A 57,671-nucleotide genomic window follows, 5' to 3' on the forward strand; every position below is an offset into this window, starting at 1 on the left:
CGCACGGGGCGCGTGCGAGGGCTGCTCCCGCAGCCAGGCGAGCGCCGCGATGAGATCGAACAAATCCGCGCCATCCAGGTCGCCCCGGGCCTTGCCCTCGGCTTGCGCCCGGGCGAGAAGCGCCGTGCCTGCGGCTCGTAGCATGACGCACGAGGCATGAAGCGCGGAATCCGTATCCTCGATAGCGTCCATCATCAACGCGATGATGCCACGCTGGCTGTACGTGAACTCGGTGGTTTCCTGCATCCACGCGACGAGGGCTTCGTCGGCGGAGCTCGATTGCTGAAGTGCTTCAGCCCGCGCTGCCAGCGCCTCGAAGCTGGCGCGCAACAACGTTTCCAGCAAAGCCTCTCGCGTCGGGAAATGTCGATACAGCGTGCCCAGCCCGACGCCGGCCTTGCGCGCGATGTCGCGTAGTGACGCGTCGGCTCCCTGGTCGGCGAAGACCTCGCCAGCAACCGCAAGCAGACGGTCGTAATTTTTCCGGGCATCAACTCTCATCGGTAAGCCTTGACAAAGTGGAATAGTGCTCCGATTATTCGGAACACTGTTCCGTTAACGATAGCCCATTAGTGGCTCTGGAAAAAGTCATGCCCAATAAAACGATGAAAGCGATTCGCCAGTACCAGTTCGGCGGCCCCGATGTCCTGCGTTTCGAGGATGCACCAGTGCCAGCCTTGAAAGCGGGCGAAGTGCTCGTTCGCGTTCACGCGATTGGCCTCAATCCCCCCGACTGGTATCTGCGCGATGGCTATCGATCGCTACCGCCTGAATGGCAGCCGCAGCTGGATTTCCCCCTCATTCTGGGAACGGATGTATCCGGTGTCGTCGCGGCGGTCGCCGACGACATCGATGATTTCGCCATCGGCGATGAGGTGTATTCGATGGTTCGCTTCCCTGAGGGTATGTTCGGGGAGAGCCGGGCCTACGCCGAGTACGTCAGCGTGCCGGCATCGCAAGTCGCGCTCAAACCTGCCGGTATCGATCACGCACATGCCGCCGGGGCGCCGATGTCGCTGCTCACGGCGTGGCAGTTCATGGTCGAGCTGGGCAACCATGAACCCAATCCGCTTCAGTCGAGCCGTCACCAGCCAGTGCCGCTCGAGGGCAGGACCGTCCTCGTCAATGGCGCCGCAGGCGGGGTTGGGCACTTTGCGGTGCAAATCGCGAAGTTGAAGGGTGCGCACGTCATCGCCGTGGCGTCGGGCAAGCATGAATCGCTTCTTCGCGAGCTCGGGGCGGACGAGTTCATCGATTACACAAAGACACCGCCCGAAGATGTCGTCCGCGACATCGACCTGGTCATCGATGCGCTGGGGGGCCCGACCACGGGGCGTTTTTTGTCCACGCTTAAGCGTGGCGGCGCCCTGTTCCCGATCTACCCGCTGGGTTTCGACGGTGCCGAGGAAGCCGCGAAGCGGGGCGTCACCGTTTCGACAACCCAGGTTCGTTCGAACGGGGCTCAGCTATTGGAAATCGGACGCTTGCTCGATGACGGCACGATTCGCGTCGTCGTGGACAGCGTCTATTCGCTTGCCGATGCCCGCAAGGCCCACGAACGCGCCGCCGAAGGCCATATCCAGGGCAAGATCGTCTTGGCCATCGAGTAGAAAAAACGGGGTCAGGTTGCGCCAGTTCCGGCATGCCAGGCCCGGCTGGTGCCCCGTCGAGGGAGAGTGCAGATGTCCGCAAATTTCAAGCTACGTCACGGAACGGCGGAGTGGTTGCGCAGCGTCTATCCAGCGTTTCGGGTCGCCCTGAGTCGGTATCACCTCAACGCAACACTGCTATCTGCCTCAATCGAGACGCGGCGAAGTCGATGAAGGCGCGGACTTTTGCCGCGGCGCGGCGCCCCTCCACGTGCACGAGATGAACCGGCAGCGGGGCGGGCTCGTGCTCTTCCAGCACGGTCTGGAGAGTACCGGATTCGAGGTCGGGCCCCACCTGATACGACAGTACGCGACACAGGCCCCAACCTCGCCTGGCGATATCGATGGCCGCGGCCAGGCTGCTGACCGTGAGTTGAGGATTCACCCTGACGCTCTGCGTTCCGTCCCGCCCAAGTCGCCACTCGTCGAGGGGAGGCGTTGACCCGCTGGCAACCACCCGATGGGAAGCGAGATCGCCCGGCGTCTGCGGGCGGCCACGCGTGGCGAAGTAGCTCGGCGAGCCGCAGATGACGCGGCGGACCTGGCCGATCCGGACGGCGGAGAGCTCGGATGAGGGCAGGTGGCCGATACGCACGGCGATATCGAAGCCTTCCTCGACTAGGTTGACGATGCGGTCGACCATCAGCACGTCGGCGCGAACCCGCGGATATTCATCGAGAAACTCGGTCAGCAGCGGCGCGACGTGGATTCGTCCGAACTCCTGCGGACAGGTGATTCGCAGCTGCCCGACGGGCGTGTTGGCCGCGCCAGAGGCGATGTCGTCGGCGGCTTGTAGATGAGCGAGGATTTCCCGCACTTCCCCGAGATACGTTCGACCGACCTCGGTCAATCTGACACGCCGCGTCGAGCGGGTGAAAAGCCGCGCACCGAGCGCGGTCTCGAGCGTGTTGATGGCACGCGTGGCGGAAGGCGCGCTGAGCCCGGTGACGCGGGCTCCTTTGGCGAAGCTCTCGGCTTCGGCAACGGCGACGAAAACGTTGAGGGCCTGTAGGCGGTCCATGATGTAAAGCTTGGCTCGAGAGGGATGATAATTTCAGAATATAAAACAGTTTCTTTCAGAATGACCCTATTCTTCCGCTATTCGTGAGGTTCTAGAGTAACGACTTCGATCAACTCGATCATCATCGCGATGAAGGAGCTCGTCATGTCGAACGCTGACCTTAACGCCAATGCCCTCAACGACCAGCCCGTGAAGCTGTATCGCAATCCCAGGTCGGGCCACTGCCATCGGGTCGAGCTGATGCTCGCGCTGCTGGAGATCCCTTACGAAAACGTCGATCTCGATATGGCCAACGGCGCCCATCACGAGCCCGGCTATCTGAAGATCAGCCCGCTGGGGCAGGTGCCGGCGATCGAGGACAACGGCATCACGCTCTCGGATTCCAACGCCATCATCACCTATCTGGTCGAGCGCTACGGTGATCCTGCCCTCTGGATCGGTACCGAGCCGCTCGAAAAGGCGCAGGTGCAGCGCTGGCTCTCGATTGCGGCGGGCGAAATCGCCGCCGGCCCCTGCGCCGCGCGCCTTGTCACTGTGTTCGGTGCCGCGCTCGATCATGAGGCGGCGAAGACCAAGGCGCATAAACTTTTCGTGGTGATGGACGCCCACCTCGACGGCCGCGACTGGCTGGCGGCCGACCGGCCGACGCTGGCCGACATCGCGGGCTACAGCTATATCGCCCATGCGCCGGAAGGCGGCGTCGGTCTCGCCGACTATCCACACGTCCGGGCCTGGCTGGCGCGTATCGAGGTACTGCCGGGCTTCATCGGCATGGCGCGCTCGCCGGCGCTGGCCTGAGTCGAGGACGTTCGAACGGAGGTCGGTCATGACACACGAAACGATGCCTTCCCAACAGACGACTTTCCAGGAGACGCCGTTCCACGAAGGCGAAATCGAGGCGCAGCGGCGCGCCGGGGTGGCCGGTATCGCCAGCTCGGCCGGTCGTTTCATCCGCGATCACATGCCCGAGCAGCATCGGGCGTTTTTCGCCCAGTTACCCTTCGTCGTCATGGCCGCCGGTGATTCGCAGGGGCGCCCCTGGGTCACGCTGCTGGAGGGCGCCGAGGGTTTCATCACAACACCCGACGCCCGCACGCTGGCCGTGGCGGCAGCACCCGGCGGCCAGGATCCGCTTGCCTCGGCGATCGTTGCCGGCGCCGACGTGGGTCTGCTGGGTATCGAGCTCGCAACGCGTCGACGCAACCGGCTCAATGGAATCATTCGTGCGGCCGGTGACGATCTGAGCCTCGAGGTGCGACAGAGCTTCGGCAACTGTCCGCAATATATTCGCGAGCGCGAGTGGCGGCGCGTCGAATCTGCGGCCGCGCCGGACGCCACCGTCTCAAAGCAACTCGATAGCGGACAGCGTGCGCGAATCGCTGCGGCAGATACCTTCTTTATCGGTTCCGGTTTCGGTGTGAGCGCGAGTCGTGAGGGCGGGGAGGGTAGCGCTCGAGGTTACGACGCCTCTCATCGCGGCGGCGAACCGGGTTTCGTTCATGTCACCGAAGACGGGACGCTGCGAATCCCGGACTATGCCGGCAACAACTTCTTCAACACCATCGGCAATCTGATCCAGGATCCCCGGGTGGGGCTGCTGTTCGTCGATTTCGAGACGGGCGGCATGCTGCAGATTACCGGCCGGGCCCGCATCGATTGGGCGCCGCAGAAGAGCCAGGATCAGAGCCGCGACCCTGACGCCAAGCGCTGGATCGAAGTGACCGTCGAACAGGTCGTCGACCGCCCGGCTGCGCTGGCGCTACGGTGGCGGCGCGAAGACGAAGCCCCGCTGCGGCTGACGGTCGTTGGCAAAGTGATCGAAAGCGATCAGATCACCTCCTTCTATCTCGCCGATGCCGAAGGTCGCGCGCTTCCGCCCTTCGAAGCCGGCCAGCATCTGGCGGTCGAGCTGGAGATACCGCATCAGTCTATTTCGAACCGCTCGGGACGGGTCGGGCGCAGCTACTCGCTCTCGGGATCGCCATTCGCCGAGACGTACCGAATCAGTGTCAAGCGCGAGGAGAAGGGCACGGCCTCGCGTTTTCTGCACGACGGGATCGCGATCGGCGACCGGATCGCGGCACGCCCGCCGTCGGGCGAATTCGTCTTGCCCTCCCGACGAGGGCCGCTGGTACTGGTCAGCGCCGGCGTGGGCATCACGCCAATGCTCGCGATGCTGCACGCGGTGGTGGCGGAAGCGGAGAACGATCAACGTCCGGTCTGGTTCGTCCACGCCACGCGCCACGGCGCGACGCACGCCTTCCGAGCCGAGGTCGAGGCATTGATGGCCCAATCCGACAGCGTGACACGGCGAGTCTTCTACAGCGCCCCGCGCCCGAGCGATACGGCAGGCGTCGATTACGACATCGAAGGGCGAGTCACCGCCGACTCTCTGCTCGAACTCGGCGCGGGGCCAGAGGCGAGCTATCTGCTTTGCGGTCCGGCCCGGTTTCTCGCCGAGATCAGCGCCGGTCTCGAAGATAGCGGTGTCGATGCGGATCGGATCGATTTCGAGACGTTCGGCCCGGCGGGGTGAAGTGCGGAGATCAATAAAAACACCCCGAGGGAGGGATCCCGTCGGGGTGTCGTGCTAACGCATTACTGCCTCAAGTCATCATGAAATGACGACAGGTTCAGTTGGAATCGGAACCCTCGTTGGCGCCGGAGTATCCTTCCTTCGGCATCTCGGATTCTCCCCCGGTCGCATCTTCATTGGGCTGCATAGACGCTTCTTCAGTCGCGTCATCGTTGTCCCCTGTGGATTCACTGTCAGAGGACGCTGCGCTATCCGTCGCCGTGGTGGAGGTCCCGGCGGTTGTGCCTTGGCCCTGCGACGAGCCGGCACCGTCCCGCGTGACGCGCCACACCGCGTTGGTCAGATCGTCGGCGATGATCACCGAGCCATCCGGCGCCACGGTCACGCCGACCGGGCGGCCACGGGTGCGGCCATCATCGGTGAGGAAGCCGGAGACGAAGTCGATGGGGTCACCGGCAGGTTCGCCGTTCTGGAACGGTACGAACACTACCTTATAGCCCCTCGGATCCGCCCGGTTCCAACTGCCGTGCTCGCCGACGAACGCGCCGTCAGTGAATTCACCGCCGACGGCTTCGGTCGAGAAGGCGAGCCCGAGCGGGGCAACGTGCGAGCTCAAGCTGTAATCGGGCGCGATGGCCGATTTCACTTTGTCCGGATCTTGCGGCTTCACACGCGGGTCGACGTGCTGCCCCCAGTAGCTGTAGGGCCAGCCGTAGAAACCGCCTTCCTGAATCGACGTGAGATAGTCGGGGACCAGCTCAGGGCCTAGCTCGTCGCGCTCGTTGGCAACGGCCCAGAGTCGATCCGTGTCCGGCTGCATTGCCAGCGCCGTGGGGTTACGCACGCCGGTGGCGTAGGCGCGATGCGCGCCGGTCTCGGCGTCGATCTCCCAGATTTCGGCGCGGTCGACTTCCGCTTCCATGCCGCGCTCGGTGATATTGCTGTTGGAGCCGATACCCACGTAGAGCGTCTGGCCATCCGGACTTGCCGCCAGCGACTTGGTCCAGTGGTGGTTGATCTTCTCGGGAAGCGGGGTCACGACTTCGGGGTCGCCGCTGGCCTCGGTCTGACCTTCCTGGTAATCGAACCGGACGAGCGAGCCCTGGTTGGCGACGTAGAGTTCGTCATCGACCAAGGCGAGACCGTAGGGCGCGTCGAGGCCTTCGGCGAAGACCGTCTGCTCCTCGTAGGTGCCGTCCCCATCGCTGTCGCGCAGCAGCGTCAAGCGATCGCCGCCCTTGACCGAACTCTTGCCCTTGGCCTTGATCACGCCGGCGATGAAATCCTTCGGCTTCGTTTTAGGCGCGTGACCGCCACTACCCTCGGCGACCAGAATATCGCCGTTCGGCAGCACCAGCGTCTGGCGCGGAATCTTGAGGTCGGTGGCGATGGCCTTGATGCTGTAGCCATCCGGCACCGTCGGCAGCTTGTCATCCCAGGGCGCCTTTTCGGGCACGCCCATGTTGGGCAGAAGCCCCCGCTGCGGGTCGGGCAGATCCGGATTGGCGCCGTACTGTGGGTCCCCTTCAGCGGCGTTGGCGCCGCCGGCCAGCAGCAGGATCGAAAGCGGTGCGGCGTAACGCATGCGGGCAGATCGGTTGGTGTGTCTCATGAATGACCTCCGGTCTTGCGGCTGGTGAATCCAATCCAGATGGCGATAAGGGAAAGCACCGCGACGACGACCGACAGGACCAACCCGGTCGGCATCATCGCCCAGGCGTCCCTGGCGTGGACCAGCGCATTGATGAAGCCGAGAACCCAGGTCACCAGCAACAACACGAAGTAGAGTACGGAAAGGCCGCGACTACCGGCGGGTCGAAAGATCCCGATCAGTGCGCAGATCATCGCAAAACCACAGAACACCAGCCCGCCGGCAATCAGCCAGGAGGAAAAGGTGCTCCAGAGTATTTCGAAGCTCGTCGAGTACATGTAGTCGCTCAGGGCGGCCCCCAGGAATAGGGGAAAGGCGCCGGCAAGCAACATTCCATGGAGTGGATTCGGCCCGGTTCGGACGGGTCGTTCGGCAGTGGCTATCATGGCAAATTCCTTTTGCGGTCGGTCGCAGACGTCGCTCGAGCAGGGGATCCGCAGCGCGAATATCAGAGTGCCCGACTGCAGTGTAGTCGACTGGCGGGCAAGCGGGCATCAGTGCAAAATCCTGCGGTCACGATAATGCGACACAGGATCGCTACCGATCAACCGATATGCGAAGCGTTATGCCCCATCAAAAACCCAATCTGCCGACCAAGGTTTGTCCCGTTTGCCAGCGATCTTTCGCATGGCGCAAGAAGTGGGCGCGCGACTGGGAGAACGTCGTCTACTGTTCCGAGCGCTGCCGGCGCCAGGGGCGCGATTGATCGTTGGGACGATCCCGCACGCGGGATTGACCCACGTGATGGACGCGCCCCGACGAAGGCGGGATGATCCGACGGATATAAATGGACGATTCAAGAGATCGGTGACGCGCGGATGAAAACAATGGGCTCATGGCGGCAATGGTTGGTGGCCGTATCGATGTTGCTGGTTTCCGGTCTGTGTCTTGCGCAGGACGAGGGCGGCCAACAGTGGTACCGGGTCGATTCGCTCAATGCCGGGCTGAGCCAGACGTCGGGATCCGTTTCTCTCAGAACGCCCCGGGAAGCGATGCGCAGCTTTCGCGACCTGACTGACAAGGGCGACTTCGAGGCGGCGGCACATCTCCTCAATCTGGCCGATCTGACGCCGGCGGAGCAGCGCGGACGGGGTGCCGAACTGGCGCAGCAGCTCTCCGAGATATTTCAGCGGGGCAAGTCGATCCGGATTTCCCGTCTGTCGGGGCGTCAGGATGCTGCCATCGAGGATCCTACCGGAGAGAGCCCTCATGCCGGCGAGCCGCGCCGGGATATCGAGCTGGCGTCTCTCGAGGCAGATGGCGACACCTACGACATCCGGCTGGGTCGCTATCAGGTCGGGAACGAGGAGCCGGTCTGGCTGATCAAGCCCGAAAGCGTGGCAGCGATCCCGCCGCTCTATGAAGAGTATGGCCCGCGGGCGTTCGAGCGCCATATCCCCGAAAGCCTCAAGCACTCCTTCGGGTTGCTCCGTATCTGGGAGTGGATCGCCATCCCGCTGGTACTGCTGGGCATCGCGCTGATCGGCAAGGGCGTCTACCGGTTGATCGAAGTCGTGACGCGCTGGTTGCCTTCCGGCTCGCCGAGCATCTTCGCCAAGCAGATTCGCGGGCCTGTGGCGCTCATCGTGATGTCGCTGCTGACGCAGGCGCTGCTCGATTACGTCGTCTCCTTTTCGGCGGCGGCCACCATTACGCTGCGAGTCGTGCTGATCGCGATTCTGGCCTGGGGTACTGGGGCCGTCGGGTTGCGTCTGGTCGATACCATGATGCTGAAGATGACCCGACGTCTTGCCGGCCAGATCGACGATTCCAAGCCCCAGGACGATCGCAAGCTGCTGACCACGCTTTACGCGGTGCGGCGGATCATCATTCTGATTCTGGTGACGGCGGTCACGCTCTACGTGTTGGGGCAGATTCAGCTCTTCGAGACGATGGGGCTGTCGATTCTGGCTTCGGCCAGCGTACTCGCGGTGCTGGTGGGTGTGGCGGGTCAGGCCGTGCTCGGCAATATTCTGTCGTCGTTCCAGCTGTCCTTGGCGAAACCGATCCGGGTCGGCGATCTGGTGATGTTCGAAGGCCAGTGGTGTTACGTCGAGGGAATCTTCTACACCCATATTCGGCTGCGACTCTGGAACGAGCGACGGCTGATCGTGCCGGTCACCTATTTCGCGTCGAAAGCGTTCGAGAATCTCTCATCCAAGAGCACCAAGGAGTACCGGAGTCTGGCGCTGACGCTACACCTGAGCGCTGATATCTCGATTCTGCGGGACAAGTTTCTCGAGTACGCCAAGGCGGAAGACAACGTCATCGAGCATCACAAGCTGCTCTGCTGCGTGACCGACCAGACCGGTCCGGCGCAGACCGTGACCTGCTATCTGATGACGGTCGATCCGCTTTCGGGTTGGGCCGCCGAAGTCAGTGTCAGGGAGAAGCTGCTCGCCTTCATTCGCGACGAGCATCCGGAATGGTGGCCCAGAGATGTGGTCGTGATCAGCCACCGGGATATCGCCCGCGGGCACGCCACCGGCGATGAAGGAGAGACTGCGGCGTGAACGTCTGACGGTCCGTCCAGAGCTGAGATCAACGGCAGGCTTCCTCGCCGTCGGCCCACAGCCAGTACCCGGCCCCGAGCAGCAGTCCCGCGATCAGACCGGGCCCCGTCGCGGCGCCCGCCAGCACGGCCAGGTTCCAGCCGCCCGCCCCCATGGCGGCCGTTTCCACGCCGTAATGGGCGCATGCCTCATCGACGCCGGCATATTCATGCAGCGAATACTTGATGCCTTGCTTCACCCCAATGACCGCCAGCGCTGACAGGTACGGATCGCCGATGGGCGAGAGTATCGGGTTAGCCTCTGTATATCCGTGATCCAGGGCGTAGGCGGTGGTGGAGGCGTCCAGCGCCGTTCCCAGCCCGGGGCCGCGGGTCGTCGCGCAGCCGCTGAGTGTCACGGCCGTCAGTGCGGCCCCCGTGAAGAGTAGCGAGCGAGTCAGTGTCGAGCGTTTGATGGGGTAGTCCTCGGGTATCGGCCAAAGATTGGCGTCACGGTAATGGCAGAGCCGTCTTCCTGGTCGATGTCAGATGGACTCTTTCAGCCCGCTGATACCCAGACGATTCCGCACCCAGCGACCGCTGGATTCGCGGCTAGTCATCGGCCCGGCGGGTGGCAAGCTTTAATTAGGATTTGAGTTTTTTATCTAGATGTTTATATGTCACTGCCATGGCTGATATTTTTCTGCTCAGCGGCCCTTGGCAACTCGGCAACGTCATGGGAGGGGGCAGGGTCCCGGTAAGAGCGGGGCCTGAAAAGCTCATGCCTGGGCGAGCAGCCGGCTCGAACAAAAGCGGTTAAGCTCCAGATTCGATCGACGAGGGAGGCGGCGATATGCAGCACGATTTCTGGCAGGCGCGGTGGGAAAGCGATCAGCTCGGCTTTCATCTCGTCTTCGTTCATCCGATTCTCAAGCGCAACCTGGCGAGTTTCGGACTGCCGGCTGGTGCCCGGATCTTTCTTCCGCTCTGCGGCAAGACGCTGGATATTGGCTGGTTGCTCGATCAAGGCTATCGCGTGGTCGGCGCCGAACTGAGCGAGATCGCGGTCGCCCAGCTGTTCGAGGAATTGAAGGTCGAACCCGTGATTGATGAGTGGGCCGGTGGCCGGCGCTGGCAGCATGCCGGTCTGACTGTGTTTCAGGGCGATATCTTCCAATTGACGGCGCAGGATCTGAGACCGGTGGAAATAGGCCCGATCGATCTAGTTTATGATCGCGCCGCACTGGTGGCGTTGCCGCCCGCCATGCGCCCCGCCTACGCCGAGCAGATACTGGGGCTGAGCGATGCCGCGCCGCAGTTGTTGATCACCTTCGAATACGACCCCGCCGAAAAGGATGGCCCGCCGTTCCCGGTGCTACCCGCCGAAATCGAACGGCATTATGCCTCTCGCTACATGCTCGACGAGCTGTCGAGAAAAGACGTGCTTCAATCGTCGCTCAACTTTCGTGAGGCCGGCGTGACGCGATTCGTCGAAGTCGCGTGGCGGCTGTCGCCGAAACAGTCAGCGTAGAGCGTCGTCACCCACTCCAGAAAGACGCGAACTCTGGGCGAGAGCTGGCGCCGCTGCGGGTAGACCGCGTAAAGCGGCAGGGTCGGCTTTTGCCACTCGGGCAGAATTTCCACCAGCGCGCCGCTGGCAAGATGAGACGCCAGGCTGAAGCGGGGTAACTGGATCAGCCCGAAGCCTTCCACGGCGCTCACCGCGTAGCTCTCCGCATCGTTGACGGTCAGCCAGCCGCCGGTGGTGAAGGCACGTGTCTCGCCGTCGACGATCACGTCGAGGGTCCTGTCCGGGGCCTTGAACCCGGAGACGAAGTGAATGCCGTGATGGTTGCGGAGCGCTTCGGGCGTGCTCGGCGTGCCCATCCGTGCCAGGTAGGCCGGGCTCGCGCAGATGACCTGCTCCAGCGTCGCCAGGCGCCTGGCGATCAGGCTGGAATCCTCGGGTTCGCCGCTGCGCAGCGCGCAGTCGATCCCTTCCCCGACCAGATCGACACGTCGATCGCCCGTGGTGATGACCAGCTCGAGTGCGGGATAGCGCGCGTGGAAGGCGTCTAGCCGCGGCAGCACGATTCGGCTGGCGTGCGTGCCATGCAGCTCCACACGCAATACCCCCCTCGGGCTGTCCGCGACCGGCTGCAGAATGGCCTCGGCATCCTCGAGTTCCGCCAGAAGATGCACGCAGCGTTCGTGGAAGGCCTCGCCTTCGGGTGTCGGGCGGACCTGACGCGTGGTGCGTTCCAGCAACCTCACACCGAGCCGGGCTTCCAGTTGCTGAATCGCCAGCGTCGCCGTGGCACGGGGAATATCCAGCGCGTTGGCCGCTCGAGTGAAACTGCCGCTTTCCACGATGCGCACGAAGAGCGTCATCGCCTCGAATCTGTCCATCGATATTATTGGCCTGTGCTGAATAGTGTTGGCAGATTAGTCGATTTATTCATTTCAAAGAAACACCAATACTGGCTTTGGTTCGCTTGGCCTGTTCGCCCGCAAAGCGCTGTTGCCAGGTATGTTCCTGAAATCACTGTCTACCGGAAAGCAATAGGAGTCGATTGATGACGAATACCGTACAAAAAGTCGCCCTGGTCACCGGCGCCTCTCGGGGCATCGGCCGTGCTATCGCGCTGCAGCTGGCCGCCGATGGGTTCGCCGTGGTGGTCAATTACGCCGGCAACAAGACGCTCGCCGAGCAGGTCGTTGCCGATATCGAAATCGAGGGTGGCCGCGCTTTGGCGGTCCAGGCCGATATCGCCGAGACGAGCGCCGTCACGCAGTTGTTCGAGCAGACGCTGGCGACATTCGGGCGGCTCGACGTGGTGGTCAACAATGCCGGCATGATGCAGATGGCAACGATGACCGCCGACAACGTCGAGATTCTCGACAGGACGCTGGCGACCAACCTTCGTGGCAGCTGGCTGGTGATGGCGAAGGCCGCCGAGGTGCTGCAAGAGGGCGGACGCATCATCGCGTTCTCCTCCTCGGTGCTGGGCAAGTCGTTCCCCGGCTACGGCGCCTATATCGCCAGCAAGGCAGGCGTCGAAGGCCTGGTAAAAGTTCTGGCCAACGAGCTGCGGGGTCGCGAGATCGCCGTCAACGCCGTGGCGCCCGGGCCGGTGGGCACTGAGCTGTTCTTCGAAGGCAAGAGCGAAGAACAGGTCCAGTCGATCGCCAACCTGTCACCGTTCGAACGTTTGGGCCAGCCGGAAGAAATCGCCGACGTTGTCTCGTTTCTGGCCGGGCCGCAGGGCCGCTGGATCAATGGTCAGATCCTGCGCGTCAACGGCGGCATGGTTTGACGCCATTCAATGGAGAATCCTGATGCCATTTGCTAACTATAAACTTCCGGTGGGTCTTCTCGATCACGCGCGTAAGGAAGAGATCATTCATCGCACGACAGCAATGTTCGTCGAGTATTTCGGTGAAGCGGTTCGCCCCTACACCATGGTGTTGGTGGAGGAGGTCGCCGATGGTGGCTGGGGGCGCGCCGATGAAACCTTGACGCTGGAGAAGATGGGCCTGGTGCCCGGCAAGGAATCTCCTGCCCCTGAGTGAGACCACGCCGCCGGTCACGACCGGCGGCGTTTCGCACGACCTCATTGCACTCCAGACGTTCGAGATCGCCGAACCCTCATGCTCGACAGATACCGGTATGATCGTCAACGACGGGGCATCGCAGAGAATATCGGAAAAATTCGCTTCTTCCTGCTGGAGCGCGGAGGCCGCGCGCGCCAGGCTCTCAAGTATCACGATCCTCGCTTTCTCGACTACGGAATAACGGCATGACCGAAGAAGAGCTTTCCACTCTCTACCGACGCTATATCGCGTGTCTCAATGGACAGGATTGGCCGAATCTAGGCGTATTCGTCGATGATGACGTACATCACAATGGCCGCCCAATCGGGCTCTCGGGTTACCGTGAAATGCTGGAAAGGGACTTCTCGGAAATCCCCGACCTTCACTTCGAGATTCAGCTGCTGATTGTTGACGCGCAAAGCGTCGCCAGCCGGCTTCGCTTTCACTGTACGCCCAGAGGAAACTTCCTCGGCCTGCAAGTGAACGGCAAGAAGGTGCTTTTTACCGAGAATGTCTTCTACGCCTTCAACAACGGAAAAATTGCAGAGGTTTGGTCGATAATCGACAAGCTGGCGATCGAGGCCCAACTTTGAGGGTTGTCGTATTTGGGTATAGAGAGCTGATGGTTGGCAGGACGACGCGCCTAGGCCCGTCACTTTGATGCAAATGATGGAACGCCGCCGACAATCGGCGGCGTTCTATCATCTGTGCTTAGCGCTTAGCTAGAAGCGGGCGTCGGCGTTCTAGCGAACAGGCGAATCATCAGGGCGCCCAGTGCCGATACCGTGGCCAGCGCGATCACGCCCGGCCAGCCCCACGCACCGAGCAGGTAGCTGCCTAGCGCGGACCCTACCGCCATGCCGATGAAGACTAGCGTGAACATGACCGCGTTGAGCCGGCTGCGAGCGGCGGGGTCGAGCCCGTAGATCAACGTCTGGTGGGAGACGAGCGTGGCCTGGATGCCGAAATCGAAGCCCAGCGCGCCGATTACGATCAGTCCCAAAGCCCATGGTGCCGACAGCCAGGGTTCGGCGGCCATTGCCAGAAACGAGACCACCACGATCGCGCTGCCGATCCGCGTGACCTGATGCGGGCCGCGGCGATCGGCCATGCGACCGGCGAGCGGGGCAGCCAGTGCTCCGGCGGCGCCGGCCAGCCCGAACGCCCCGGAGACCGCGCTACCTAGTTGATAGGCGTCGAGCAGATGGATCGAGAGTGTCGACCAGAAGGCACTGAAGGCGACCGAGAGCAGCGCCTGCGCGGTGGCAGCGCGACGTAGCTCCGGCTGATCACGCCAGAGGTGATAGAGCGTCGCCAGCAGCGCGCGATAGCTGAGACTCGAGGTCGACTCGAAACGCGGCAGGCCACGCCACAGCGCCACGCCGATCAGCACGATCAACCCCGTGGCGATGAAGAACATGGCGCGCCAGCCCAACGCCTCGGCCACCACGCCGCTGACGACACGCGACAATAGAATACCTAGCAGCAGGCCGGTCATGACGGTGCCGACGACCTTGCCGCGCTCGCGGTCGGCAGCCAGCATGGCGGCGGCGGGCACGATGTCCTGGGCGATGGTGGCGGTGAGGCCCACGGCCAGGCTAGCCACCAGCAGCGTCGCGATCGACGGCGCCAGCGCGGTTGCCAGCAGCGCCAAGGCCAGCAGCGCGGCCTTGAACACGATCAGCCGGCGGCGATCGACGCGATCACCCAACGGAATCAGCAACAGAATACCCAGCGCGTAGCCGAGCTGCGTCAACGTCGGAATCAGGCCTGCCGTGCGCGCGTCGATATCGATATCCGTGGCGAGAATGCCGAGCAGCGGCTGCACGTAGTAGAGCGACGCCACGCTGAGCCCGGCGCTGATCGCCAGCAGGATGATCAGGCGGCGCGGTACCGATGGAGGCTGAGCGTGCTCGTTCGAGGGTGAAGCCGAAAGCGTATTCGTCGCGCTCGGGGATGAAGGCGCCATGACGGAGTCCTGAGTGACGGGTTGGGGTTTGGAGAAGATTCGCCGCGGGGTTCGCGGTCAATCCACTGAAGACTGGCGACGCCGTTGCTGCAGGATCAACCGTGCGGCGACCGCCGCTGCGATCAAGCCGGAAGCGGCAGCCACCATCATCGCCCAGCGCGGTCCGGCGTGGTCGGCCAGCCAGCCGACGATCGGGGCGCCGAGCGGCGTGCCGCCCATGATTACTGCCATCCGCAAAGCCATGACCCGTCCGCGCATGGCAGGGTCGGTCGTCAGCTGCATCAAGGCGTTGGACGCCGTATTGAAGGTCAGCGCGGTGAAGCCGGTCAGCGTCAGCATGGCGGCGAAAACGACCACGTTGGGCGCCGCCCCCGCGAAGGCGCAAAAGACGCCGAAAGCGAGAGTCGAGACGGCCAGTAGCCGCATTTTCGGCTGTTCGCGACGGGCGGCCATCAGCGAGCCGCCCACCGAACCGATCGCCAGGGCCGAGGTGAGCACGCCGTACTGGTCGGCGCCGCCGTGGAAGATGGAGACCGACATCGTCGAGATGTAGATCGGAAAATTGAAGCCGAAGGTGCCGATCAGAAACAGCATGACCATCATCGCCTTCAGATCGGGGCGGCGCCACACGTAGCGGAAACCTTCCAGCAGGCCGCCAGCGCGGCGACCGGGCTTCAGTGAGGTGTAGAGCTCGCCGGTGCGCAGCAGGAACAGCGAGCCAAGCACCGCGGCGAACGAGCCGGCGTTGATCAGAAACACCCAGCCGGTGCCGATGGCGGCGATCAGAATACCGGCCACTGCCGGGCCGATCATGCGGGCGCTGTTGAACGAGGTCGAGTTGAGCGCGACGGCGTTGGCGAGATAGCGCTCGCCAACCAGGTCATTGACGAATACCTGGCGAGCCGGGCCGTCGAAGGCGGTGACGCAGCCGAGGCCGAGGGCGAACGCATAGACCTGCCACAGCGTCACTGCGCCGGTGATGGTGACCAGACCGAGACCCAGCGCCAGCAGGCCCAGCAGTGCCTGGGTCAACATGATCAGCCGACGGCGGTCGAAGCGGTCCGCCGCGTAGCCGGTGAAGGGCAACAGCAACAGCTGCGGGCCGAACTGCAGTGCCATGGTGATGCCCACGGCGCTGGCGTTGTGATCGGTGAGTACCGTGAGCACCAGCCAATCCTGGGCGACGCGCTGCATCCAGGTGCCGATGTTGGAAACCAGCGCGCCGGCCGTCCAGACCCGGTAGTTGTAGATTCGCAGCGAGCGGAAGAGGCGAGTATCGCTCATGGGGGAGACGACAACCGAGACGCGACGCTAGAACGCTCTAAACGGCTCAGGCGCTCACGCATTCGGTAGGTGTAGGCGATCGCGCCGATTGCGCCGACGAGATAGATACCGGTGGAGTAGGAAACATAGCTCTCGAAGGCGTTGACCACCGCCCAGAACAGGAAGAACAGCGCGAGAAAAATGGCGATATCGGTCGGCATCAGACGACGTTTCCAGCTCGTCCAGGCGGCGGTTCCGACCGCCGCGATGGTCGTCACGTAGAGAAGTGCGCCCACCGCGCCGTTAGCGATGAGCAGCGTGACGTAGCTGCTGTGGAAGTGGCGCAGGCCGCTTCGCTCGACCACCGCGCCCAGCGTCGTATCCTCAACGGGATTGGTGCTTTCCAGCAGCAGAGGAATGTGGCTCTTGGGCCCCCAGCCGAACCAGGGCTTTTCCTGAAATAGCTGAAACGCGTAGTGCCAGGCATGGATGCGGAAACCGATACTGCTGCTCGGAACGGCACTGAGATCGCCGCGCAGGACCGCACCGATCACTTCGTGCTCGGCGCTCAGCCGCTGAACGATACGGTCGCCGAAAGCCATGGCCACGGCGAGCGTGATCAGGATGCCGCATAGGATCGCGACGATCAGGTAGCGGTTCAGATTGCCCTGGTCGGTCAGCCCGCGGCGCCAGGCCAGAAGCGCGCCCAGCAGCGCCACGCCGACGACCACCAGGATCCCCAGCCAGGCCGCCCGCGTCATGCTGAAAGTCCAGGCGGCGACAGCCCAGATCGCGATCAACAAAAAAGCAGACCGCGCCAGGCCTTGGCGCCATCCGTGCGAGTTCGCGGTGGCGCGAAAGAAGCGCCGCGCGAAGCAGGCCTGGGCGATCATGATGACGCCGGCACAGACGCCGGCGTGCTGCCAATTCTTGAATCCCAGCGTGGGGCGCTCGCCTGCCGCCATGAGCTGCATCAGTTCGTGGGGTGGCTCCCCGCGGACCAGCGATCCGACCACCATACCCACGATCAGCACGGCCAGTGCCGCAAGCGTCAGCGAGGTTCGCCCGGCCAGAATCCAGGCGATGGGGAGAATCATGAAGACTTTCGTCAACCCCCGCATATCGTCTATCTGGCCGCCGGCATAGTCGGGAAACAGCGCCATCGCTGGAGGCAACGTGACCAGCTGAACGAGTAGCCATAAGCCCAGCAACACCCATAACGGGTCGAGAAAAGCGCTACCGCGCCTTGGCTGGCTCGCCAGGGCGACGACGTAGGTCAACATCAGCAGCGGTTCGAAACTGCGCGAGAAATCGAAGGCCAGGACCCAGGTCGATAGATAGCAGAAGAGCGAAATCAGGCCGATGGCATGGCACCAGCGCGTCGTTTTGTTGGCGTGCCAGGCAATGGGCAGTGACGGTACGAGCATGGGGTGTTCCGGGAAACGGATAGGGCGGCTGCGGTGTGCGACGAGCTTGGGATGTGGCACCATGTTAGCTGCTTGTTACGCGCGCCGATACTCGCTGTGACATTATTCAGAGGCCTCGCGCGGCATGGTCTGCGCGTCCCGTGACTTCCTCCGAAGACGAATATTGGCTCCAGGAACCGCATGGCAGTAGTGATGCGGCCGACGAGGGTAACGAAGGAAAGACGGTATCGTCTGGCTGCCTTGGCAAGGTTTCGAGAGAGCCCAATGCAACGTTTCGCAAGCAGGTGGTTTACAAGAAGATGCTGACGATAGTGGTCCCTGTCTATCGTCAATGGCAGATGGTGGAAAAGCTACTCGAATGTCTGCGTGGTCAGACGCTGCCCGTTGATCGCTTCCGGATCGTGCTGGTCAACAACGAACAGGACTTCGATGCCAGTGGCTTCGTGAAGGGTAATGTCGAGGTGCTCGAATGCCGCACCCCCGGTTCCTACGCTGCCCGCAATCTGGCCGTGGATCGCTGGATCGACGAAACGCACTGGTTCGTCTTCACCGATGCGGATTGCCAGCCGGAAAACGACTGGCTGGAGCAGCTGTTGGCGGCTATCGATGATTGCGGAGAAGATCCGGGATTGATCAGCGGGGACGTCGTCATGGTCCCCAGCGATCCGCATCCGGGCTGGGTGGAAATCTATGATCTGGTCAAGGGCATTCCTCAACGGGAGTATTCGGAGCGAGGGTTTGGCGCAACCGCCAATCTTGCGGTTGCGGCCGACGTCTTTCGCCATGTCGGCGCTTTTGATGCTGCTGCCTTTTCCGGCGGCGATCGGCTTTTCTGTCTCAAGGCGCGACGTCGTGGTTACGCGCTGAAATATCAGCCGCTCGCCCGCGTTCATCACCCCGCACGATCCGGGTTCAATGAAGTTCTGCGTAAAACGTTTCGGGTAAGAGGGGGGCAGATCACCCGCAGTCGAGGCTGGAAACGTTGGGCCAGAATCGCCTATGCGCTCGCGCCGCCGTTGTTACCATTGAAGCGGCTATGGTGCCGACGCGATCAGCCCAGGCGCTACCGCCTAATCGCCGGGGTGATACAGTGCCGGCTCTGGATGGCAGAGATGCCGGAGATTTACAGAATTCTTAAAGGAGGGCCGGCTGAGAGACGCTGAATCGACCAGTGATCTCTCATCGAGGCCCATCCAAGACTTGCCAAGGAAGGAACAGAGCCATGCTGGCGATCGAAAAGGCCCTTTTTCTCAGCCTCTGTAGCGGCCTTTCGGCCGGCTACCAATGGCGCAGGCGGCTTGCCGCTCCCGTGTCCGACGATCGCATGCCGCCGACCGTCCTGCTCGACGGCCGTCAGCTTGCGGAGCTGGCGGCGCTTTATCGTCAAGGCGACGCCGAGGCACTGGAGATCGTCCGGAGTCTGCAGGCGCGCGCCGACGCCATTCTCGAGCAGCCAGTCGTGCGTGTGACCGACAAGGGTCCGGTGGCGGGCGGCGAGTCCTCCATCGGCGAGGCCCCCAACGGCGAGTCCTCTAACGACTATCGCAGTCTGGCCAAGTACTGGTGGCCCGATCCGGCATCAGATGACGGGGCGCCTTATGTACGCCGCGATGGCGAGGTCAACCCCGCCTGTTACGCCGATCATTTCGATGCCAGCCGAATGGTATTTCTGGCGGAGTCGCTCCAGGTGCTCTCTCTTGCGACCTGGTTCACGGGAGACGCCGCGTATCGTGAGCGCGCCGTCGCACAGCTCGAAGCCTGGTTCGTCACCCCCGAGTCGCGTCAGTCTGCGCATTTCCAGTTCGCTCAGATCATCCCAGGTCGATCTGCCTTACAGCCGAGCGGCCTGATCGAAGCGCGGCACCTGATCTACGTCACCGAATCGATCCTGCTGCTGGAAGGCGCCGACGCCTTGCCGGCATCGCTCTCGGCAGCGCTGAGAGAGTGGTTCCGTGAACTGCTCGCGTGGTTTCGGACCAGCGACAAGGGGCTGGCCGCTGGCAAGGCGAGTAACAATGTCGCGCTTTGGTACGATCTGCAGTGTCTCGCTTACGCCTGGTTCGTGGGTGACGATACGCTCGTGCAATACATCGCGACCGAGGTGGCTGTCACGCGGCGGGAAGATCAGGTCGACCTCGACGGTTCGTTGCCGGCCGAGCTCGATCGCGCCAACCCGATGGATTACGTCGCCTTCACGCTGGCGGCGATGTCTCAATTGTCCCGGTACGGCGATGCAACGGGCGTGCCGATCTGGAGTCAGACCGACGGCGACGGACGAAGCTTCCAGCGCGCGCATGAGTGGTTCATCCAGCAGGCCGAGGTCAAAGAGAGTCATGAGGCCAGTCAAGGTTTGCTGGGCGAGGCAAGATCCTCGGATCAGCAGGATCAGGTCGTGTCGCGACTCGGCGAAACCGGAGACCTGGTTCTGCAACTGGCCATGGTCAATCGGCTGGCGGATGCGCGTCGGCGGATGCTCGAGGTTCGAGATCGACAGACGAAACGGAAAACGGTGCGCATTGCAGAGCTCGAGCGAGAGCTGGCAAGCAGCGAGAAAAAATTGAAGACGCTGACGCAAAAGCAGGGAAAGGAAGCGGAACAAATCATGGAAGAGAACAAGCAAGCCAGCGCTCGTCTGGAGCGATTGGAGAAAGAGCTCGTCAAGGCGAGAGAAGCGCGTATCAAGGAGCTTCAGGACGTCATTCATCGCCAGGAGGAACAGGCCCGCGATGGTGAGAGGCAGCGCGAGCTCCAGCAGCAGGTCAAGGATCAGAAAGAGAAACTGGCCCAGCTCGAAACGAGATTTCGAGACGCCAAACGTCAGTTCGATACGCGGCTGGCTGAAGCCGAGACGGCAAAGAGCACGTTTTCGACCGAAAATGACCGGCTCGAACGAGAGCTCAAACAGCAGCAAGGCGATTATCAGAAGCTCAAGCTGGCCCAGGATGCCGATCGCCAGCAATTCAAAGAGAAAGAAAAGCGGTTCGGCGAGCTGCTAAAGAGCAACGAAAAAGAGCTCGAGAAGCTGCTCAAGGCGTTCCGGGAGCGCCCCAAAGCGAGTGCAGTCGATGACGCGAAGCAGCGCGAAGAGATCAAGAAGCTCAAGCAGGAGTTACGAGGCCAGCAGCGCAAGGTGGCACGTCTGCAGGAGAGCGCGGATCGACAGAAACTGCGTGCCGATTATTTCAAGGAACGCAGCGACAAGATTCTGAAAAGCCGTTCCTGGCGCATGACCGCCGTCCTGCGCAAGCTGACCGGAGGTGATTCGGGAAAAAAGCGCTGACCCGGACAGGAGAGTCAGCGGGTGACACTTCAGTTCGGGAGTCCGTTTCTCGTTCGGAGAGCCCGGCCATTGGCGCCCAGTCAGTACGGGGTGTCGAACGCATGTTTCGCGGGGAGCAAGAGGAGCCCGCTGCATCCCAGTCGGTGGCCGTTCTCTATCGCGTCCTGGACCAGAGCACGCTCGGCGGGCTAACTGGCGCGGGGGCCCTCGAGTGCCTGCATCATCTGCTCGACAACGAACCCGGCGAGACCCGAATCGCTCGGGATTGGGTCATGGGCCGGTTCGAGGACCGCACGTTGCGCCCGGCGTTTATCGCCTGTCTGGAGCAACATGGCGTGCGCTGGATCGATGCCGGTGACAGCGCCGCGCGTTGTGGCACCCATCACGTCGCGGATGACGCGGCGCATCGCTATGACAGCACCGCGGGGCGGTTCGTTCCCGATGCCAAGCTGCTGGGTTTTCTCGATGCTCATGCCGATCGAGCGTTTGAATGGCTGATGATCTGGCCATGGGATTGCGCGCTGCCGGCGGTGGCGGAACGAGATCTGCTGCTGGATCTCGCCCAGTCCAGCCACGACGGCTTGCACCTGTCACTGCTTCGCCGAAGTGTCGCCGGCGCCGCGGGAAGTCAGGAGCCGGATTTCGCCTGGAGCGGCATGATGCTGCCGGTATTGCCGCGACGCTTGGGGGACGAAACTCTTGTGAGTGTGATGACCGATACGAGCGTTGCGGGCCATCGTGCCGGCTGGGCGCTGGAATCGACCAGCGTGGCTCATCTCCACTCGCCATCTGATGTTCGCTCGGCGGAGATCGGGCGGGCCGAAACGTCATCGTTTCATTTCGGTATCTGCCTGCGGGCCAAGGCCTGCTCCCAGAATTGGGCGCTGACCTGTCAGAATCTCGAACGCACGCTCGAAAACCTCGCGCGTCAGCGCTCACGTGATTTTCGCGTCTGGATTGCCGCTCACGAACGGCCCGAGATTCGCACTTTCGGCCTGAACGTCGAGTATGTCCTGGTCGACTTCGAGCCTCCGATTCGTGCCGACGGCACGTTCGGCAACGACAAGCGCCGTAAGCGCAATGCCATTGGTGAGGCGCTGAAAGCGCAGGCAAGGGGTGGTTTCTATTACATGCAGCTCGATGCCGACGATCTGCTCGATCCTTCGCTGGTGTTGGCCGTGACGAGCGACGACAACCGCCGCGGCTACCTAATCGAGAACGGCTATATCTTCGACTATGAGAAGCGCGCCGTCGCCCGCTGTAGTGAAGAAACCGTGCCGTTCTGGCATCAGTGCGGTTCGAGCGCGGTGCTCTTTTTCGAATCCGATGACTTCAATCGAGACGGCGAAGACGAGAGCTATTTCGAGCGCCAGCGGATGCATGAGCAGTTTGCCGCTCTCGCCCAGATCAAGGGCAGGCCGCTGGCCTCCTGGGTCGACAACATGGCGCTGTATCTCGTCAATCATGGCGAGAACCAGTGGTCGAACTATCGCCATGAGAATGACGGTCGCGCCAACAGCAAAAGCAAATTCGTCCATCGATATAAGCTCGAATCGCCCGCGGCGCTCGATATTTTCGCGCTGCGCTACCCGGAGCTGGATCGACGCGAAGTCGCCGTCGATGGAACCGACAGGGAAGTGAGAACATCATGAGTCAGAGTCCAAAGACGCCGTCCGCTCAAGACGTGCTATGGGATTCGATCGAGGCCGAAAATTCCGGCCGGATCGCTCAGCTGGAAAGCCAGATCCAGGCCTTGAAGGCATCGAAAGCGTCCGGCTTAGCGCAAAGGTCGAATAAAGCCCTGGCCGAGGAACTCGACGAACAGCACCAGTCGTTGACGAAACTGGAAGACGAACTGGCTGACGCCGCCCGGCGATTCGAGCGGCGATTCGATGCCATCGCGATGATGGACATCAAGCCGCGCTTCCCTGAGACGTTGAAGAAACAATACAGAGCGAGCGCGCTGGCGACAGAACCGGACGATTTCGTTCTCTACCGTATCATCGGCAACGATCTTTATCCCCGCCATCGCAAGGGGCAGTCACGCGACAACCTCAGATTCATTCTGGAAAACGAGCAGCCTCTCGAGGGCTGCAAGAAGCGCTGGGTTGTCAATCGTATTGCCGATCCGGCGGAAGAATCCGCCATTCTGACGCTGCTGGAAGCGCATCATCAGGAGTGGATTCACATTCCGTTTTCGGCCGAAGAGTACCGCCGGATTCCGCTCGATTTCGATTGTCTGCCTTCGCCGGGCTATCTGGCCAGTGCCGAATTCGCCAAGCTCGGGCCTGAGCAGCGCCAGCGACTGCTGACTGCGCTGTACCGGTTCAAGAACAACTACGTCATGAACAATAACGGCGCGCGCAACCGGGCGCTGGAAGCGGGACTCGGCGAGGCCAAGTGGGTGCTGCCATGGGACGGCAACTGCTTTCTGACGCCGCGTGCGTGGAACCGTATCGTCGAGGACGTGCGCGAAAGGCCCTGGCTCGCCTATTACGCCGTACCCATGACGCGTGTGTTGGACAATCAGCGGCTCGTCGATGACCACTTCGAACCCGAAGCCGTCGAAGAACCCCAGCTCATCTTCCGCAATGACGCCGATGAGCGTTTCAACGAAGCGTTCTGCTACGGGCGTCGGCCCAAGGTCGAGCTGTTCTGGCGTCTGGGCATCCCGGGCAAATGGGACCGCTGGAAGGACGACGCCTGGGAGCAGCCACGCCGGGAACTGGGGCCGGAGGCCGGTCAGTTCGGTGTCGCCGGCTGGGTCGCCAGGCTCTATTCCGGTATGGGAAGTCTGGAGATAGGGACACGTCAAAGCGCAAGAGCACGATATCTGGTTCGTCAGGAGGCCATATTGAGTGCCCTACAATCGTTGGATTACGGAGCGTTTGTTCCAAATGCCGGTATATCGACTATTAAGACGAAAGGTGTCGACGAACTCCAGCGCTATGCTGAAAAATGCGACTTGAGTCTCAATCACTGCGTTGAACGTGCAGGCCGTATTGTCAGCGACGTTGATAAAAATGAAGCATCATTTTTGATAGAAGGTAAGGATTTTCTTCAGGACTCTTTGGTGCTGAGTTTGGCTTGGTCAAGTACGCAAGATTTTCAGTATCTAAAGTCGGCGGCGAAGTTGTATCGGAGACATTTTTATTGCTGTACTCCGAGTACGGACCTGATTCCCGAAAATAGTCTGGATGTAACTCTTGAGTTGCATAAAACACATTTGGCCGTTGGTGGTCTTGAGGCTTTGGCGTACTTCCAGGTCGTCACGATACTGGTGCAAAACGGCCTTCTAAGCCCGATCGAAAAGGAAATATTTGACCATAGCTTAGCTGCTTATATCAATCGCCTTTGGAATGATAAACTAAGAAGAGTGCCGCAGCATTTTGCTCCTGATTTGCTGCTAGAAGACGATCTTAGATTGTTGAGGTTGTTGTCTGATACTGGCGAATATTCCAAAGGCAGTGCTGTTGTTATAGAGTCTTTATCCAGCTTTGATTCTATTATTGCTGAAGATGGCACATTGCCAACGTTGTTAAGTGTTCGTAATTCCCGATCTAGTGTAGCCAAAATATTACGGACGGGTGTGGATTTGGCCGCAATAGCGGAAGTCTTCGGTATCAATTACCTTGAGCAGAAGCTATCGAATGGACGGTCTTTATCAGATAGTCTCAAGTGGTTCCTGTCTTACGGTAGTGATAACTGGCCATTCTGTCAGCGTGACGAATTCGACCAAACTTTGCTTGATCCGCTCCAGGCGGCTTTGAAGAACAGTAGCTTCCGTTAGTGGGAACTATCATGGCTAAGAATATATGGTTTGCCCTGAAGCCTCAGGATTAACGACTGGGCGATTTACTAGCCCGCTTTTCTTCAAGAGGCTCTATGTACAGAAAACTGGCAAGGATGCTGAGTGAGCGGCTCAAGAAGCGCTATCGGGTGGCGCGTCGGCTCTACGAAAAGCGCAATCGTCCGACGCCCGCTGATCGAGGCGCGCCCCCGGTTGCGGCTGAGGGAAGCGTGTTGGCGAGCGACGGTGCCAAGCCGTTTCGCTTCGTGCTGTATCGGATCATCGGCAACGATCTGGAGCCGCGACACGCGCGCGGGCAGTCACGCGACAATCTGCGTTTCATTCTGGAGAACGAGCCGGCGCTCGAGGGATGCGAGAAGCGTTTCATCGTCAACCGCATCGTCAATCCCGATGAGCACGCGGCGATCGTGGAATTGCTCGAGTCGAACGGTCAGTCCTACATCGACATTCCCTTCGACGAGCAGACGTACGCGTCTACGCCGTGGGACTTCGAGGGGTTGTCGTTTCCCGGCTTTACCCGATCTGATGATTTCCACGCGCTGAGCGAGGCAGAAAAGGGCCGAGTGATGATGCGGCTCTATCGCCACCGCAACCTTTACGTCATGAATAACAACGGTGCCCGCAACGTGGCCCTCGACGAGGGCTGCCAGCTCGCCGATTGGGTCCTGCCGTGGGATGGCAATTGTTTCGTGACGGCCGCGGCATGGACGGCGATCCGGACGGGCATCGAGGCATCGGCGCAGCAACGCTATCACGTCGTGCCGATGGCCCGGATCACCGATAATCAGCAGCTGCTGGCAACCGACTTTCGCCCCCCCGCCGAGGAAGAACCACAGCTCGTATTTCGCCGCGATGCGGTCGAACGTTTCGATGAGCGCCATCCTTACGGGCGTCGTCCGAAGGTGGAACTGTTGTGGCGGCTTGGCGTGCCCGGACGCTGGGATCGCTGGAAGATAGAACCGTGGGATCTGCCTTGTCCGGCCTATGCGCCGGAGGCCGGGCAGTTCGCTCAGGCGGGATGGGTGGCCAGGCTGGAATCGGGTAAGGCGCATCTGGAAGTTGATCCCTCGCGAGGATTGGTGGATCGGGGCGTCGCCCGAGTCGAGGCGGTAACGGGGTTGCTGGATCGTCTCGATGCACGATTCATGGCAAGTCACCGCAGCACCGGGTCGCTACTGTTCTACGACGGCAATGCGCTGCTCGCGCCGGGAGACCGGGCTGGGGACGCGGAATTGTTCGAGGAGGCCGCGGCCGCGCTCGCTCGCGGGCCGTTCTCGGTCGTTGATAAGAGCACGTTGGCGCCTAGCGGGGATCCGCACGACTATTGGCATCCCGCGCCCTATTACTGGCCCAGCCCGATCCTCCCCAAGTGGCTGCCCTATATGCCGCGCGACGGGGTCAGGGTGCCTGGCACCGTGCTTTACGCGCCCGAAAGCGATCAGTACGACCGCACTCGGCTCCAGCGCCTGTTCGACGATGTCACGACCTGCGCCATTGCCTGGGCCCGAAGCGGCGAGGCTCGCTATGCACAACACGCTGCGACCCTGATTCGGGTGTGGTTTATCGATCCCACTACGCGCATGAATCCGCACTTGAAGTACGCGCAGGTGCGCCAGGGGCATGATCGCAATCGGGGCAGCAAGTCCGGAATCATCGAAATGAAGGATATCTACTTCCTGCTCGATGCCGTCCGGCTGGTCGAAAGAGCCGGGGCGCTGGCAGACGCCGATCGCGAGGCGTTCAGACTGTGGTTGCGAAGCTATCTCGAGTGGCTGCGGACGAGTTCGCAGGGTCGTGCCGAGCGGCGTTCGGCCAACAATCACGGTACCTACTATGATTTACAGATCGCTGCGATCGCGTCGTACCTGGAGGACTACGCGCTAGTCTCCACCACGTTACGCGACAGTCGGGAGCGTATTCTCGAGCAGTTCGACGAGGCCGGTGCACAGCCCGAGGAGCTGAAACGCACGACGACCGCGCACTACTGCTGCTTCAACCTGCAGGGCTGGGTCTACCTGGCACTGCTGGCCGAGCGCCACGGTCAGGATCTGTGGCACTTTCGTGACGCCCAGGGGCGCGGTCTCGAGAAGGCGTTCGAATGGCTTTTGAGTTTCGAGGGACGCGACTGGCCGTGGCGTCAGATCGATACTTTCGACACTGACCGCTTTCAGCCGCTGCGTGCCGCTCATGCTTACGCTTATCATCCGGCTTCGGTCAGCGGCGATATCCCTGCGCCCCGGCAGTCCCTCCGCCTGTATCATCCTCATGACGGCGTTCGACCCTGGTGGTTTCTGGGGCGAGAGGGAAGAGGTAACGACGATTTCGATGCACAACGGCGAGGCTCATGAATCTCTATCGCGCTAGCTGGCGGCACTTGCGTTGGTTCGCCAGCGTCTGGCGGCAGCTCATTCGGCATACGCCGTTTGCGGCGCCGATGACGGCGGGTACGCTGCTGATCTCGCAGCTTGCTCAGGTGGTCGCCTTTCTGCTGCCTTTGAAGGTGATCCTGTTGCTGGGTGGCAACGGGATTCCCCGCTATTTCCAGGGTTTCGTCACCATGGAGACGCGTTCGCTCTGGATCGTGCTGCTCTGCGCCGGTGCCGTGCTGCTCTTTGCGGTGTCGCAGTTCATGGATTGGTTGGCCGACCGGCAAAGCCAGCGTGGCGCGCTGGTCGTATTGGACAACGCCCGCAAGATCACGCTGTTCAATGATCAGGATGCCGGTGTGCGCGAACAGTACCGCCGGCTTTGCGAGGCGATGGCGGAGGGGGCCATGGCCCTGGTGGGGTTCGGTGTGGGGCTGTATCTGTTTCCTACCCTGTTCGCCTTCCTCCTGCTGGTGGTCTTGGTCATGGCTGGTGCGACGCTGGGGTTGGCATCGGTTGGCAGCGCCGACTACCGGCATCGGGTCGAGCGCTGGCTCAACGCCAACAGCAAGGGGCTATTGCGGATTCTGGGCTCGTCGGGTTTTCTCCTGGGCTTCCTGTTTCTGGTCTTCGAGTTCTACCGCTTGAGCGAGCTCAATCTGCTCATCGCCATCATCAGTCTGATTCTGAGTCGACGCATCTTTCAGTCGCTGACCAATTTCGTGAACGGACAGATTCGTCTGGCCGAGCAGCGGCAGCGGGTCGATGCGCTGTTTTTCCATGAACGCCAGTTGCAGAGTGACACCTCGCGCGGCGGTCAGCGCTTCTGGGAGCTTTTCGCACCCGCGGCCCGGCTCGCGCGCAGCCGTGAATGGATCCGCGCACGAGGAGGCCGCGATGCCGTGGCATCGTCTCGCTGGTGGGATGGCGGCCAGAGCAATGTGGCCTGGTTCGCATTGGCTGAGGAGTCATCGGTTCGTGAGGCTTCCACTCGCGAGCCGTCGGATCGCGAGTCGATCCTCGAGAAGATCTATCTTCCCAGACAGCGCTCTCAGGGCAATCACGAGACTTACCTGCTGGAGCGGATCGATCTGGGGGCCGTTCACGCGCCGCGTCTTCTCGACAAAGGACAGATCGAGGAGTTTCTCTGGCTGCACCTGCTCTGTCCGCCAGGCGCAGCGGTTCCGCGAGAGCGGCGGGGTGAAATGCAGCGCAGAATCTTGTTCGATCTCTGGTGCTACGTACCGCCGGAGGAGATCGTCGATAGTTATCTGCGCTCCCATCCGCCGCTGTGGGCCCGCGTCGATCGTGCCCTGGTGGACAAGGTGCTGCTGGCCGCCGAAGAGCCAGCGGAACGTGAGCTGGTGGAAGCCTTCCAGCGCCGACTCGAGGAGATGCAGCGTCGGTTGAAGGCGGTGCCGCTGCATATCTACAACCCCGATGTCAGCGACCGCAACATCCTGCTCGACGAGCAGGATTCGCCCTGTGTGCTGTGCTGGGGGCGATGGAGCCTGGAACCGATTGGTGCCGGCGCGACGCCACGTTATCTCGTCCAGGCCCGGGACGGTGAGATGATGAATGCGCTGAGACAGCGCCGGAAAATTTCGCAGAAGGTCACCGATCGTGACTTCCTGCTGGTTGCCGGGCTTCATGAGCTGGAACGACTGATCGAACGCCAGCAGTATCGCCGGGCACTAAAGCACATGGAGCATGTTCTGCAGGATGTCTATCCAGCACCGGAAGCCACGCCAGCGAGCACCTCATGAGAGCGCTTCTGGTTGCCTCCTTCGGCGGACATCTGGTGCAGCTCGAACGGATTGCGGCGCATCTCTCGCTGGGCTCGACCGTCTGGGTCACGACCCGGCCGGCATCGATGGATCAGCCCCATCACGTGATCACGGATTTCAACAAGACCACGCTCTGGCGAGCAGGGCGTTGCGCCGTCGATATCCAGCGGATACTGCGCCACGAACGCTGCGATGCGGCGATCAGCACGGGTGCCGCACCGGGGCTACTGTGTCTGGCGGTGGCCCGGCTCGGGGGCAGCTACACCGTCTGGATCGATAGCGTGGCCAATGTCAGGCGGCTATCGCTCTCCGGACGGCTAGCGACGTGGCTGTGCCACGAGACACTGACGCAATGGCCGGAAGTCGCCGCCGGTCATCGGCGCGTCTCCTACCTGGGAAGCGTACTGTGATTTTCTTGACCGCGGGTGGCCAGCTGCCTTTCGATCGTCTGGCCGAAGTCGCTCTGGAAGGCGCGCGTTCGTTACCGGAAGAGCCGGTCATCTATCAGGCCGGACCAGGCGGCACCGCCTGGTTCGAGCACAGGGACGTGCCGGCCAACCTGGCTATCGAGGAATTCATGGAGGTGGGTCGCCACCGGAAGCTGATGGTCGAGGCGCGCTGGGTAGTCAGCCACGCCGGCATGGGAAGCCTTCTGCCACTGTTGGAGCAGGCACGGCCGGTATTGGTTTTCCCGCGCCTGAAGCGCTACCGAGAGCATCGCAACGACCATCAACTGGACACGGCGATAGCGATGCGTGAACGCTTCGGCCTGACGTTCTATACCGAGTCACAGGCGCTGATTTCGCAGCTCGCGCAGACGCCGTCTGCCACTGACGACAGTAAATTGGAACTTATCGAGCGGCGACGCGAGGAGTTTGGACATCGATTGCAGGGAATGCTGGAGAGTCGGGTGCGCTGACGTGAGAGTATCTCGCCTATCGCCCGGGTTAGGGTTTTCAGTCAAGGGTAAGGAGTGCCCGCGGACGTGAGCCAAAGAAACGTATTACTGCTGTTCATCTCGTTGATGGATATCGCCGCTTTGGCGGTATCCGGGGTGTTGATGTATGGCCACCGCTTCGGCACGTTCGATCTTCACGAACGTTATCAATGGGCGATTCAGGTTATCGCGATCATCATCATTCTGGTCGGCGTGCTGATCGATGCGTATGGCAACTGGCGGGTCAAGCGACTGGGGCGAATTCTCGCCGACCAGGTGATCATCTGGTTGATAGCGGCCGCCGTATCGACGACGGTCATCTATTTCATCCATGCGGCAGAGCGCTATTCGCGACTGTGGCTGGTGCTCACATTCCTGATGTCGTTCGCGATCAGCGCGTTGGGCAGAATCGTGCTGCGCACGGCCATGGGCCGGTTTCGACTCAAGGGCCGCAACCGGTGCCGGGTGTTCATGATCGGGCCGGGGAAGACGTTGCTCAACGTGACGCGCCATATGCGCCGCGAACAGAGCGCGGGCTTTTCGGTCTGCGGCGTGCTACGCCTGGCAAGAACGCCCAGCGCCCGAGAACTGGACGCGCTCGCGCGGCGGGTGGAAGCATCGAAAGCGCAGGAGGTCTGGATCTGCATGCCGCTCAACATGGGCAACGCGATCAAGGCGATCATGCACTCGCTGCGCCATCAGACCGTGGAGATACGATTTTTCCCCGAGCTTTCGGATCTGCCGATACTCAATCACAAGGTCAGTGAGGTGGTCGGTCTCTATGCCATCGACCTGAGCGTCAGCCCGATGACCGGACCGGCGCGGTTCACCAAACGGCTCGAGGATCTGGTGCTGGGCGGGTTGATCACGATCTGCATCCTGCCATTCTGCGTGGTCATCGCGATTGCGATCAAATGCTCCTCCCGGGGGCCGATTCTGTTCAAGCAGTACCGGACCGGGATCAACGGCAAGCGTTTCAAGGTCTACAAGTTCCGTTCGATGCGCTTGCACGGCGATACGCGGGGCTTTCTTCAAGCACGACGTGACGACCCTCGATTCACGCGGATTGGCGCCTTCCTGCGAAGAACGTCGCTGGATGAACTGCCGCAGTTCTATAACGTGTTGCAGGGGCGGATGTCGATCGTCGGCCCCCGACCTCATGCGCTTTCCCACAACGAGCACTACAAGGAGCTCGTGGAATCCTATATGCAGCGTCACAAGGTCAAGCCGGGAATCACCGGATGGGCGCAGGTGAGCGGGTATCGGGGGGAAACCGATACGATCGAAAAGATGCAAAAGCGCGTGCAGTACGATCTGTGGTATCTGGAAAACTGGTCGCTGAAGCTCGACCTGAAGATCATTTTTCTGACGGCCATCAAAGGCTTCTTCGGCAAGAACGTTTATTGAAGGTGAGGCGCCGCCGGCAGGCGCCCTCCTGCCCGACGACACAGTGGTCGCACGGCGAACGATGAATTGGGAAAGGATGCACGATGAACAACGAGACGGACGATCAGATCGCTGCGCTGGAAAGGCTTATTGCCGAGACGCGACGGGCTCGGGGCGAGCTGGGCGGCAAGTCTTCCCCCGCGAACGGCAAACCTGCCGGTGAAGCGGATTCGGGTCGAGCTAGCTCGGACCCGACGCTCCAGCGCTTGCACCGCCAGCAGAAGCTGCTGCAGCAACTGGCACGCGAGCTCGAACGCCAACCGGGACGCCGCGAAGAGTCTGCCAAGCCGAACGCCGTGCGCCGCCTAGAGCCGGAAAAAGCGGCGGGCGCCGTCCCGCACGGCAGGCGCTCGGCTACCGAGCGGGAAATCGAGGGACTTCAGCGACGATTGGCTCGGAGCCAGAAAGAGATCGAGGAGCTGCGGCGCAAGCAAAGCAGTATTCTTGCCAGCCGCTCGTGGCGCGTCACCGCGCCCTTACGGGGTGCCGCCGTGATGTTCGGCGGCAAGCGGCGGTTGCAGAGCCAGCGTCAGGCACTCCATCGTCTCGACGAGAATACCGAGCCGACGGGCGAAGTGTCGGTCCGCGCCGAGCGCAAGCAGGATCTGAAGGAAAAGAAAAAGCACGCCCGCAAGCGTGTGACTCATGCGCGGGTGCATCTCTATACGCTCGGTTTCGTGGAGCGCGGCGTGCAGGAGCTCCAGTTGCTGACCGAGGATCGCGTCAACGCGTTCATGGCGCCGTGGGCCGAATGGGAGCTGGCGCTTTGGCATGCCTCCCATACCGAGGTCAGCGCCAAGCGTCAGGCCCTCGAGCATATCCGCCGCTATCGCGCTCATGATTTCGAGCTGTTCAACGAGTCCGCCATCGCCGTGGTCGAGGCCGAATGTCTGGAGGCCATCGGTGAACGCGACAAGGCCGTGGCATTACTGGAAAGCCTGCGTTCGACGAGGCTCGACGGTGACGTGCTGCTGGGGCTGGCGAATCTGAAAGACGGTGACGACAAGCTCGCCTCCATCAATCAGTGTCTCGCACAGTCGGCGATCGAGACGATTCGCTTCCTGCCCGACGATGGCCATGCGCTCTACGATCGCATCGCGGTCGACGGCTGCGAGGTCATGGCCGATCCGCTCGGCGAGCTGCCGAGGGTCACGGTGATCGTCCCCGTCTTCAATGCGGTAGCGACCGTAGAGCAGGCGATGGAGTCGCTGCTCAAGCAGACGTGGCCCAATCTGGAGGTGATCGTTTCCGACGACTGCAGTACCGATGGCACCTTCGAGCGGGTCAAGGAGTACGAAAGCCGGTTCGAAAGATTGATCGTCATTCGCAACGAGCAGAACTCCGGACCTTATGTCGCCCGTAACAATGCCCTGAAGATCGCCACCGGAGACTTCGTGACCTGTCATGATGCCGACGACTGGTCGCACCCGCGCAAGATCGAGCATCAGGCCCGTCATCTGGTGGATTCGCCGGCGGTGTTCGCCAACACCTCGCAGCAGGCGCGGGCGTTCGAGGATCTGCGATTCCATCGCCGTGGCAACAAGGGTTACTACATTCAGTTCAATCTGTCGTCACTGATGTTCCGGCGCGAGTCGGCGCTCGAGACGATCGGCTACTGGGATGCCGTCCGTTTTGCCGGCGACTCCGAGTATCTGGCCCGGATCAAGAAGGCGTTCGATCCGGAGGCGCTGGTCCATCTCGATACCGGCCCGCTCTCGTTCCAGCGACAGTCGGCCGATTCCCTGACCAGTTCGAAAGGCTCCGGCTATAACGGCTACAAGTATGGCGCCAGGGCGGCCTACGAAGAATCCCATCGGGCCTGGTACGACAAGCCGGTCGATCTTTACGACGATCCCGACAAGCCGCAGCGTCACTTCTTCGTGCCGGGGTCGATGCGGCCGCGGAAACCCGAAGCACGTCATTACGATGTCGTGCTGGCGTCGGATTTTCGGCTTTCGGGCGGAACGACCTCTTCCAATGCCGAAGAGATCAAGGCCAATCACGCCATGGGGTTGAAGACGGCGATCGTGCAGATGTCCTGTTACGGCTTGCGCATCGATCGTCGCATGGAGCCCAAGATTCGCGAGCTGATCGAAGCCGGTCAGGCGGAGCTCATCGTGTTCGGTGAGAGCGCAAGCTGTGACGTCCTCGTCATCCGGCAGCCCTGGGTGCTGGAGGATTATCAATCCTGGCTGCCCGACATTCGTCCCGGCGCCGTTCGGGTCATAGTCAACCAGCCGCCCAATCGGGATTACGGCAGCGAGAGCGCCACGCTCTACCATATCCCGCGCTGTCGCGAAAACGCCGAGCGCTACTTCGGGACCAGCGGCGTATGGCACCCGATCGGGCCGCTGGTGCGCAAGGCGCTGGTCGAACATCACGCAGACGATTTGAAAGACATCGTGCTGAGCGACGAAGACTGGCCAAACATCATCGATGTCGACGAATGGCGACGTGGCTCACGGCCTGCGCCGCACTCGCGCATCAGGGTCTGCCGGCTGTCGCGTGATCACGTGTTGAAATGGCCGGCGGACCTCGAGACGCTGACTCAGGTCTACCCGACGGACGAGGCGTTCGAGGTGCACGTGCTAGGCGGCGCCGACACGGTCGCCTTGATGATGGGTGGCCAGTTACCGGAGAACTGGTCCGTTTCCGCTTTCGGCGCAGAGCACCCCCGAGAGTTTCTGGCCCGCTACGACGTGTTCGTCTACTACACCCACCCCGACTGGGTGGAGGCGTTCGGGCGCGTCATTTTCGAAGCGATGGCGGTGGGGCTGCCGGTCTTTCTGCCCTGGGATTACCAGCCGCTCTTCGGCGAAGCCGCGATCTACGCCGCACCGGCGGAGCTGCAGCAGCGGGTGAAGGCGCTGATGGCCGACCCGGAGGCCTACGCCAGGCAGGTCGAAATCGCCCACGCCTACGTGCGCGAGCGGTTCGGCTACGCCGCTCACGCCGACAGGCTCGAAGCGGTCAGAGCCGAACAGCAGGCTGCCCCGTCGCTGCCGCCCGCCGGCACTGATGTCAATTCCGAGCCGCCGCAGTGATACATCGTCGGCATGGCGACTCGCCGTCCGGTGACAGTAAACAGGAGTAGTCATGTATCCCGAGGGATTGTTTGTACTGACCTCGACCCAGCATTCGGAGATTCCGGATATTCTGCTGGGCAGCGTTTTTCATCGACGCGAAGTGCTCCTGGGTAGTCAGGGCCTCGCCGATTACTTGCGTCGGCATCCGGCAGCGGATGTCCGCGAGTTTTCCGAGGGCCGTTTCATTCTGGTGAGAAACGAAGGCGGACGGGTCGTCATCAAGACCGACGATCTCGCCCAGGACACCGTCTATTACTTCTCCGATGCTTCCCGAGATCGGGCCTACTGGGCAGTCTCCAACTCGTTGCTGGCGCTGACGCGACAGCTCCGCTACGACGGCTTTTCACCCGGATTTCACGAAGCGGCGACACTCGGGTTCTTTGCCGGCAATCAGTCGCTGTGGGGCGGGCAGCCTCTGTCACTGAATACCCTCGTGGATGGCGTGCGTTTCATTCCCGCCGGTCGACATCTGGAAATTGCACCGGGCGGCCTGCCGCAAGTGACGCTGTCGCCGACGCGAGCCGATCGCCAAGGGCTGGATTATGCCGAAGGGCTGATGGAGTACGTGCGGGATGTCCAGGGCCGGGTTCAGGCGCTGGTCAGCCACGGTTATCGCTTCAATCTCGGTCTCTCCGGCGGGATCGATAGCCGCATGAACTTCGCGCTGATGCGACCGTTCCTGAACCCCGACAGCGTTCGAGTCCACAGCAACCAGCAGCGCAGCGAAGACTTCGAGGTCGTCCGCAAGATACAGGGTCACTACGATTTTCCCATCGACGGTTTCGCCTCCCGCAATGGTAGAAACTCGGGACGCGACAACGTGATGACCTGGATGTCGGGTGTGCTCGGCGCCTATCTGCCGGTGCGCATGCCGATGCGGAACCGGAATATTTCCAGCACCTTCAACGTCCACGGCGGCAACTTCCGGGCGGGCATCTATCACATCCAGCCGCTCAAGAAACGGGCGAAGAATCTCGCACGTCACTTCGATTCCAGGGAGCAGGCGGAGAAAGTCGAACGCGAATTCTACGGCTTCTTCGACAGCGTCGGTGTCGATGTCGACGATCCGATTGCCCTGGATCATCATTACATCAATACGCGCGCCCGATTTCACTACGGTCTCAACTGGTATCGGCAGCTGGATCAACCCCTGTTCACGCCGCATCTTTCGCGCCAGCTGTTCGATCTCTATCACCGGCTGAAGCCCGAGCAACAGGAGGGGGAAAAGTTGATCTACGACCTGTTGTCTTTGACCGATCCCGACCTGATCGATTTTCCGTTCGATTCGCCGCAGAAAGGGTTTTCCGACGCTGTGCGCCGGCAACGCTCGTCGCTGTCGCCGCAGGATCTCGCCGCGCGTGGTGTGCCGGACTTCGAGGTGCACGGCGCCCTGTCGCCAGCCGAAGCTGGCGAGGATCATCCCGAGGCCGAGGCTGAATTCATGGCGCTGGTCGACGAGAAGGTTGCCGAGCATTCGGCACGACTGAAGGGTACCGGTCCCATGCTCGATGCCGCGATCGACGAGCTGGAAAAACACGCCAAGCTCAGCGGCACCAAAGCTTCCCATCGGTATGCGGCGTTGGTCGTAACGTTGGGGGAGTTTGATAATCTTATAGGCTACAATTTAGAAATTTAGAGAGAACTATGCATATGTGTGCTGAAAAAGATGATGCTAATACGCTTACGATAAGTTGTAATGATAATTTAGAGGATTTGAGGTTCTTTAGAGGCTTGGCAGTAATTGACGATAAACTGATTGTAGGGGAAGTAGGGGCTAAGCAGTATTTCATCGAGCATAGTGACGAAGACGCAATAATCGATGCGGATGGACGTTTCTTTGCAGCTATTAAGCTTAAAGATAAAGCCGTTGTGTGTGTGGATAGGTTTTGCCAAGACAGTGTTTTTTATTACTCTTCTCGTGGTTATTGGGCCGTCTCTAACTCTTTGCTGGCTCTAACCGAAAGGCTTTTTTATGATAATGTAAAAGTGCGTTTTAACGAGAGAGTGTTGGCGGGGCATTTTATCGCTGGAAGAGGATTGTGGGGAGGGCAGGGTCTTTCTCTCAATACGATGATAGACGGTATTAAAGTAGTTCCTGCAGGAAGTTATATTGAAATCAAAGAAGCGGGAGGGTTTTCCATTTTAGAGAGACCAGCTCGTGAAGCTGCTCTTGAAAAATCCTATTGTGAGCTCCTGCGCGATTACGTATTTCATATAAGAAGCATCGTTGTGACGCTTTGTGAGCATGGCTATTATTTTAATGCTGGTTTGAGCGGGGGCATGGATAGTCGCCTAAATTTTGCAATGTTGTGGCCTCTTGTAAAAAAAGGCTTTCCAATTAAGATATATACCAATCATAATAACGAAGAAGATGCTAAAGTCGTTTTTTCACTGCAGGAGCGATTAGGGTTCGAACTAAAAGGATACACAAATAATGTGAACGTGACATCGGGAAGAGTTGCATATCGTAATTGGCAGTTAGGGCAGATGGGAAGTTATTTTCCAATTTCTCTAGGGCTGGCTGCAACTCCCAGTAATCCGTTGTTCAATGTACATGGCGCGTCTTTTAAGGGTGTTAAGCATAGACGGTTAGCGCCTTATACAAGAGGGAGACGTTTAGCCGAGGAGATGTCGGACCCCAAGCTCGGTGAGCTAGTTCGCCAAGAATTTTTAAGCTTCTTCGAAAAGTTAGGAGAAGATATGTATGCTCGAGATGCGATGGATACTCACTATCTCAATACACGTGCACGTTATCACACTGGAATTAGCTGGTATCATAGTCTAGATAGAGCTCGCTTTACGCCGCAGCTTTTTCACCAGTATTACCGACTATACCAACTGCAAACGGAGAATGGAAAATACAACGATAGACTCGTCTACGATATTTTTCAGATGACAGTACCTGAATTGGCAGATCACGAGTTTGAGGTTGAGAATAAGGGGTTTTCTGAGCTTGAACTGGTCCCAGAACGAAATATTCAGCCTGAAAAGGATGTGTCTTGGAAGGTCTTGGAATTTTACGGCAAGGCACCAGTTGCTCCAAATCCTGACGAAGTGAGTCGAACGCAAGATGAGCTCAAAGAAGAGTTCACAAAATTGTTGGAGAGAGATGTAGTGTTTTATGCGTCTAAGTTGGGTGCGCAAGACAACGCGTATTTCAAGAGGTTGGCTGATGAGGCTCTAGACGATATAGAGAAAAATAAGTCGTTGATCAAGCGTCAGGCATCTTCATTATTAGTGGCGGCGGGTCGTTTCCATGAATTTGTCGATGGTAATCAAGAAATTACTTTCGAAGAGACGCGTGCTAGTAATGTTCGCTAGTGGTTCGATGGGCTCCTATATTTTCAAGTTAGCTATATGATGTCGCAATTTAGAAAACGGAGTGATGCCAGTAGCATGCACTCCATTTTTGTCTAAATAAAATCTTAAGAGCATGAACGTTGTTTTTGGGTTCGAATCTATGTCAAAATTCTAATTTTACGTAAAGTCAAGTAGCATGGGAAAGTCTGAAAAAATAGTTGCTAATTCACTGCTATCAGCTATCTCCCATCGTTCAACGTATTTTGTCTTTACTCCTACTTTGCCACGGTTCAATGTATCATTGTCTCCGTGGTTGACCAGGTAAGCTGCCATGAATCCTGGATAAGTTGATAGAGCACGACCATGTTTTTTGGCGATATCGGCGTAGTCGCCATGCCTTCTGAACTGCATGAAATAACAGTTTTTATCTTTTGTGTCACTAGGTAAGTCATTGAGCGTGAGATAGATCACCGCACAGGAGCCACAATGTTTCCAAAATGGAGTATTGTCCCCTCCCATAGGTGCCACTTTTCCACTTTCGCAATCGAACATGTAGCCATATTCGACAAGATAGCCGCTTTTGTTGTTGTCGTTTAGAGTGAATTCTACCAAACTTGGGTGAACTAGGTCGTCTGCATCAAGATGCATAAAGTAGGTCTCTTCGCCCAAATAGGTCTTGAGCGATAATCCTAACAGTCGCTTCTTAGCTGGCTTGTCGTTTCCGATCTTGCCAGTCTCATTTGAAATGGAGGGTGGCAAGAAATCAGCTAAGATGAACTCGACATCTAATCCGCTGGTGTCTACGTTAGGGATCTCATGACAAGTAATTAGCACTCTGAAATCTTTCGATGTCTGCCTTCTAAGTGATTCAAGTGTGCGAGCCAAATTGCGGCAAACGAGAGTCCAGTCACGACTCATCGCACGTGACATTAACGGGATACCAAAGTGGAAGCTGGGCATGAGTGTCACTAGTATTTGGAAGGTTAAGTTTAAATTAGGAAAAACGCTGATCTTTGGTCTATTCTAATGCCAGTGAGGAAAGGGTTCAAGTCTCGCGCAGGGGTGTTAGGGTGAGTCAGTTGTCATTAATGGTTGCTTCGGTCTGCTAATCTTTCCTGATTCCCAGGGGTTTAGCGAGTGTCGGTTCAATATCCGTGGTTGAAGTTTGGTTTTAATTAGCGAGGCATTTGATTGTCTTGCAACGCTGCAGATATTACGAGCCGTATCGACATTTAAGAGGTGTGATCAGGATACCTGTTTCCGGTATGATTGCTGTTAACAATAATTTTGTATTTTTTATAGTATGCAGCCCGCTAAGGCTAACGAGGGCGCTGAATTTTCTCCTAAGCTCAATGGGGAATTTGATGTGCAGATATAATCTACTGCTATGCAAGTTGGTATTGCTATAAATTTGGCTGAAAAAAGGCCCGGCTTGCGAAGGCTGGAGAGTTGGCTGGGCTAAAACGGCGGAACGCGGTGAGCGCGCTGACGTTTGCCTGCCTCAGTCCACCACGCGAGATCGTCGGCAAACCGGCCGAAAGCGCGTTCGAACGAGGCGCCGGTATCGCCGAGCGGTGTGCCATGTTCATCCAGCGTGTTGCCGATCTGGCCGACCGCGACGGTGCTTGAGATAACCACCATGCCCATCTCGGCCAGCGTGCCGTGCCAGACCAGATTGGCGTGGGCGCCGCCTACGCGCCCGGCCGAATAGCTGACGATGCCGGCCGGGCGCCAGAACCACTCTTCCAGAAAATGATCGGTCAGGTTCTTGAGCCCTGGCTGCATGCCCCAGTTGTACTCGCCGGTGACGAAGACGAAGCCATCCGCTTCGCGAATCTTGGCAGCCAGGGTTTCCATCGCCTCCGGCGCTTCGCCTTCGGGATACTCCTTGTACATTCGATCCAGCATCGGCAGATCGATCTGCATCGCATCGATCAGTTCTGCGTCGAGACCCCGCTCGTTCAGGGTGCGCACGGTATAGTCGGCGAGCCGAATGCCGGCGCGGTCGGATCGATAGGAACCGTAGAAGACGAGGATTTTATCAGGCATGGAATGATCCTTCCTTCGGGGGGCATCTATTTTGGGCAGAACATCGTGACCTGAACAAGATAACTCATCGAAGCCGCTTTACCTCTGCTCCACCTCTCGTCCGATGCATACTTACCGCGAATGCCGAAGCAGCCTAGATAAAAAGACCGCGGGCTGACACGCTACTGCTCCTGCGGGTCGGCGACATATTGCCGCCAGGCATGGGCCTCACGAAAACCGAGCACGTCGCGGATCTTGCGGTTCGAGTACAGCGCCTCGTATTCGCCCAGTTCGCGGCTCACGGGGACTTCGGGATAGAAGCGCTGGATGATCTCCCGGGTCGTCAGGTTGACGGAGTTATCGTCGTTGCCGGCGTTGAAGATCTGATAGCCCAGGCCGTCGGTCGCAAGGCAACGGTCGACGATCTGGCCGAGATCACGCGCATCGATGTAGCAGAACACATTGCGTCGCCGCAGCGACGGATCGGCGAAGTAGGCCGGGAAGTTCTCCGCGTATTCGTGGGGCTCGATGACATTGCCGATCCGCAGGCCGTAGATGTCGAAGCCTGAGCGCTTCTGGAACGCCTGTGCGGTGCGCTCGTTGACGACCTTGGACGTGCCATAGCTATCCATCGGCTCGGTCGGATGTTCCTCGTCCACCGGCAGTACGCGGGGCTGGACGACACCGTCGGCGAAGCAGATGCCATAGGTGGTCTCGGAGGAGGCGAAGACGACCTTGCGGATGCCGAGCTTTACCGCGGCCTCGATGACGTTATAGGTGCCAATCGTATTGACGCGGAACGTCTCGTTGTCCGGTTTGATGAGAATGCGGGGGATCGCCGCGAAGTGCACGACGGCATCGAAATGCGGCACGCCGGTGCCCGATTCCAGTTCGTCCAAGGCGGCATAGCTGCTCAAGGCGTTGAACATCTGACCGCTGTCGGTCACGTCGGCGATGAGGTTGTCGACACCGGGATGATCCAGCGGCGTCTGGTCGACGTTGACGACCCGGTGCCCGCGCTCCAGCAGATAGGGCACGACATGGCGGCCCGCCTTGCCGCTGCCGCCAGTGAACAGAATACGTTGGGCCATGCCGCTCCTCCTCGAGATCGGATTGATTTGCGCTGTACTTTTGCACTGTACTGAAGGGTAGGCGGAAATCCGGCAGGAGGAAATTTGTCCATGGAAATGCCGGCGTTTGGCCCGGTATTCGAGGATGAGATTCCTTGGCTGCGTGATCGCCTCATCCTCCGCTAGCGTGGCGCCCTTGGGGTACTCCCTGATGCGGGCGAGCCGGGATTGCCGTCTCGGTCAGGTGATCATGGCTTCGCCAGCGGCAGCGTGAACCAGATGCATGAGCCGCGGCCGGGCTTGCTTTCGAGTGTCAGTTTCGAGTCGTGACGTTTCAGAACGTCGCAGACGATCGCCAGACCCAGGCCTGTCCCGTCACCGCGCTCGCGGCTATGGGCGGTGCGATAAAAGCGCTGGCATACCAGGGCAACCTCCTCGGGTTTCATGCCGATACCGGTGTCACGAACGCCGATCTTGAGGGTGTCGGCATCCAGGTTGAGGATACGGATCGTGACGTGTCCGCCGGCATTGGTGGCGAACAGGGCATTGTCGACCAGATTGGTCAGGGCGTGATCGATCAACTCGACATCCGCGGCCACCTGGGCCATGGCTGCCTCGTTCTCGACCGTGAGGACGATGTCGTTCTCTTCGGCTCTGGGCCGAAATTTGCTGACGATGTCGTTGGCCAATTCGGCAAAGGAGAACGACTCGAGACTCAGCGCGCGATCGGAGATATTGGCGTGGGACATCTGTGAAAGCTGCGCGGCCAGGCGTGTCAGTCGATCGACATTCAGGCGGATGGCGTCGAGATTCTCGCGGCTGTCGGCCGAGGTCGCGGTGCGCAGCAGTTGTCGGGTATAGCCGGACAGCGACGTCAGCGGTGTGCGGAATTCGTGGGAGAGATTGGCGACCAGTTCCCGGCGCTGACGGTCGTTGTCACGCAGCGCCTCCACCTGCGCTTCGATGGTGGCGGCCATCTCGTTGAAAGCCCGGCCCACGCGGCCGATCTCGTCGTCGATCCGGTCGGGCACGCGCTGACGGTAATCGCCGCGGGCGAAGTGGCGCACGGCGCGCGTCACGCGGGTGAACCGGCGGGTCAGCAACGCAAACAGCGCAAGCCCCACCACCAGAGTCAGCAGCAGGGCAACGCTGGTGGCGATCAGCAGCGTGCGAGAGATGCCGCTGGTCTCCCAGATATTGGCCATCGAGACCTGGGTATTGGCCTCCAGCCGCACGAACAGGTAGCCCGGTGTGGCTTCGCGGCCGTAGCTCACCGGGGCTACGGAAAACACGCCCTCGCCATCCTGGCAGGGCATGTCCGCGTAGACCGGCAGCATCGGCATATCCGAGAGCAGTTCGGCGATGGCGCCCCGGTCGACCTGTTCGCCCAGACCGCACGAACCCTCGCTGTAAGCACCGACCACCCGGCCGTTTTCATCGAGAACGTATAGCGATAGCGACGGGTTGATGGTCATGATCTGCTGGATGGCGGTATGTACCCGATCGTCGTCGAGACCCTGGCTGAGTGGTGCTCGAAGGGTCTGGGCCAACTGTCTCGCCATGTTGATCTGGGAGCGTTGCAGCCATTCGCGGCCCAACTGGTCGAATTGATCGACCGCGATCAGCGCGGTCGCCGCGGATAGCGCGATCATGCTGGCCAGATAGATGAAGACGATGCGTGCGTAGAGACTGCGATAGGCTCTTCTGAAAAGTGGCCACATGATCACTCGGCCGCCGATGCCGGAAGGTCGGTAAAGCGGTAGCCGATGCCCCACACGGTCAGGATGTAACGCGGGTGGGCGGGGTCGTCCTCGATCTTGTTGCGCAGCCGATTGATATGCGTGTTGACGGTGTGATCGTAACCGTCGAACTCCGCGCCCCACACGGCGTCGAGCAGCTCGCCCCGGGAAAAGCCGCGGCCGGGGTGGCGGGAAAAGAACGCGAGCAGGGCGAACTCTCTGGCGGTCAGGGAGAGCGGGCGCCCATTCAGCGTCGCGCGGTGATGGGTGGCGTCGATCTCCAGATCCATGACGACGACGGGATGGGAGTCGGACCGCCTGTGCGCATCGACCGCTTCCCGGCGACGCATCAACGCGTGGATCCTCGCCACCAGAATGTCGGTATCGAACGGCTTGGTGATGTAGTCGTCGGCGCCGATTTCCAGGCCTTCGACCACTTCCCGGGTCCCGGCGAGCGCCGTCAACATGATCAGCGGTATGGCGGCGTCCTCCCGGCGGATCTCACGGCAGACCTGAAGGCCGTCGATGCCCGGCAACATCAGATCGAGAATCACCATCGATGACTCCGTCCAGCGCGATAGTGCCTCCTCGCCAGTACTGACCCAATCGGCCTTGTAGCCGGCCTCGGCCAGTATGGTCTTCAGCAGACGTCCGATATCGGGATCGTCCTCCACACAGAGTATCGAGCGCGGCATGAGCGGCTCCGAGCGATCAAAGGACCGAACATAGCCGAGATGCCCGACCGAGTCATCACGCGAATGTCACGCCTGGAACGGGAGAATCGCACGTTATGGTTTCGTGATGATTGACCCGAAATCCCCGATTACCTTGCTATCACCGCCTCGCTACCGAGGTGGCTACCGACAAGGAATAGGGAGAAGGTCATGATCGCGAATAAATCGAAGTTCCTGCTGGCATTGAGTGCCACGTTGTTGAGCGGTGGCGTGTTCTTCACGAGCCTCGCCAGTGCTCAGGAAACACAGACCGATAGCATGTCCCAGGACGACATGGGGCACGACGACGCCATGGGCCAGGATGGCATGAGCCACGACGACGCCATGAGCCAGGACGGCATGAGCCACGACGATGCCATGGGCCAGGACGGCATGAGCCATGACGATGCCATGGGTCAGGATGGCATGAGCCACGACGACGCCATGGGCCAGGATGGCATGAGCCACGACGACGCCATGGGTCAGGACAGCATGGATCACGATAATTGAGCCATGGCCTTCCGGCGGCCGCGGCCGCCGGATGCCGTCTGCGTGACAGCGAGGTGAATCATGCCATCCGGTATCGGCCCCGTCGCCAATCCCAATCCCAAGCCCAACGCCGATTCCAGTTCCAGGCCGGCCTCCGAGCCGGAAGCCTCGGAATCGTCCCGGTTGATCAAACGCCATAGCCTGAGCACTCGGCTGTGGCACTGGACCAATTTCCTCTGTCTCATCGTGCTGCTGATGAGCGGCCTGCAGATATTCAACGCGCACCCGGCGCTGTACTGGGGAGAGCAGTCCGGTTTCTCCGATCCCTTCATCGCGATTCACGCCCAAGCCGGCAACGACGGTGAACAGCGGGGCGTGGTACGAGTTGCCGGCTACACGCTCGATACCACTGGCGTGCTGGGGCTCTCCGATGACAATGGGCAGCTGCGCCAACGAGCCTTTCCCCGTTGGGCGACGCTGCCGGGGGACAAGTGGCTGACGATGGGAAGAAACTGGCATTTTCTCGCCGGCTGGATCTTTGCCCCTTCGGTGGTGGCGTACCTGCTTTACACCGTGATCAGCCGTCATCGGCGAGGCTCGATCTTTCCCACGCGGCGACAACTGAGAGCCATACCCAGGACGATCGTCGATCACGCGCGGTTCCGCTTTCATCACGAAGCCGACTACAACGGCATCCAGAAGATCACCTATGTTCTGGTGCTGTTCGTGCTGTTGCCGATGATGATCCTCACCGGGTTGACGATGTCCCCCTCGATCAATGCGGCCTGGCCGTTACTGACGGAGCTGTTCGGCGGCCGGCAGAGCGCCAGAACCCTGCATTTCATCTGCGCGTTGTCGCTGATGGGGTTTTTCTTCGTGCATATCGCCCTGGTGCTGGTCTCGGGCGTCTTCAACAACCTGCGCTCGATGGTGACAGGGCGCTATCGCATCACTGAAAGGCCAGATGGGCCGGTGAATCGGGAGGATTCGCATGAGTAAGCCACAATCGTCCGGGCCGAACCGGAATAGACGCCGACTTCTCTCCGGCATGGCGGCGCTGGGGGCGGGGAGCCTGCTGGCGGGTTGCGACCGGATCGCCGACAACGCGTCGGTAAAGCGCGCGCTGGGTAGCGTCGAGCAACTGACCTACAAGGCACAGCGGCTGATCGCCTCCCGGCAGGCGCTGGCGCAGCAGTTCGACAAGAGCCAGATCGCGCCGGTCTTCCGTCCCAACGGCACCACCAATCCTCAGGAAGACTATTATCGCGCCTGGGTGGAGAACGATTTCGCCGACTGGCGATTGACGATCGACGGTCTCGTCGAGCAGCCCACGAGATTGTCGCTGGCCGAGCTGAGCGCGATGCCGTCGCGAACGCAGATTACCCGCCATGACTGCGTCGAGGGCTGGAGCTGCATCGGCCAGTGGACCGGCGTGCCGCTGGCGGACCTGCTCGAGCGCGTGCGTCCGCGGGATCAGGCCAGATTCGTGGTCTTCCACTGCGCCGATCACACCTACGGCGGTAGCGACCTCTACTACGAGAGTCTCGACATGGTCGAGGCCTATCATCCGCAGACGATACTCGCCTATGGCTTGAACGATGCCGCGCTGCCGGTAGCCAACGGCGCGCCCCTGCGTCTGCGAGCGGAACGCCAGCTGGGTTACAAGCAGGCCAAGTACGTGATGCGGGTGGAGCTCGTCGACAGCTTCAAGAACATTCATGGTGGCAAGGGCGGCTATTGGGAGGACAGGGGATACAACTGGTGGGCGGGAATCTAGGTCAATGATGCCGACTTCGCGGGGGCTGCCCTGGCGCTGCCTTCGGCCCGGCTCAAGCGCGAGTCTGATGATTTGGCATTGCCATCTGCTCGCTAAGATGGTCGATCAGCGCACGGGTCTTCGGTGTGGGGTGCTTGCTCGATGGCCACAGAGCATAAAAGGCCCCGTCGCGACTGACGGTATCGGTCAGTACGCTTTCCAGGCGGCCATCGTCGAGCGCGTTGCAAATCGCGAAGTCTGGCAGACAGGCGATGCCGTGGCCGTCGAGGGTAAAGCGAAGATGAGCGTCGAGATTGTTACAGACCATTGAGGTCGGCAGCGCAACGCTGTCTGCCTCGAATAATGGCCACGTCTCGAGCCTGCCAGAGCTCGAGTAGCGATAATGAAGACAGTGATGGTCGGCCAGGGCGGCGGCCGAGGCCGGTTTGCCGTGGCGTCGAAAGTACTCGGGAGCGCCGACCAGCATCAGACGAAAGCTGCCCAGTCTTCTCGCGGTCAGTCGGGAATCCACGGGTTTGGCCGCCCGGATGACGGCGTCGAATCCTTCCTCGATGACATCCACTACCCGGTCGGTGAAATCCAGATCCAGCTCGATCTCCGGATAGCGGTGCATGAAGTCACTCAACACCGGCAGCATCAGCGCACCGGCGATCGGTAAGCTCAGACGCAGACGCCCTCGCGGCGCCCGTTGCAACTCATCGAACTCGGCCTGGGCGGCATCGATCTCGGCCAGGATCCGCCGACTGCGCTCTAGGAACCTCACGCCCTCGGCGGTGAGCGTCATGCTGCGAGTGCTGCGAGTGCTGCGATGAAGCAGACGTCCGCCGAGCCTGTCTTCAAGGCGAGCGATGCTCTTGCCAACCGCCGACGCCGAAAGTCCGAGCTGCCGCCCGGCCTTGGCGAAGCTTCGAGCCTCGGCGACCTGCACGAAAACCGTGATGCCGTGGATGCTGTCCATCGATATGCCAACGCCATGAAAATGAATTGCGGACAGAATAGTCCGGGGTGTGCGGAAATCCATCCGTCTTTTTCTGAAGCCGGCTAACGGTTAGGGTCTGCGGCTTTCACTTCGACAGGAATGCCGACATGCCAATAACCCCGACGACAGTCAGGTTTTTCCAGTGGTTCGCCCCGGTATCGAGCCTGTGCCCGGAAGGTGGCTAATGCACCCGGGACGCTCGCTGTTTTTCATCGCGCTGGGGTTGTTCGGGCTTTACGCCGTCGAGTTCGGTGTCGTCGGTGTGCTGCCGCCGATTATCCAACGCTATGACGTCTCGGTCGCTCTGGCCGGGTGGCTGGTGGGTTTCTTCGCCTTGGTCGTGGCGGTGTGCGGCCCGGCGATGGTGTTGTGGCTTTCACGTTACGATCGCCGCAAGATCCTGACCGGCTCGCTGCTGGGGTTCGCCGTGTGCAGCCTGATCTCGGCCTGGGCACCGAGTTTCGGCGTGTTGATGGCGCTACGGGTGCCATCGGCGCTGCTGCACCCGGTATTCTTTTCCGCCGCCTTTGCCGCAGCCGTTTCCCTCTATCCGCCGGAGCGGGCCACCCACGCCACCTCGATGGCGCTGGTGGGCACCAGCATGGGCCTGGTGATCGGTGTGCCGTTGACGACCTGGATTGAGGCAACGATCTCCTACGAGGCATCTTTTTACTTCTGCGCCATCGTCAACCTGGCCGCAGCGATCGGGCTGTGGTTCATGCTGCCGCCGCAACCACACCGGGAATCCACCAGTGGCGCCGGGGCGCTGGCCGTTTTACGCAAACGCCGGGTCTGGCTCTCCATCGCGGCCACGGTCGCAGTCTTCGGTGCGATGTTCTCGGTCTACAGCTATGCCGCGGAATATCTCGGCAGAATTACCGAGTTCTCGAGTCAGACCATCAGTTTTCTGCTGGTCGTTTTCGGTATCGGTGGGGTGGGCGGCAATCTGTTGGCGGGGCGTCTGTTGGGGAGTCGACGTGCGCTGACCGTGCTGCTCTACCCGGTTGCGCTATCGGTCGCTTATCTGTTGCTGATGACGTTGGGATCGTCATCGGTCGTGGAGATGCTGCCGATTTGCGTGCTTTGGGGGGCCGCGCACACCAGCGGGCTGGTCGTCTGTCAGGTCTGGCTGACCTCGGCAGCGGAAGAGGCGCCGGAATTTGCCACCAGCCTGTTTGTCTCTTCCGCCAATCTGGGCACGGTTTGTTCGTCCTCTTTCAGTGGCTGGTTCATTGGCACCTGGGGGCTGAAGGGGACACTGGTGAGCGGGTGGCTATTCGCGGCGCTGGCGGTCGGTTTCATCGTCATCCGGATCTTGCTCGATCGGCAGCGTCATGGTGTGGCGCGGCGCGTGGCTACATGATCGGGTCGACTCTCTGTCACTCAGCACGTCGCCAATTTTATGGAACTCATCGGATGGTCGCCAGTAGTGGTCAAATCGATCGCGGCTCGCCAGACAACCTTTAACACGCTACCTTCCATCTCACATCCGATGTTATCGATTCAGGAGAGATGATGAGCGATTACACCCCACCCAAAGTCTGGGAACCGAAAGAGAGCGGCGGCAAGTTCGCCAGCATCAACCGTCCGGTCGCCGGCCCGACCCACGATAAGGAACTGCCGATCGGCGAACATCCGTTCCAGCTCTATTCGCTGGCGACGCCCAACGGTGTCAAGGTCACCGTGATGCTCGAGGAGCTGCTGGCACTGGGTAAGAACGCCGAATACGACGCCTGGCTGATCAAGATCGGTGACGGTGATCAGTTCGGCAGCGGCTTCGTCGAGGTCAACCCGAACTCCAAGATTCCGGCATTGATGGACCACAGCGGCGACAGGCCGATCCGCGTGTTCGAGTCCGGCTCGATCCTGGTCCATCTGGCTGAAAAGTTCGGTGCCTTTGTGCCGACCGATCCGGCCAAACGTGTCGAGACGATGAACTGGCTGTTCTGGCAGATGGGCAGCGCGCCCTATTTGGGTGGCGGCTTCGGCCATTTCTACGCGTACGCGCCGGAAAAGATCGAATACGCGATCGATCGTTTCACCATGGAAGCCAAGCGTCAGCTCGACGTGCTAGATCGTCGACTGGCCGAGACGCGCTATCTGGCGGGCGACGAGTACACCATCGCCGACATCGCGATCTGGTCCTGGTACGGCCAGTTGGCGCTGGGCCGTCTCTACGATGCCGCGGAGTTCCTGGACGTGGAGAGCTACGAGAACGTCCAGCGCTGGGCCAAGGAGATCGATGCGCGCCCGGCCGTGCAGCGCGGCCGCATGGTCAACCGCACCTTCGGCGAGCCGGAAACCCAGCTTCACGAACGCCACGACGCCAGCGATTTCGAGACGAAAACGCAGGACAAGATCGGCGGCTGATTCTATTCTGCCGCCATACGAAGCCCGGCTATCTTGCCGGGCTTTTTACGTTAGGCTTTGTGTGGGTTCTTCAAGAGAAGACAAACCGATTCCATGGCGCCGACGGCTTTCGATAAGGCATCTCAATGAAAACGTTATTTCGGGGTTATCTCGAAACTTCCCTGATCCTGCGAGTGACCATTGCGCTGGTGCTCGGCGTGGCGGTGGGGCTGATCGGTGGGGAAACGATCGCCGCGTGGCTGGCGCCGTTTGGCGATCTGCTGCTGCGACTCCTGCAGTTTCTGATCGTGCCGATCGTGCTATTCACACTGATCGTGGGGATCAATCAGGCCGATCTGGGGCGTATGGGCCGGATCGGCGGCAAGGTGTTCGTCTATTACGTGGCGACGTCGGCCATGGCGATCGTGGTAGGGCTGGCGGTGGCGTCGCTGCTGTCCCCGGGCAGTGGCATGACGCTGGACGACGGCGCCAGCGTCGATGTGCCGGACAATCCGGGGCTCGTCAGCGTGTTGCTGAGCATCGTGCCGAACAACATCGTTGGCGCGCTCGCTGAACCCAATCTGCTGGGCATCATCTTTACCGCTTTCGTGTTCGGTATCGCGCTGCTGAAGATGCGCCATCACGAGAGCCAGCACGAACTCGATAGCCGGCCGGGCGAGAAGCTCTACGGTGTCATCGAAGCGCTCAACGCGGTCACCATGAAAGTGATGGCCGGCGTGCTGCAGTACGTGCCGATCGGCGTGTTCGCGATCGTCGCGGGGACCGTGGCCAGGCAGGGGCTGGACACGATTCTTTCGCTCGGCAGCATGGTGGTGGTGCTCTATCTCGCGCTGGCGGTGCATCTGATCCTCTACTGCGTGTTGATGAAGACGTTCGGCGTGCGCCTGGGGGCGTTCTTCCGCGAGGCCCGTACGCCGATGGCCACGGCTTTCGCCACCCAGAGCAGCACCGGCACGCTGCCACTGACGTTGAACGCGGCGCAGCGACTCGGCATTTCGCAAAGCCTTTACGGATTCAGTCTGCCGCTGGGCGCGACGATCAACATGGACGGCGCGGCGATCCGGATCGCGATCTCGGCGGTTTTTGCCGCCAACGTTGCCGGCATCCCGCTGGATTTCATGACCATGGTCGAGATCGTGCTGATCGGCACATTGACCTCCATCGGCACCGCTGGCGTGCCTGGCGCGGGAATCGTGATGATCGCGACGGTCTTTGCCCAGGTCGGGCTGCCGATCGAGACCGTGGCGCTGTTGACCTCGATCGATGCGCTGGTCGGCATGGGCTGTACCGCGCTCAACGTCACCGGCGATCTGACCGGTACCGCCATCATCGCCCGCAGCGAGGATAAGCGGGGGGATTCACAGCCCGCTGATGCCACGACGGCCTGATATCGATTCCAGGAACTCTCGCATGGATTCTACCGCGCACACCAACTACCTGATCATCGGCGGCGGCAGCATGGGGCTGGCGGCAGCGGATTATCTGGCCGACACCGGCGCTGGGCCGGTGCAAGTGCTCGATGCTCATAGCCCGCCCCACGATCAGGGCGCCCATCACGGCGAGACGCGTCTGATCCGGCTGGCTTACGGCGAGGGCAGCGGCTACGTCCCACTGGCCATACGCGCGCTGGAGCGCTGGCGCGAGCTCGAACGAGAGACGGGCGAGTCGCTGTTTCTGCCCACCGGCGTGCTCAATCTCGGTCCGGCAGCGGCGCCATTCATTCGCCAGGTCGAGGCGAGTGCCCGTCAGTACGATCTGGCGTTGGAAGTGCTCGGCGGTGGCGCGGTCTCGGCGCGCTGGCCGGCGTGGCGGCTCGATGAACGAACGACCGGGGCATTTGAAGCCAATGCCGGTGTGCTCAGGGTCGAGCGTATTCTCGCCGCCTGTCGCCGACGCGTGGAGCGAAGCGCGAACGTGACGCTGACCACCGGTGCCAGAGTCATTCGGCTGGAACGCGGGGCGCGGGGCGGCTATGCGGTCAGCTGTGACGACGGCAGGCGATTCAGCGCCGATCGGCTGCTGGTCTCCGCGGGGCAGCACCTGGCGCCGCTGCTGGCCGAGCTCGGGGTCGACTTACCACTGACTCGGGTGCGCAAAACGTTTGCCTGGTTCGAAGCCGATGAACGTTACAGCCCCGAGCGATTCCCGGGATTTAGCCTTACCGATGATGAGCTGGGCATCTACTACGGCTTCCCGGATATCGATGGCGCTGGATTCAAGATCGGCCGCCACGACAGCGGCCAGATCCTGGCGCCGGGTGAGGCAATGGCACCGTTTGGTGAGCATCCCGAGGATCTTGCCGAACTGCAGCGGGTCATCGATCGTTATCTGCCCGGCGTCGGCGCACTGCGCCACGGTGCCGTCTGCCAATATATTCGCACTCCGGACGAGCACTTTCTGATCGACGAACCGCTCCCCGGGTTGATCGTTGCCGGTGGCTTCTCCGGCCACGGCTTCAAGTTCGCCAGTGCCATCGGCGAATCGCTGGGCCAATGGCTGGTCAGCGGTCACGCGGCTTCGGAACTCGCAGGATTTCGGGCGGGGCGATTCACGCTTGCGCGCAACTGAAAGCCGAAGTCGGTGGCTCGACGTGGCGCTGGCGGCCGAGTGCCGATGGATTTCGCGTACACTGACGGCCTTTATGCACACGCGGTAGCACTATGTCCTTCACCCCTTTGCCCTTATCCCCCTTGGTCTCCTCGCCTTTTTCTGCCCTGGCCTGTCCGCTGGACGGCGATCCGATGCACCGCGAAGGTCAGACATGGCGCTGCGCGGCCGGCCATAGCTATGACATTGCCAGGCAGGGCTATACCCATCTGCTGCCGGTGCAGCACAAGCGCTCTCGCGATCCGGGGGACAGCAAGGCGATGGTGGCGGCACGTCAGCGCTTTCTGAACGCGGGCCATTACCAGCCCGTTGCCGACGCGGTCGCGCGTATCGTGCTGGCACGACGGCCTGCCGCCGGCCCGCTTCACTGCCTGGACGCCGGCTGCGGCGAAGGCTACTACCTGCGCCAGCTGGTGGAGGCGCAATCGGATGCGGGAGCAGGGGATGCGTCACTGTCCCTGCTGGGGTTGGATATTTCCAAGTGGGCGGTGCTCTCCGCCGCCAAACAAGAGCGGGCGGTGCTGTCTGCTGCGAAGCAGGCGCGCGTGCTGCAGCGCGACGCGCACAAGGACGCTGGCGCTACCTGGGTGGTGGCGAGTAATGCCCACTTGCCGGTGCAGTCGAATTCGCTGGATTGCGTGCTGTGCCTGTTCGGCTTTCCGGTCTACCCGGAATTCATGCGCGTGCTGAAGCCGGGCGGCATGCTGGTGCAGGCCGATGTCGGGCCGGATCATCTGCGTGAATTGCGTGAGGTCATCTATCCCAGCCTCAAGGCGGAGCGCGAGCGTTCGGAGGCGGCTCCCGAGGGCCTGATTCGGCACGAGAGTGAATCGATCCGCTACTCGCTGACACTGGATAACGCCGAGGCCATCGCCGATCTGCTGGCGATGACCCCGCATCTCTATCGCGCCAGTGCCGACGGTCGAGCCAGAGCGCAAGCGCTGAATTTCCTGACGGTGACCGTCGACGTGCGCCTGACGCGATTCGAGCGGCCGGCCGACGACGGATGAAAGGCCCCTTCGGTGGCCGGCCGCAACTGATGGTGTCTTCAGCTCGGGTAGGCGACAGCCCACTGGAGAGCTTCCTCGAAGGGCAGCGCGGGACTGTAGTAGAACCCTTGTCCAAGGTCACAGCCGAGACTCTTGAGGCGTGCCTCGATGGCGCTGTTTTCGACTCCTTCCCCAATGACGAGACGATTGAAGGTTTTCGACAGATCGATGATCGCCGTGACGATCGCCTCGTCCTCGGGGTTGTCGAGCATACCAATCACGAACGAGCGATCGATCTTGATCTTCTGCGTCGGGAAAGTGCGTAGATAACTCAGCGACGATTGGCCGGTACCGAAATCGTCCAGCGACAGCTGCAGGCCGAGCTGCAGGCAAGCCTGGATGTTGACGACGATGGCTTCCATGTCTTCCTGCGGCGAGATGCTTTCCAGAATCTCCAGGGTGAGCCTTCCCACCAGTTCCCGGTCACGGTTCGCGAGTGCTCGGTGTAAATGGTCGATGAAACCGCTGTCGCGGAAGCTGGAAGGGCTGACATTGATGCTGATCGAGTAGGGCAGGCCGCGCCGCATGATCTCTTCGAGAGCCCTCAGCGCCTCGTCGATGACGTACTTGCCGACCTCTATATCGAGCCAGGTGTTCGCGATCGAGGGGAGGAAGTAGCCGGGAGGCAGGATCTCACCTGAAGGCAGGCGCCAGCGCAGCAACCCCTCGAAGCCAGCGACCGTGTCATGGTGATAGTCGATCTTGGGCTGATAGAAGAGTTCCAACTGCTGTAGCGAGAGCGCCTGCCATACCTCACGGGCGATGGACAGCCGCTCGCGACGGGAGTGGTGGAGCCCGAGATCGAAACGGCAGTAGCCGTTCTTGCCGGCTTCCTTGGCAGAGTACATGGCCTGATAGGCATGATGTAGCAGCGCATCCGTATCCTCTTCGTCCTCGGGATAGCCGGTGACGCCCATGCTGGCCGTGAGGCTGTGGACATGCTCCGATATCCGGATCGGGATGCGAATCTGATCCAGGATACGATGGCAGGCCTCCGGTTGGAGCCTGTCACGCAGGATAACGACGAATTCGTCGCCCCCCAGGTGAGCCACCAGGTCCTTCCGGCGCACGGCATCGCGCAGGCGTTCGGCGACGACCCGCAACACCGTGTCGCCGGCACTGTTGCCATGGGAGTCGTTGATGCTCTTGAATCCATCCAGATTGATCAGGCAGATGGAAAGATGGCCCCGGCACTGCCTGGCCAATGCCAGTTCGGCCTTCATCAGCACCTGAAGAAGGCGCCGGTTCGGCAGTCCGGTCAGGGGATCGATATCGTCGGAGGTCAGACCTGGAGGGCGTCGGGTCAAAAGATGAAGGCCGATTTCGTCCTCGACCTGATTGGCAAGAACGCCAAGCATCTCGAAATTCAGCGCTGATGCCGAAATTGGTGCTGTATCGATGAGACACAGCGTGCCGATGCCGAATCCCTCGATGTCTCTCACAGGCACACCGGCGTAGAAGCGCAGATGGGGCGATCCGACGACCAGCGGATGTTCGACGTAATCGGGATGCATCAGCGCATCCTCGATGACGAGGAGTGCATCGTGGCGAATGGTGTGATGACAAAGCGATAGCGCATCCGGAATAGCGACCGATGCCGAGCCGGTGTCGGTCCTGCACCACTGCAGATCCTCTCCTTCCAGCATCAACCAGGCGTCCGTTACCCGATAGTGCTGCTTGGCGATCCAGCGTATGCGGTCAATTCGCTCTTCAGTTAGCGTGTCGATTCTTCTTGTTTGATGCATGGCCTCTCGACGCCATGTTTCGTAGCAATCCAGATTCACGGTGTGGCACCTCATCGAAAGCCTTCCCAGCCCCATCCGTGTGGCATTTCAGCAACTTTTACTATAGTAAACTTAGCGTTCCGCGATCATCATTGGGTCCTACCACCGGCAGGAAGTTGAATTAATAATTCAATACAAATTTGAACCTTGGTTCAACTTAAATTGAACAAATAGTTCAAATTAAATCAATGGATGAGAAGAGCTTGTTCGCGTTGCGTCTTCAAGCGGCGCTCACCGCCGCCGGATACCAACCTCGCCCTTCGGTATTGGAGCGCGAGTTCAACCTGCGCTACTGGGGATCGCCGGTCAGTTTCCAGGGAGTGCGCCGGTGGTTGCGGGGTGACTCGATACCGTCTCAGGACAAGCTACTGGTATTGGCTGGCTGGTTGGGCATCGAACCTCAGATCCTGCGTTACGGCGAGTCGTCATCGCACATTCGCGGCGCGATGCAGGCGACCTGGGTGATACCCGTGGGAGGAGAGGAAGACGAAATGCTGCGGATCTATCGCGGGCTGCCTGCGGAGCAGCGCAAGCTTCTGCGTCAGGTGGCTCTGACGTTCGCGAAAGCCAATGGATTGCAGCCACAGGATCCGGAGGAGTCGCCCTGACATTCGTTATCGGGACCGCTTGTATAGCGCCGCTATTTCAGCGCCAGCCCAGAACGGTCGAGATGGCAGCTCCGCGTCTTCCGTAATCAAGGGAAGACGCGGCGTCGGTTCATTGTTATCGAGACATCGTTATCGAGACATTGTTATCGGGTCAGCGTTTCTCGGATAGAGCCTGTGACTGCGCCAACTGCTCGCGGCGATAGTCGCCCTGGCGCTCCAGCATCCAGCCGGGATATTCCGCCGGCAGGGCGCTGACCTCGTCGAGCCGGGCAAGCTCTTCCTGATCGAGACGCACCCCGGTTGCAGCGATGTTGTCGTCGAGCTGTTCGAGTCGCTTGGCGCCGACGATGACGCTGGTCACGGCTTTCTGATGCAGTAGCCAGGCCAGCGCGATCTGAGCCACGGAAACGCCCTTGCCATCGGCGATATCGCGCATCACATCGATGCAGTCGAGGCCGCGATCCCGGTTCACCGGCGGGAAGTCGAAGGTGGCGCGACGATCGCCGGCCTGGGCCTCGCCGTCCCGAGTGTACTTGCCGCTGAGCAAACCGCCCGCCAACGGGCTCCAGACCATTAGTCCCAAACCCTCGCTATCCAGCATCGGCACGATCTCGCGTTCGAGGTCGCGGCCGGCGACGGTATAGTACGCCTGTAGCGATTCGAAACGATGCCAGCCATTGTGTTTGGCGATACCCAGCGCCTTCACGATCTGCCACGCCGCCCAGTTGGAGACACCGACGTAGCGAACGTGGCCATGTTCGACCAGCGTATGCAGCGCACGCACGGTCTCCTCGATGGGCGTGGCCGGATCGAAGCCGTGGATCTGGTAGAGATCGATGTGGTCGAGCTGCAGACGCTTCAGGCTCGCCTTGACGCCTTCCATGATGTGGTAGCGCGAAGCGCCGCGGCTGTTGACGCCGCTGGACGGGTGAGCGCCATTACCGCCCGTTGGCCCGAATACCTTGGTAGCTACCACGACATCGTCGCGGGGAATCTCGAGGTTTTTCAATGCCTGGCCGGTGATGATTTCCGATTGACCCTGAGAGTAGACGTCGGCGGTGTCGATGAAGTTGATCCCGGCGTTGAAGGCGCGGCCGACCAGCTTGTCGGCGTCCGCCTGCTGCAGGTCACCGATCTGACTCCACATCTCGCCGTTGCCGCCGAACGTCATAGTGCCGAGGCAGAGCTCGGAGACGAACAGACCGGTGTTGCCCAGCGGGTTATAGCGCATGATTCATTCCTCGTTACTCGTGAAGGATGAGACTGCAGGAAAATGAGTATGGTCGAGCCGGCCAGGTGACGCTGGTTCGATTCCGTCCGATGTTTGCCTAAAGCTGTCGAGGTCAGGCGAGCCGTTTCGTCGAATCAGGGCAGCATGGCGGGCATCATCCGGTAGTAGAGATTGAACAGGATCCACAGCGTGCCGCCGACCATGATGGTCAGGATCAACACGGTGAACAGAATCAGCTGCAGATCCTCGCGCTTGTTCCGGGCCAGCGTGATGTGCAGGAAGAAGCGAAAGTGGACCACGACCTGAATCACGGCGCAGACGGCGATGACGATATAGAGCGTGCGCGCCGCCGTCTGCGTGTAGGCGGCCAGTCCAAACGGAATCAGCGTCAGTACCAGCGCCAGCCCGAAACCCCACAGATAGGTGCGTAGCTCGCTGGATTTCTCCTGGGCTTCCTGCTCGGAAAGTTGGCGATGGCTCATACGATGCCTCCCAGGTAGACCAGCGAGAAGATTCCGATCCAGACCACATCCAGGAAGTGCCAGAGGATCGCCAGCCGCATCAGCCCGGTCTTGGTGGGCGTATCGAGACCGTGCACGGCAATCTGGCCGAGCAGGGCGATCAACCAGATGCAGGCCCCGGTCACGTGAAGCCCGTGGAGCGGCACCAGGGCAAAGAAGGCGGACAGAAAGCCGCTCCGGCTAGGCACGCCGCCTTCGGTGAACATCTTGTGAAAGTCGTAGAGCTCATGGGCGAGAAAGCCAAGGCCCAACAGCAGCGTCACCAGCAACCAGGCCACCAGCACCTTGCGGTCGGTGCGATATTTCAGCGCTAGCGACGCCATGCCGAACGTGAAGCTGCTGACCAGCAGCAGCATCGTCTCGATGAAGGCACTCTTGAGCTCGAACAGCTCGCCGGGGCCGGGGCCGCCAGCGGTGCCGCCGAGCATGGTGACGTAGGTCGCGAAGAGCAGACCGAACAGAATCAGATCACTCATCATGAACACCCAGAAGCCGAAGACGAACTCCTCGCTGGCTTCGTGGGCATCGCCGTGGGCGTGGCCCAGATTGAGGCCGGGGTGGCGGCTCGGTGTTGCAGTCATTGGATGGCTCCCTCGAGCGGTGACATGGCTAGCCCCTGATTGGCCGGCGTCTGTTCTTCACGCCGGGAGACGGGCCGAATACGGCTGACGCGCTCTAGCCAGGCCTCGTGCTCCCGGCGCACCGTCTGTGCGGGGATTGTCCGGGTACGCTGGCGAACGTAGCCTCGTGCCACCAGCGCGATCAGGCTGACGATGCCCGCCGCCGCCACCAGCCACCATTCGTACCAGGTCAGGCCGAAGGCGATCAGAAAGCCGGTGGCGGCCATGATCGGCCCCATGGCGCTGTTGGCCGGCATCACGATATCCGTGTACTCGTCCGGCCGCGGGTGCGCGCCACGGCCATTCTCCTTCTGGCGCATGTAGGCATCGCGGCTGTGGACTTCGGGAATGACCGGGAAGTTGTACTCCGGCGGTGGCGCCGACACCGACCACTCCAGGCTGCGGCCATCCCAGGGGTCGCCCGCCGGCACGCGGTTGGTGTCCCGATCCCGAATGCTGACCCAGAGCTGGA

General features: G+C 60.7%; 50 protein-coding genes (2 of these 50 only partly in view). 30 read left to right on the plus strand and 20 right to left on the minus strand.

The features are described from left to right. Nucleotides 1-501 carry the 5' portion of a TetR/AcrR family transcriptional regulator gene (locus DOM58_RS09145; protein WP_110692580.1) on the minus strand. Its footprint begins 57 nt before the window's first position, so only the first 501 of its 558 coding nucleotides appear in the window; the start codon lies at nt 499-501; the stop codon falls past the left edge of the window. A gap of 89 nt (nt 502-590) precedes the next feature. Between DOM58_RS09145 and DOM58_RS09150 the strand changes: the two genes are divergently transcribed. Then, on the plus strand, nt 591-1,610 hold the full coding sequence (locus DOM58_RS09150; RefSeq protein ID WP_110692581.1) for an NADP-dependent oxidoreductase: 1,020 nt from the start codon (nt 591-593) through the stop codon (nt 1,608-1,610). A 163-nt stretch (nt 1,611-1,773) separates the two neighbouring features. Here DOM58_RS09150 and DOM58_RS09155 read toward each other — a convergent pair whose 3' ends face one another. Continuing rightward, nucleotides 1,774-2,670, minus strand: coding sequence for a LysR family transcriptional regulator (locus tag DOM58_RS09155; RefSeq protein WP_110692582.1), 897 nt, complete (start codon nt 2,668-2,670; stop codon nt 1,774-1,776). Between the two features lie 144 nt (nt 2,671-2,814). On the opposite strand from DOM58_RS09155, the gene DOM58_RS09160 reads away from it, so the two are divergent. Both DOM58_RS09160 and DOM58_RS09165 read left to right on the plus strand, forming a co-directional pair. Then, nucleotides 2,815-3,468: a glutathione S-transferase family protein gene (locus DOM58_RS09160; RefSeq protein WP_110692583.1), complete on the plus strand. Its 654-nt coding sequence runs from the start codon at nt 2,815-2,817 to the stop codon at nt 3,466-3,468. 28 nt (nt 3,469-3,496) lie between these two features. Continuing rightward, nucleotides 3,497-5,206: a pyridoxamine 5'-phosphate oxidase family protein gene (locus DOM58_RS09165; RefSeq protein ID WP_223162151.1), complete on the plus strand. Its 1,710-nt coding sequence runs from the start codon at nt 3,497-3,499 to the stop codon at nt 5,204-5,206. 97 nt (nt 5,207-5,303) lie between these two features. Here DOM58_RS09165 and DOM58_RS09170 read toward each other — a convergent pair whose 3' ends face one another. Both DOM58_RS09170 and DOM58_RS09175 read right to left on the minus strand, forming a co-directional pair. Next, on the minus strand, nt 5,304-6,818 hold the full coding sequence (locus DOM58_RS09170) for a PQQ-dependent sugar dehydrogenase (protein WP_110692584.1): 1,515 nt from the start codon (nt 6,816-6,818) through the stop codon (nt 5,304-5,306). Then, a complete protein-coding gene (locus tag DOM58_RS09175) occupies nt 6,815-7,243 on the minus strand; it encodes a DUF2231 domain-containing protein (RefSeq protein ID WP_110692585.1) in 429 nt (142 codons plus the stop codon). The genes DOM58_RS09170 and DOM58_RS09175 overlap by 4 nt, the downstream gene beginning before the upstream one ends. Nucleotides 7,244-7,422: 179 nt before the next feature. Here DOM58_RS09175 and DOM58_RS09180 point away from each other — a divergent pair, with 179 nt between their 5' ends. Then, nucleotides 7,423-7,563, plus strand: coding sequence for a DUF2256 domain-containing protein (locus DOM58_RS09180; RefSeq protein ID WP_110692586.1), 141 nt, complete (start codon nt 7,423-7,425; stop codon nt 7,561-7,563). Between the two features lie 112 nt (nt 7,564-7,675). After that, entirely contained in the window at nt 7,676-9,370 is a 1,695-nt protein-coding gene (locus DOM58_RS09185) for a mechanosensitive ion channel family protein (protein WP_110692587.1), read from the plus strand. 28 nt (nt 9,371-9,398) lie between these two features. Here DOM58_RS09185 and DOM58_RS09190 read toward each other — a convergent pair whose 3' ends face one another. Then, nucleotides 9,399-9,767 (minus strand): hypothetical protein, encoded by a 369-nt coding sequence (locus DOM58_RS09190; RefSeq protein ID WP_075562478.1) that lies wholly within the window; start codon nt 9,765-9,767, stop codon nt 9,399-9,401. Between the two features lie 434 nt (nt 9,768-10,201). Between DOM58_RS09190 and tmpT the strand changes: the two genes are divergently transcribed. Continuing rightward, nucleotides 10,202-10,879: a thiopurine S-methyltransferase gene (tmpT, locus tag DOM58_RS09195; RefSeq protein ID WP_110692588.1), complete on the plus strand. Its 678-nt coding sequence runs from the start codon at nt 10,202-10,204 to the stop codon at nt 10,877-10,879. Here tmpT and DOM58_RS09200 read toward each other — a convergent pair. Then, nucleotides 10,795-11,757: a LysR family transcriptional regulator gene (locus DOM58_RS09200; RefSeq protein WP_110692589.1), complete on the minus strand. Its 963-nt coding sequence runs from the start codon at nt 11,755-11,757 to the stop codon at nt 10,795-10,797. The genes tmpT and DOM58_RS09200 overlap by 85 nt on opposite strands. Nucleotides 11,758-11,924: 167 nt before the next feature. Here DOM58_RS09200 and DOM58_RS09205 point away from each other — a divergent pair, with 167 nt between their 5' ends. From DOM58_RS09205 to DOM58_RS09215, 3 genes are all read left to right on the plus strand, one after another. Further along, a complete protein-coding gene (locus tag DOM58_RS09205) occupies nt 11,925-12,665 on the plus strand; it encodes an SDR family oxidoreductase (RefSeq protein ID WP_110692590.1) in 741 nt (246 codons plus the stop codon). A gap of 22 nt (nt 12,666-12,687) precedes the next feature. Beyond that, nucleotides 12,688-12,921, plus strand: a complete 234-nt coding sequence (locus tag DOM58_RS09210; protein ID WP_110692591.1) for a tautomerase family protein — start codon at nt 12,688-12,690, stop codon at nt 12,919-12,921. A gap of 227 nt (nt 12,922-13,148) precedes the next feature. Further along, nucleotides 13,149-13,535 carry an ester cyclase gene (locus DOM58_RS09215; RefSeq protein ID WP_110692592.1) on the plus strand — a complete coding sequence of 129 codons (387 nt, stop codon included), beginning with the start codon at nt 13,149-13,151 and terminating at the stop codon, nt 13,533-13,535. 125 nt (nt 13,536-13,660) lie between these two features. Here the strand turns inward: DOM58_RS09215 and DOM58_RS09220 are convergent, their stop codons facing one another. Genes DOM58_RS09220 through DOM58_RS09230 form a run of 3 tightly spaced genes read right to left on the minus strand, consistent with a single transcriptional unit; the run spans nt 13,661 to nt 17,601 of the window. Next, a complete protein-coding gene (locus DOM58_RS09220) occupies nt 13,661-14,911 on the minus strand; it encodes an MFS transporter (RefSeq protein WP_110692593.1) in 1,251 nt (416 codons plus the stop codon). A 57-nt stretch (nt 14,912-14,968) separates the two neighbouring features. Beyond that, entirely contained in the window at nt 14,969-16,195 is a 1,227-nt protein-coding gene (locus DOM58_RS09225; RefSeq protein WP_110692594.1) for an MFS transporter, read from the minus strand. Continuing rightward, nucleotides 16,192-17,601, minus strand: coding sequence for an O-antigen ligase family protein (locus DOM58_RS09230; RefSeq protein WP_157957519.1), 1,410 nt, complete (start codon nt 17,599-17,601; stop codon nt 16,192-16,194). Before DOM58_RS09230 ends, DOM58_RS09225 begins: the two co-directional genes overlap by 4 nt. A 299-nt stretch (nt 17,602-17,900) precedes the next feature. Between DOM58_RS09230 and DOM58_RS09235 the strand changes: the two genes are divergently transcribed. From DOM58_RS09235 to DOM58_RS17470, 12 genes are all read left to right on the plus strand, one after another. Then, nucleotides 17,901-18,764, plus strand: a complete 864-nt coding sequence (locus DOM58_RS09235; protein WP_110692596.1) for a glycosyltransferase family 2 protein — start codon at nt 17,901-17,903, stop codon at nt 18,762-18,764. 59 nt (nt 18,765-18,823) lie between these two features. Further along, complete coding sequence (locus tag DOM58_RS09240; RefSeq protein ID WP_110692597.1) at nt 18,824-20,881, plus strand: alginate lyase family protein; 2,058 nt, start codon at nt 18,824-18,826, stop codon at nt 20,879-20,881. 101 nt (nt 20,882-20,982) lie between these two features. Beyond that, complete coding sequence (locus tag DOM58_RS09245; RefSeq protein WP_110692598.1) at nt 20,983-22,533, plus strand: hypothetical protein; 1,551 nt, start codon at nt 20,983-20,985, stop codon at nt 22,531-22,533. Next, nucleotides 22,530-24,671: a hypothetical protein gene (locus tag DOM58_RS09250; protein ID WP_110692599.1), complete on the plus strand. Its 2,142-nt coding sequence runs from the start codon at nt 22,530-22,532 to the stop codon at nt 24,669-24,671. The genes DOM58_RS09245 and DOM58_RS09250 overlap by 4 nt, the downstream gene beginning before the upstream one ends. A gap of 95 nt (nt 24,672-24,766) precedes the next feature. Continuing rightward, nucleotides 24,767-27,040, plus strand: coding sequence for an alginate lyase family protein (locus DOM58_RS09255; RefSeq protein WP_223162152.1), 2,274 nt, complete (start codon nt 24,767-24,769; stop codon nt 27,038-27,040). Next, complete coding sequence (locus DOM58_RS09260; RefSeq protein ID WP_110692601.1) at nt 27,037-28,824, plus strand: hypothetical protein; 1,788 nt, start codon at nt 27,037-27,039, stop codon at nt 28,822-28,824. Before DOM58_RS09255 ends, DOM58_RS09260 begins: the two co-directional genes overlap by 4 nt. Further along, nucleotides 28,821-29,255 (plus strand): glycosyltransferase family protein, encoded by a 435-nt coding sequence (locus tag DOM58_RS09265; RefSeq protein ID WP_110692602.1) that lies wholly within the window; start codon nt 28,821-28,823, stop codon nt 29,253-29,255. The genes DOM58_RS09260 and DOM58_RS09265 overlap by 4 nt, the downstream gene beginning before the upstream one ends. Next, nucleotides 29,252-29,764, plus strand: coding sequence for a glycosyltransferase (locus DOM58_RS09270; protein WP_157957522.1), 513 nt, complete (start codon nt 29,252-29,254; stop codon nt 29,762-29,764). Before DOM58_RS09265 ends, DOM58_RS09270 begins: the two co-directional genes overlap by 4 nt. 66 nt (nt 29,765-29,830) lie before the next feature. Continuing rightward, entirely contained in the window at nt 29,831-31,189 is a 1,359-nt protein-coding gene (locus DOM58_RS09275) for an undecaprenyl-phosphate glucose phosphotransferase (protein ID WP_245392208.1), read from the plus strand. Nucleotides 31,190-31,272: 83 nt separating this feature from the next. Then, nucleotides 31,273-34,272, plus strand: coding sequence for a glycosyltransferase (locus DOM58_RS09280; RefSeq protein WP_110692604.1), 3,000 nt, complete (start codon nt 31,273-31,275; stop codon nt 34,270-34,272). 52 nt (nt 34,273-34,324) lie between these two features. Beyond that, the gene (locus tag DOM58_RS09285) at nt 34,325-35,950 is read left to right on the plus strand and encodes a hypothetical protein (RefSeq protein ID WP_110692605.1); all 1,626 of its coding nucleotides are present in this window, start codon (nt 34,325-34,327) and stop codon (nt 35,948-35,950) included. Between the two features lie 8 nt (nt 35,951-35,958). Then, the gene (locus DOM58_RS17470; RefSeq protein WP_157957523.1) at nt 35,959-37,635 is read left to right on the plus strand and encodes a hypothetical protein; all 1,677 of its coding nucleotides are present in this window, start codon (nt 35,959-35,961) and stop codon (nt 37,633-37,635) included. Nucleotides 37,636-37,791: 156 nt separating this feature from the next. Here the strand turns inward: DOM58_RS17470 and DOM58_RS09300 are convergent, their stop codons facing one another. From DOM58_RS09300 to DOM58_RS09320, 5 genes are all read right to left on the minus strand, one after another. Further along, on the minus strand, nt 37,792-38,574 hold the full coding sequence (locus tag DOM58_RS09300) for a glycosyltransferase family A protein (protein WP_157957524.1): 783 nt from the start codon (nt 38,572-38,574) through the stop codon (nt 37,792-37,794). A gap of 498 nt (nt 38,575-39,072) precedes the next feature. Next, the gene (locus DOM58_RS09305) at nt 39,073-39,663 is read right to left on the minus strand and encodes an NADPH-dependent FMN reductase (protein WP_110692609.1); all 591 of its coding nucleotides are present in this window, start codon (nt 39,661-39,663) and stop codon (nt 39,073-39,075) included. A 161-nt stretch (nt 39,664-39,824) separates the two neighbouring features. Next, on the minus strand, nt 39,825-40,733 hold the full coding sequence (locus DOM58_RS09310) for an NAD-dependent epimerase/dehydratase family protein (protein WP_110692610.1): 909 nt from the start codon (nt 40,731-40,733) through the stop codon (nt 39,825-39,827). A 227-nt stretch (nt 40,734-40,960) separates the two neighbouring features. Beyond that, the gene (locus tag DOM58_RS09315; RefSeq protein ID WP_110692611.1) at nt 40,961-42,433 is read right to left on the minus strand and encodes a sensor histidine kinase; all 1,473 of its coding nucleotides are present in this window, start codon (nt 42,431-42,433) and stop codon (nt 40,961-40,963) included. A 2-nt stretch (nt 42,434-42,435) separates the two neighbouring features. Beyond that, a complete protein-coding gene (locus DOM58_RS09320; protein ID WP_110692612.1) occupies nt 42,436-43,146 on the minus strand; it encodes a response regulator transcription factor in 711 nt (236 codons plus the stop codon). A gap of 189 nt (nt 43,147-43,335) precedes the next feature. Here DOM58_RS09320 and DOM58_RS09325 point away from each other — a divergent pair, with 189 nt between their 5' ends. The 3 genes from DOM58_RS09325 to DOM58_RS09335 are packed head-to-tail and all read left to right on the plus strand — an operon-like array spanning nt 43,336 to nt 45,430. Continuing rightward, on the plus strand, nt 43,336-43,674 hold the full coding sequence (locus DOM58_RS09325) for a pentapeptide MXKDX repeat protein (RefSeq protein ID WP_110692613.1): 339 nt from the start codon (nt 43,336-43,338) through the stop codon (nt 43,672-43,674). Nucleotides 43,675-43,734: 60 nt separating this feature from the next. Then, nucleotides 43,735-44,652: a cytochrome b/b6 domain-containing protein gene (locus DOM58_RS09330; protein WP_110692614.1), complete on the plus strand. Its 918-nt coding sequence runs from the start codon at nt 43,735-43,737 to the stop codon at nt 44,650-44,652. Further along, on the plus strand, nt 44,645-45,430 hold the full coding sequence (locus DOM58_RS09335; protein ID WP_110692615.1) for a molybdopterin-binding protein: 786 nt from the start codon (nt 44,645-44,647) through the stop codon (nt 45,428-45,430). Before DOM58_RS09330 ends, DOM58_RS09335 begins: the two co-directional genes overlap by 8 nt. A gap of 52 nt (nt 45,431-45,482) precedes the next feature. Here DOM58_RS09335 and DOM58_RS09340 read toward each other — a convergent pair whose 3' ends face one another. Continuing rightward, a complete protein-coding gene (locus DOM58_RS09340; RefSeq protein ID WP_110692616.1) occupies nt 45,483-46,388 on the minus strand; it encodes a LysR family transcriptional regulator in 906 nt (301 codons plus the stop codon). A gap of 205 nt (nt 46,389-46,593) precedes the next feature. Between DOM58_RS09340 and DOM58_RS09345 the strand changes: the two genes are divergently transcribed. From DOM58_RS09345 to DOM58_RS09365, 5 genes are all read left to right on the plus strand, one after another. Next, nucleotides 46,594-47,772, plus strand: coding sequence for an MFS transporter (locus tag DOM58_RS09345; protein WP_110692617.1), 1,179 nt, complete (start codon nt 46,594-46,596; stop codon nt 47,770-47,772). A 152-nt stretch (nt 47,773-47,924) separates the two neighbouring features. After that, nucleotides 47,925-48,779: a glutathione-dependent disulfide-bond oxidoreductase gene (gene yghU, locus DOM58_RS09350; protein ID WP_110692618.1), complete on the plus strand. Its 855-nt coding sequence runs from the start codon at nt 47,925-47,927 to the stop codon at nt 48,777-48,779. Between the two features lie 125 nt (nt 48,780-48,904). Beyond that, the gene (locus tag DOM58_RS09355) at nt 48,905-50,167 is read left to right on the plus strand and encodes a dicarboxylate/amino acid:cation symporter (RefSeq protein WP_110692619.1); all 1,263 of its coding nucleotides are present in this window, start codon (nt 48,905-48,907) and stop codon (nt 50,165-50,167) included. A 22-nt stretch (nt 50,168-50,189) separates the two neighbouring features. Then, nucleotides 50,190-51,347 carry an N-methyl-L-tryptophan oxidase gene (solA, locus tag DOM58_RS09360; protein ID WP_157957525.1) on the plus strand — a complete coding sequence of 386 codons (1,158 nt, stop codon included), beginning with the start codon at nt 50,190-50,192 and terminating at the stop codon, nt 51,345-51,347. Nucleotides 51,348-51,469: 122 nt separating this feature from the next. After that, entirely contained in the window at nt 51,470-52,396 is a 927-nt protein-coding gene (locus DOM58_RS09365) for a putative RNA methyltransferase (RefSeq protein ID WP_110692922.1), read from the plus strand. A gap of 38 nt (nt 52,397-52,434) precedes the next feature. On the opposite strand, the gene DOM58_RS09370 is transcribed toward DOM58_RS09365, so the two are convergent. Further along, complete coding sequence (locus DOM58_RS09370; protein ID WP_245392209.1) at nt 52,435-54,180, minus strand: sensor domain-containing phosphodiesterase; 1,746 nt, start codon at nt 54,178-54,180, stop codon at nt 52,435-52,437. Between the two features lie 242 nt (nt 54,181-54,422). Here DOM58_RS09370 and DOM58_RS09375 point away from each other — a divergent pair, with 242 nt between their 5' ends. Next, a complete protein-coding gene (locus tag DOM58_RS09375; protein WP_245392210.1) occupies nt 54,423-54,827 on the plus strand; it encodes a transcriptional regulator in 405 nt (134 codons plus the stop codon). A gap of 151 nt (nt 54,828-54,978) precedes the next feature. On the opposite strand, the gene DOM58_RS09380 is transcribed toward DOM58_RS09375, so the two are convergent. From DOM58_RS09380 to DOM58_RS09395, 4 genes are all read right to left on the minus strand, one after another. Next, on the minus strand, nt 54,979-56,058 hold the full coding sequence (locus DOM58_RS09380) for an aldo/keto reductase (RefSeq protein ID WP_110692623.1): 1,080 nt from the start codon (nt 56,056-56,058) through the stop codon (nt 54,979-54,981). A gap of 134 nt (nt 56,059-56,192) precedes the next feature. Further along, nucleotides 56,193-56,540 carry a cytochrome o ubiquinol oxidase subunit IV gene (gene cyoD / locus DOM58_RS09385; protein ID WP_075562511.1) on the minus strand — a complete coding sequence of 116 codons (348 nt, stop codon included), beginning with the start codon at nt 56,538-56,540 and terminating at the stop codon, nt 56,193-56,195. Continuing rightward, entirely contained in the window at nt 56,537-57,160 is a 624-nt protein-coding gene (locus DOM58_RS09390; RefSeq protein ID WP_110692624.1) for a cytochrome c oxidase subunit 3, read from the minus strand. The genes cyoD and DOM58_RS09390 overlap by 4 nt, the downstream gene beginning before the upstream one ends. Further along, nucleotides 57,157-57,671, minus strand: the final stretch of a protein-coding gene (locus DOM58_RS09395) for a cbb3-type cytochrome c oxidase subunit I (RefSeq protein WP_110692625.1). Its footprint extends 1,594 nt past the window's final position; 515 of the gene's 2,109 nt are visible here — the last part of the coding sequence; its start codon lies off the right edge, out of view; its stop codon occupies nt 57,157-57,159. Before DOM58_RS09395 ends, DOM58_RS09390 begins: the two co-directional genes overlap by 4 nt.

It is taken from the genome of Salinicola halophyticus, assembly GCF_003206695.1.
GTDB lineage: Bacteria > Pseudomonadota > Gammaproteobacteria > Pseudomonadales > Halomonadaceae > Salinicola > Salinicola halophyticus.

Excerpts from the sequence above, each read along its gene's own strand:
- DOM58_RS09150 (WP_110692581.1), top strand. The coding sequence starts at position 591 with ATGCCCAATAAAACGATGAAAGCGATTCGCCAGTACCAGTTCGGCGGC.
- DOM58_RS09155 (WP_110692582.1), bottom strand. The coding sequence starts at position 2,670 with ATGGACCGCCTACAGGCCCTCAACGTTTTCGTCGCCGTTGCCGAAGCC.
- DOM58_RS09160 (WP_110692583.1), top strand. The coding sequence starts at position 2,815 with ATGTCGAACGCTGACCTTAACGCCAATGCCCTCAACGACCAGCCCGTG.
- DOM58_RS09165 (WP_223162151.1), top strand. The coding sequence starts at position 3,497 with ATGACACACGAAACGATGCCTTCCCAACAGACGACTTTCCAGGAGACG.
- DOM58_RS09170 (WP_110692584.1), bottom strand. The coding sequence starts at position 6,818 with ATGAGACACACCAACCGATCTGCCCGCATGCGTTACGCCGCACCGCTT.
- DOM58_RS09175 (WP_110692585.1), bottom strand. The coding sequence starts at position 7,243 with ATGATAGCCACTGCCGAACGACCCGTCCGAACCGGGCCGAATCCACTC.
- DOM58_RS09180 (WP_110692586.1), top strand. The coding sequence starts at position 7,423 with ATGCCCCATCAAAAACCCAATCTGCCGACCAAGGTTTGTCCCGTTTGC.
- DOM58_RS09185 (WP_110692587.1), top strand. The coding sequence starts at position 7,676 with ATGAAAACAATGGGCTCATGGCGGCAATGGTTGGTGGCCGTATCGATG.
- tmpT (WP_110692588.1), top strand. The coding sequence starts at position 10,202 with ATGCAGCACGATTTCTGGCAGGCGCGGTGGGAAAGCGATCAGCTCGGC.
- DOM58_RS09200 (WP_110692589.1), bottom strand. The coding sequence starts at position 11,757 with ATGGACAGATTCGAGGCGATGACGCTCTTCGTGCGCATCGTGGAAAGC.
- DOM58_RS09205 (WP_110692590.1), top strand. The coding sequence starts at position 11,925 with ATGACGAATACCGTACAAAAAGTCGCCCTGGTCACCGGCGCCTCTCGG.
- DOM58_RS09210 (WP_110692591.1), top strand. The coding sequence starts at position 12,688 with ATGCCATTTGCTAACTATAAACTTCCGGTGGGTCTTCTCGATCACGCG.
- DOM58_RS09215 (WP_110692592.1), top strand. The coding sequence starts at position 13,149 with ATGACCGAAGAAGAGCTTTCCACTCTCTACCGACGCTATATCGCGTGT.
- DOM58_RS09220 (WP_110692593.1), bottom strand. The coding sequence starts at position 14,911 with ATGGCGCCTTCATCCCCGAGCGCGACGAATACGCTTTCGGCTTCACCC.
- DOM58_RS09225 (WP_110692594.1), bottom strand. The coding sequence starts at position 16,195 with ATGAGCGATACTCGCCTCTTCCGCTCGCTGCGAATCTACAACTACCGG.
- DOM58_RS09230 (WP_157957519.1), bottom strand. The coding sequence starts at position 17,601 with ATGCTCGTACCGTCACTGCCCATTGCCTGGCACGCCAACAAAACGACG.
- DOM58_RS09235 (WP_110692596.1), top strand. The coding sequence starts at position 17,901 with ATGCTGACGATAGTGGTCCCTGTCTATCGTCAATGGCAGATGGTGGAA.
- DOM58_RS09240 (WP_110692597.1), top strand. The coding sequence starts at position 18,824 with ATGCTGGCGATCGAAAAGGCCCTTTTTCTCAGCCTCTGTAGCGGCCTT.
- DOM58_RS09245 (WP_110692598.1), top strand. The coding sequence starts at position 20,983 with ATGTTTCGCGGGGAGCAAGAGGAGCCCGCTGCATCCCAGTCGGTGGCC.
- DOM58_RS09250 (WP_110692599.1), top strand. The coding sequence starts at position 22,530 with ATGAGTCAGAGTCCAAAGACGCCGTCCGCTCAAGACGTGCTATGGGAT.
- DOM58_RS09255 (WP_223162152.1), top strand. The coding sequence starts at position 24,767 with ATGTACAGAAAACTGGCAAGGATGCTGAGTGAGCGGCTCAAGAAGCGC.
- DOM58_RS09260 (WP_110692601.1), top strand. The coding sequence starts at position 27,037 with ATGAATCTCTATCGCGCTAGCTGGCGGCACTTGCGTTGGTTCGCCAGC.
- DOM58_RS09265 (WP_110692602.1), top strand. The coding sequence starts at position 28,821 with ATGAGAGCGCTTCTGGTTGCCTCCTTCGGCGGACATCTGGTGCAGCTC.
- DOM58_RS09280 (WP_110692604.1), top strand. The coding sequence starts at position 31,273 with ATGAACAACGAGACGGACGATCAGATCGCTGCGCTGGAAAGGCTTATT.
- DOM58_RS09285 (WP_110692605.1), top strand. The coding sequence starts at position 34,325 with ATGTATCCCGAGGGATTGTTTGTACTGACCTCGACCCAGCATTCGGAG.
- DOM58_RS17470 (WP_157957523.1), top strand. The coding sequence starts at position 35,959 with ATGCATATGTGTGCTGAAAAAGATGATGCTAATACGCTTACGATAAGT.
- DOM58_RS09300 (WP_157957524.1), bottom strand. The coding sequence starts at position 38,574 with ATGCCCAGCTTCCACTTTGGTATCCCGTTAATGTCACGTGCGATGAGT.
- DOM58_RS09305 (WP_110692609.1), bottom strand. The coding sequence starts at position 39,663 with ATGCCTGATAAAATCCTCGTCTTCTACGGTTCCTATCGATCCGACCGC.
- DOM58_RS09310 (WP_110692610.1), bottom strand. The coding sequence starts at position 40,733 with ATGGCCCAACGTATTCTGTTCACTGGCGGCAGCGGCAAGGCGGGCCGC.
- DOM58_RS09315 (WP_110692611.1), bottom strand. The coding sequence starts at position 42,433 with ATGTGGCCACTTTTCAGAAGAGCCTATCGCAGTCTCTACGCACGCATC.
- DOM58_RS09320 (WP_110692612.1), bottom strand. The coding sequence starts at position 43,146 with ATGCCGCGCTCGATACTCTGTGTGGAGGACGATCCCGATATCGGACGT.
- DOM58_RS09325 (WP_110692613.1), top strand. The coding sequence starts at position 43,336 with ATGATCGCGAATAAATCGAAGTTCCTGCTGGCATTGAGTGCCACGTTG.
- DOM58_RS09330 (WP_110692614.1), top strand. The coding sequence starts at position 43,735 with ATGCCATCCGGTATCGGCCCCGTCGCCAATCCCAATCCCAAGCCCAAC.
- DOM58_RS09335 (WP_110692615.1), top strand. The coding sequence starts at position 44,645 with ATGAGTAAGCCACAATCGTCCGGGCCGAACCGGAATAGACGCCGACTT.
- DOM58_RS09340 (WP_110692616.1), bottom strand. The coding sequence starts at position 46,388 with ATGGACAGCATCCACGGCATCACGGTTTTCGTGCAGGTCGCCGAGGCT.
- DOM58_RS09345 (WP_110692617.1), top strand. The coding sequence starts at position 46,594 with ATGCACCCGGGACGCTCGCTGTTTTTCATCGCGCTGGGGTTGTTCGGG.
- yghU (WP_110692618.1), top strand. The coding sequence starts at position 47,925 with ATGAGCGATTACACCCCACCCAAAGTCTGGGAACCGAAAGAGAGCGGC.
- DOM58_RS09355 (WP_110692619.1), top strand. The coding sequence starts at position 48,905 with ATGAAAACGTTATTTCGGGGTTATCTCGAAACTTCCCTGATCCTGCGA.
- solA (WP_157957525.1), top strand. The coding sequence starts at position 50,190 with ATGGATTCTACCGCGCACACCAACTACCTGATCATCGGCGGCGGCAGC.
- DOM58_RS09370 (WP_245392209.1), bottom strand. The coding sequence starts at position 54,180 with ATGCATCAAACAAGAAGAATCGACACGCTAACTGAAGAGCGAATTGAC.
- DOM58_RS09380 (WP_110692623.1), bottom strand. The coding sequence starts at position 56,058 with ATGCGCTATAACCCGCTGGGCAACACCGGTCTGTTCGTCTCCGAGCTC.
- cyoD (WP_075562511.1), bottom strand. The coding sequence starts at position 56,540 with ATGAGCCATCGCCAACTTTCCGAGCAGGAAGCCCAGGAGAAATCCAGC.
- DOM58_RS09390 (WP_110692624.1), bottom strand. The coding sequence starts at position 57,160 with ATGACTGCAACACCGAGCCGCCACCCCGGCCTCAATCTGGGCCACGCC.